Raw genomic sequence first — 55,396 nt, 5'->3', positions numbered from 1 at the left:
ACGCAGGCGCGAAGTGTCGAAGCGCTTGCGGCTGAGGACAGTAGTAATGGTGGGATCTGCCCACAGCAAGGCTCTGCGCAGGAGGACACAGGTCTTTCACCTGCGGACTGTCGAACCTCTTTCGAAGGACTGTCGAAGCGCTTTCGAATGGCCTCTGCGGCGGGAGGGAGCGGAGCAGGAAGTCGGCGGGGTCGACTTCCTGCTCCGGTGGCTTGGGGCTGTTAGGCGGGGTGGTCGAACTCGCCGCCCTTGATGCCCTGGAGGAGGGAGGAGAGGGCGTCGGGGGTGGTGCGGAGGATGGTGTCGCCCTCATCGGACTCACGGAGTTCGATCAGCCGGCCCACGGTACGGACTTCGACGCACTCATTGCCTGAGGCGCTGTAACTGGACTTCTGCCATGCCGAGTCGCGCATATGGTCCTCCTCCGATCGGCTGGCCCGCCGCGCGGTCGGCGCGCGGCGGGCTGGGAGATTAGGCGTGGTGGTCGAACTCGGTGGCCTTGATGCCCTGGAGGAGGGCGGCAAGGGCTGCGGGGGTGGTTCGGAGGACGAGGTGGCTCTCGTCAAATTCCCGGATTTCAATGGCGCTGCCAACCGTTCGGACCTCGACGCACGTGTCGTTAGCTCCGCAGTAGCTGGACTTCTGCCAGGCCGGGTCGTGCACGTGGTCCTCCTTGGCTCGGTCGGCCCGCCGCGCGGTGGGCGCGCGAAGGGCTGGGAGATTAGGCGTGGTGGTCGAACTCCCTGGCCTTGATGCCCTGGAGGAGCGCGGCGAGGGCGGCCGGTGTGGTGCGGAGGACGAGGCGGCCTTCGTCGGACTCGCGCAGTTCGACGGCCCCGCTGGCTATACGGACCTCCACGCACTCGTTCGAAGCCCCGCTGTAACTGGACTTCTGCCACATGGAGTCACGCATACTTGCCTCGCATCTCATACTCGATGGATCGAATGAACTCCCGCGACTCGGGCTCGGAGAGCGCAACGGAGTTTAGGCGTGCGAACACATCTCGATGGCGCGTCAGGCTCGGCTGGGCGTCGAAGTACATGCTGCCCATTGCAGTATCCATCTGGAGTGTGGCGAGTTCGGGCACGGGGCCCTCGATGAACATGATGTTCTCGCCGCCACCGGGAAAGGTGTCGAGGTCGAAGGGCACTACGCGGACGGAGATTCGACCAGCCAGCGAGTCATCGACGAGATGATTCAGCTGATCGGCGAGGACCCGGGGTCCTCCGAACTGCATTCGCAGCGCTGCTTCATGGATGAACGACGCGTACGGTGTTTTGCCATGTCGAACAGCCTCCTTCCGCTGCATACGGAAGGACGTCCGTGCGTCGAGGTCGTGACTGGGAGGCGAAGGAGTGAAGCGTGAGAACATCGCAGCCGCGTAGTCCTCGGTCTGCTGCAGGCCCGGGACGTAAGTCGTGGCCCAGGTCGAGATGCTGTGCGCGTTCGCCTCAAGCTCGGCGATCTCCAGAAAGTCCGTGGAAAGCGTCCCGCGATACTTCTCCCACCAGCCCTTCCCGCGCTCCGAGACCATGTCGGCCAAGGCATCGATCAGTGGCTGGTTGCCGCAGAGGCATGCCGCGGCTATGGTGCGCAGCCGCTCGACGCTGATGCCGCTCTTCCCGGTCTCCATCTGTGTGACCTGGGCGGCGTGGATGCCGAGTTCGCGTGCCAGCTGGTTGCCGCCGAGGCCGGCCTGCTCCCGCATCCTTCGCAGCTCAGTCCCCACTCGCCGTTGGCGCAGGGTCGGGTTCGGTCGAAGGGCCATGGCGTCCTCTCTGCGGGTACTGCGACCAGTCTGCCCCACGTTAGAGGGAAGTTTTGCGCGAAGGTCTTAAGCGAAAGACTGTGTGCGCTATCGTCGTTCTCACCTCGATCCGACGGATCGTCAGTAACGCTTGCCAGCAAGCGCCGCAGAGCAGCCATGCCCATCTGCCTGGCCTGGCTCACGGCGACGTGTGTCCGCCGGATTCCCCCTCTCAACCACGCCCGGGAGAATTCCCATGCGTCACCTCAACACGCCCTCGCTCGCCCTCGGCCGCCAGTCCCTCCAGGACGCCATGGTCCGCCTCGGCTGGCCCGCCACCACCATCTTCGAGGCCGAACTCTGCCTCTCCGAACTCCTCGTGAACGCCTGGCACCACGGCAACACCCCCGCCCCCGTCGTCCAGATCCTCGCTATGACCCGCAACACCCTCCGGGTCTCCGTCTCCGACGAGAGCCCGCTCTTCCCCGACCTCCACGCCCCCTCCGTCCTCGCCGAGTCCGGGCGCGGACTCCAGCTGGTCGAGGGCCTCACCACCCGCTGGGGCGTCGACCCCCGCGAGCACGGCAAGGTCGTTTGGTTCGAGCTGGACGGTGCCCAGTGAGCCGCGACCCGATGCAGCCGACCGATCCCCGGATCCGGGCCTTCACCGAGGACCACATCCTCAGCCTCCTCGCCGAACTCCACGAGCGCGGGCGCAAGTTCGGCCTGATCTTCCCCTCGGCCGCCACCGACCGGACCCTCGACGGCCGCGTCCTGGTCTGCTTCAACACGGCCCCGGCGTCGACGTTGTTGAACCTCCTCACGTTGCTCCTCGACGCCGACCGCGACCGAGACCACTCCCGCGACCGCGAGCGCCCGTGCGGTTCCTGATCGCCGCCGCCTTCGCGACGCTCCTCGCCCTCGCGATCGCCACGGTCGCCCTGGGGGTCGTCACCGCCCTCCGCGCGGCCCCGCCCGCGCCCGACGAGGACGCCTGAGCGCGCACAGCCGAAGAGGGCCGCCACCGCCCCCGGCGATCACGGCCCTCCGATCCTGCTGCTGCCCGCCCCGCTCAGCCCTCCTCGGGCCTTCTCAGTCCTTCCCAGTCCTCCTCAGGCCTTCTTCTCGAATCCCGCCAGCACCTCGCGCGGGTCGAAGGTGACCCGGATCCGCGCGATCTTCCCGTCCTCCACGTGCATCCAGTTCGCCGTCGGCGCCGGCGGCGCAATGCTGGTGTTCAGCTCGAACCAGGTGATGACCTCGTCGCCCTCCGCCACCCGCACCTTCACGTCGATCTTCTCCAGGACCTGACCGAGCCCCCGCAGCCCGCCCAGCGCCTGGTCGATCCCGGCCGCCTTGCCGAGCGGGCCCACGAAGTCGACGTCCTCGGCCAGCAGGCCCCGGAGGGTGTCGAAGTCGCCTGCCTCCCAGGCGGTGAAGTAGGTCTCGGCCAGCTCTCGCGCGTTCTTCGTCGTCGTCATGCCTCCATCCTTCCGCCGTCTCATTCATCCGTCCAACAGATAGATCCGATGCCAGCTATCATCATCAGTTATGGAGATGCACCAGCTGCGCTACTTCGCCGCCGTCGTCGACGAGGGTTCCTTCACGGCCGCCGCCGCCCGCCTGCACGTCAGCCAGTCCGGCGTGAGCACCCAAGTCGCCAAGCTGGAGAAGGAGTTGGGTCAGAATCTCCTCGACCGTACCGGCCGCCGGGTCCACCTCACCCCGGTCGGCGAGGCCATCCTGCCGCTCGCCAAGAACGCGCTGGCCACCCTGGACGCCATCCAGCACACCGCCGCCGAGTTCGCCGACGCCGTCCGCGGCCGGGTCCGGCTCGGCATGATCATGGGCTGCTCGATCCCGCCGTTCCTGGACACCGTGGCCGACCTCGGCCGCACCCACCCCGGCATCGAGCTGAGCCTCCACGAGGGGCACTCCGACCTGCTCCAGTCCCGGGTCCTGGCGGGCGCCCTCGACCTGGCCCTGATCGGCTACGCGGGCGAGGTGGCCCCCGGCCTGGAGGTCGGGGTGGTCGTCGACGACCCGATCGCCGCCGTCGTCCCTGTCGGCCACCCCCTCGACCGCCCCGGGCTGACCCTCGCCGACCTGTGCGGCGAGAAGATCCTCTGCCTCTCCCCGGGCACCGGGCTCCGTGCCGCCTACGACCGCTCCTGCGCCCAGCTCGGCCTCGACCCGCGCGTGGACATCGAGGCCAGCTCCCCGGCGGCGGTGCTCCGCCTGGCCGAGCGCGGCGCCGGGGTGGCCGTGCTCAGTGCCTCCGCCGTGGAGGGCGTCGGACTGCGGGCCGTCCCGCTGACCGACGCCGCCACGAACGCCCGCCTCGGCCTGGTCGCCCGCCGCGACCAGCACTCCCCGGCCGTGCGCCTCCTCCACGACAAGCTCACGGCGGCGATGCGGACCGACTGAAATGCCACTCCTGACAAGCGATGTGATGGAGTGAAACTCCGAGCCCGAGCCCGAGGAGGCCGCCGTGTCCCGCACGCCGCAGGAGATCTTCCAGAGCTACGTCTACGCCGGTGCGATGACCCGCAACGCCGACGCCCTCGCCGAGTGCTTCACCGAGGACGGCATCCTGGAGGCACCGCTGATGCCCGCCGGCGCCGCCTTCCCCCAGCGGCTGGTGGGGCGCGAGGAGATCCGCACCGCCATGGCGGCGTACTACGCACGGAGCGAGGCGAAGGCCGACCGCCCGCCGAACGTTGAGAAGTCCGCCTACGTGCTGCACACCACCGCCGACCCCGACGTGTTCATCGCCGAGATCGACACGGTCTTCGACGGGGACGAGGGCCAGGAGGACAGGGCGGTCTCCCTGGTGCAGATCGTCCGGGTCCGGGACGGCAGGATCGCCCGCCTGCGGGACTACTTCGCCCCCGACCTCATGAGCTGACCGGGCCGGTCAGCCCTTCCGCCTCGGGTCAGCCCTTCCACCGCGGGTCACGCCCCGAGGCAGCCAACGCGCGCTCCCACGCCGAGGCGTCCTCGGGCACCGCGACGGGCTCCGCGAACCCGCCGTACTGCCGGAACAGTTCGGCGTTCTCCGCGACGATCTCACCCACCAGCAGCGCCAGTTCCTCGTCCACCTCGATCGCCCCGCCGACGGCCCGCGCCACGTCCCAGCCGTGCAGCAGCAGCTCCAGGACCAGCATCCGGGCGATCCCCACCGCCGGGAACGGCGAGCCGCCGAGGTCGACGTCCCCCTCCCAGGCCGCCGGGTCGGCCCACGCCGCCACCGCCCGCTCCAACTGGGCCGCGTACCCTGCGCGCCAGTCCGGAGCCGCCGTGAAGTCCCGCTCGACCAGTGCCGCGGGCAGTTCGAGGCGCCGGGCCCGGTGCTCCAGGCCGTGCGAGGTGTACAGCACCCAGTGGTTGATCAGCGCCCGGGTGTCGAACTCCCCGCAGGGCGTCGGCGCGTCCATCGAGGCCCCGGCCGGGACGCCGGCGGCGACCTCTGAGGCGACGGCGGCGGCACGGGCCAGGAAGGGGTGCAGGGGGTGAGCGTTCATGCCCCGATCGTGCGCCGGGGGGTGCTGCCCGGTCTTGAAGAAACGCGACGACTAGCCTGGCCCCATGGTTGCCCCCGACCCTGCCGACCTCGGCCGCGGCGTGCTCCACCCGGCCCGGGCCGCCGAGCTGATCAGCGTCGAACGGCTCGCCCCCGCACCCGCCGTGGCGCGCTTCGTGGAGTTCTACTGGGTGGTCCAGTGGGACCTGGCCGGCCGGCCGCCGTACGAGCAGAAGGTGCTCGCCCACCCGAACGTCCACCTGGTCTTCGAGGCCCCGCGGGCCCGCGTCTACGGGGTGGACCGCTCGCTCTTCGTCCGCCGTCTCGAAGGCGCCGGGCACGTGCTGGGCGTGAAGTTCCGCCCCGGCGCCTTCCGGCCCTTCGCGGGGCACGCGGTGAGCGCACTGGCCGACCGGTCCGTCCCCGCCGCCGACTACTTCGGGCCGGGGACGGACGAGGCCAACGCCCTGGTCCTGGACGGGCCGAGCGCCGCGCGGGCCGACGCCTTCCTGCTGCCGCGCCTGCCCGCGCCCGACCCGGTCGCCGAGGAGGTCGCCGCGATGGTGGAGCGGATCACCGGCTCCCCGGACCTGCGCCGGGTGGACGACCTGGCCCGCGAGCTGGGCCTGACCGTCCGCCGTCTCCAGCGGCTGTTCGCCGAGTACGTCGGCGCCTCCCCGAAGTGGGTGCTGCGCCGTGCCCGGCTCCACGAGGCCGCCGAACGCGCGGCGACGGAAGGGGCGTTGGACCTGGCGGCGCTCGCCGTCGAACTCGGCTACGCCGACCAGGCCCACCTCACCCGGGACTTCACCGCGGCGGTCGGCATCTCCCCGGCCCGCTATGCGAGTTCGGACTGAACATCAGGCGGCTCAGGCGGCCGCCGTCGCAGCCGCGGCCGCCTCGGCGGCGGCCCGGCCACGGGCGCTGGCCCGCTTGGCGTAGGTGATGGTGAAGTAGATCAGCCCGCCGAGCACCGCGAACGGAAGGACGCTGTTGATGGTGACCACCGTGCCGTGCGAGAGCGTGTAGACGAACACGATCCGCAGCGCGGCCTCCAGGATGAACGCGGTGCCCCAGACGACGGTCAGGTTGCGCTGCACCAGCCGGAAACCCGGGTACTGCCACATCGAGTTCCACCAGGAGACCATCTCCGGGGTGCCGTCGGTGGCGAACTTGCGGCCGAAGTAGAACATGATCGGCTTGGGCGCGGCCAGCGAGGCGAGGTAGAGCACGCCGGGCAGGCCCGAGACGAAGGAGTCCTTGGCCAGCAGCATCTTCGGGTCGGTCGGGCCGACCAGCGAGACCACCAGTGTCAGGGCGACGAAGACCAGCGAGACGACGGCGAACTCGTCGATCCGGCGGTGCCAGGCGAGGTAGATCACCGTGTCGAGCACCGGGCCGAGGCCGGAGAGCAGGATGGCGGTGGACTCGTTGTAGCCGTGGTCGTGCAGCTGGTTGTAGATCATGATCGGCGCGACCACGTTGAAGGCGATGCTGATCAGCCAGCCGAGCGCGGCGGCCTTGCCCTTGCGGGCAGGAGCGGTCGGAGCTACCGCAGTTGACATGGTGGTGTCCCCCGGACGAAACGGTGTGAATGGGCGGCGCCATTGTGGCGGAAGCGACGGTCGGCTGCACAACCCGACGATGTCGACTAATCGTCAGTGGGCGGAGGAGGCCGCGCCCATGCCGTTCCCGACTCGGGCCCAGCCCCAGCCCCAGCCCCGATCAGGCCCCGAGGAAGCGCTGGAGCTCGTCCAGCACGAAGTTCGCCCCCGTGTACCCGATCCCCTGGAACCACAGCTGGTCGTCCACCGGGAACGCCCGGTGTGCCTTGACCGCCCCGAGGCCCTGCCACCCCGGGCTCGCCAGTGCCGCCTCCTCGCCCGCCTTCTCCGGGTCGCCGTAGGTCGCGTACAGCAGCAGGTCGCCGTCCGCCCTGCCGATCTGGTCGAGCGGGATCTCGAAGTCGGACTGGTCGACGTTCTGCGCGTCCGGCCGCCCCACCCCGGCGTCGGCCAGCACGCTGCCGGGGAAGCTCTGGCGCCCGAACAGCCGGATCCCGCCGCCCTCCGTGAACCGCACCAGGCTCACCTTGCGCCCGGACAGCTTCGCCGCCGCCAGCGCCCCCGCCACCTGCCCGGCGTGCTTCTGGTACGAGGCGACGAAGGCCGCCCCGGCCGCCACCCGGCTCAACGCCTGGGCGTGCAGCTGGAAGTTCGCCTTCCAGGGCGCCCCGGTGGTCTGGGTGAGCACGGTCGGGGCGATCGCCCGCAGCTGCTCGTACCGGTCGCCGTCGCGGGTCTGGTTGGAGAGGATCAGGTCCGGCCGCAGCGCTCGCAGGGCGGCGAGGTCGGGCGCGCCGGCCGGGCCGACCAGCCGGACGCCCGCCGTGCGGGAGGCAGGCCAGTAGGCGGGGAAGCCGGTGTCGGCGGCCGGGAGCGCGGCCCCGACCGGGGTGATGCCCAGGGTCAGCACGGAGTCGAGTACGTCGGTGTCCAGCACGACCACCCGCACCGGCTCGCCCGGCACCTGCACCGGCCCGGTCGCGGCGTTCACCGTCACCGGCGGCAGCGGGGTGGGGGAGGGCGTGCCGCTCGCCTCGAAGTCCGCGGCCGGCGGCTGCGAGCCCCCGGAGCCGCTGCACGCCGTCAGCGCGGCGGCCCCGCCGAGTCCGCCGAGCCCGGCGAGGAACGTACGGCGGGAGATCCGGGAGATCCGGGGCATCGGCGGGTCCTCGGGCGGTGAGGCTGCGGTGGGCCCGTCGATTATGTCCGAAATGGTGGCTAAAAGGTCGTTAAGCGTCCACGGTCTCCGCCGTTTCGGCCGCCGCCGTCCACGGCGCCCCCGGCACGACCAGCGGAGTGCCCGTCACCGGGTCCGGCACCACCACCGAGTCCAGCCCGAACACCTCGCGCACCAGCTCCGCCGTCACCACCTCGCCCGGGGGGCCCTCGGCGACCACCCGGCCGTCCCGCATCGCCACCAGGTGGTCCGCGTACCGGGCCGCCTGGTTGAGGTCGTGCAGCACGGCGACGACCGTCCGGCCGCGCTCGACGTTCAGCCGGCGCACCAGGTCCAGCACCTCCACCTGGTGCGCGATGTCCAGGTAGGTGGTCGGCTCGTCCAGCAGCAGGACGTCGGTGCCCTGGGCGAGCGCCATCGCGATCCAGGCCCGCTGGCGCTGCCCGCCCGACAGCTCGTCCATGCTGCGCTCGGCCAGCTCCGCCGTCGAGGTGCGCTCCAGCGCCTCGGCGACGGCCGCCTCGTCCTCCGCCGACCACTGCTGCCACCAGCTCTGGTGCGGCTGGCGGCCGCGCGAGACCAGGTCCGCCACCGAGATGCCCTCCGGCGCGGTCGGCGACTGCGGCAGCAGGCCGAGCCGCTGGGCGACCCGCTTGGTCGGCATCCGCGCCAGCTCCAGCCCGTCGAGCAGCACCGCGCCGCGCACCGGCTTCAACAACCGGCCCAGCGCCCGCAGCAGCGTCGACTTGCCGCAGGCGTTCGGGCCGACGATCACCGTCACCCGCCCGTCCGGGATGCCGACGTCCAGGCCCTCGACGACCGTGCGCGCCTCGTAGGCCAGGGTGAGGCCCCGGGCCTCCAAGCGGTGCGGGCCCGCCGTCGTACGGTGCGTGCTCGCGGTCATCGGGAACCTCCACGGCGGGATCGGATCAACAGCCACATCAGGTACGGCGCGCCGACCATGCCGGTCACCACGCCCACCGGCAGCTCGGTCGGGGCGAGCAGCCGCCGGGCGATCAGGTCCGCCAGGACCACCACCAGCGCCCCGGTCAGCGCCGAGCACAGCAGCGGCACCTGCACCGAACGGGCCAGCCGCAGCGCGATCTGCGGGGCCATCAGCGCCACGAAGTCCACCGGCCCGGCGGCGCCCGCCGCACAGGAGGCCAGCACGATGCCCAGCAGCGCCATGCCCAGCCGGATCCGGTCCAGCCGCAGCCCGAGGCCCACGGCCGTCGCGTCGTCGAAGGAGATCGACCGCTGCGCCCGCGCCGCCCACAACGCCACCGGCAGGGTCGCCAGCAGTACCCAGGCCAGCCACCCGGCCTGGTCGAAACCGGTGCCGTTCAGGCTGCCCGTCATCCACACCTTCGCGGCCTGCGCCTGGAAGCCGTCGCCCTTGGTCAGGAAGACGGAGGTCAGCGAGGACAGCGCCACGCTGATCCCGATCCCGATCAGCACGAAGCGCTGGGCGTGCAGCCCCCGCCGCCAGGCCAGCGCGTACACCAGCAGCCCGGCCGCCAGCCCGCCGCCGACCGCCGCGTACGGCGCCTGCCCGGTCGAGCCGACCACCCCGTACGCCATCAGCCCGACCACGGTGACGGTCGCGCCCCAGGTCACGCCCACCACGTCCGGGCTGGCCAGCGGATTGCGGGCGACGGTCTGCACCAGCGCCCCGGCCAGCCCGAGCGCCGCCCCGACCAGCAGCCCCACCACCACGCGCGGCAGCCGGAACTCCCCGACCACCAGCTCGTCCGGACTCGGCTGCCCCAGCACCACCTTGACCACCTCGCCCGGCGAGACGGTCGACTCGCCCAGGCACAGCGAGGCCACCACCGTCGCCGCCAGCACGACCAGCAGCCCGCCGGCGGCCAGCGCCGACCGCCGGTGCAGCAGGAACGAGGCCCGCCCGGCCCGCACCACCGAGTAGCCCCGGAGTGATACCGACGTCATGCGCCCACCTCGCTGCGCTCGGCAGGGGCATGCCCCAACGCGCACCTCTCAACGGTTCCCTCGCTGCGCTCGCTCACGCCGCCACCACCTTCCGCCGCCGCACCAGGGCCACCAGCACCGGCACCCCCACCAGCGCCGTCATCACGCCCGCCGGGACCTCCGAGGGCGGGAACAGCACCCGGCCGAGGGTGTCCGCGAGCAGCAGCAGGGCCGGGCCGAGGACGGCCGAGAAGGCGAGGATCCAGCGGTGGTCGGCACCGGCCACCGCCCGGGCGGCGTGCGGCACGGCGAGGCCGATGAAGGCGATCGGGCCGGCCGCCGCGACCGCCGAGCCGGTCAGCACGGTGGCGCCCAGCGCGCCGATCGCCCGGACCAGGCCGGTCTTCGCGCCCAGCCCCTTCGCGGTGTCCTCGCCGAGCGCCAGCGCGTCCAGCCCGCGCGCCACCGCCACCACCAGCACGGTGCCGACGGCCAGGAACGGCAGCAGCTGCCAGGCCACGTCCGCCGTCCGGCCGGAGAGCGAGCCGACGTGCCAGAACCGGAACTGGTCCATGGTGGCCGCGTCGGTGGTCAGCACCAGGGTGTTCAGCGAGGCGATGAACGCGGACATCGCCGAACCGGCCAGCGCCAGCTTGATCGGCGTCGCCCCGCCCCGGCCGCGCCCGGCCAGGCCGTAGACCAGCACGGTGGCGATCACGGCGCCCGCGAAGCCGAACCAGACGTACCCGGTGAGGGTGGAGACCCCGAAGCCCGAGATGGCGACCACCACGCCCGCCGCCGCGCCCTGCGAGACCCCGAGGATGCCGGGGTCGGCGATCGGATTGCGGGTCAGGCCCTGCATCACCGCGCCGGCCAGCCCGAGCGCGGCGCCCACGGCCAGCCCGACCACCGTCCGGGGCACCCGCAGCTCGCGGATCACCACGGCGTCGGCGGAGCCGCCGCCGTGCAGCAGCGCGTCGACGGTCGCCGACAGCGGCACCGTGCGGCTGCCGACCGCCAGGCTCAGCAGCACCGCGACGGCCAGCACGGCCAGTGCGGCGGCGAGCCACAGTATTCGGTGACGGGGTGTCCGCCGTCTGCCCGGCGGTGCGGTGGTGGTGCCGGTCGGTGCGGTGGTGTCGGTCATGAGCCCTCTCCGCGGAAAACTCAGGTAAACCTAAGTTCCGCCTCGGAGGCGGGGCAAATCGCCTCGTCCCGGCCCGGGCCCGTTGGGTAGCCTGGCGGCATGCCCGCGACCCCGCCCGCCCCGCTCACCGTCGGCTTCGACCTGGACATGACGCTGCTGGACACCCGTCCCGGCATCCACGCCACCTACCGGGCGCTGTCCGCCGAGACCGGCGTCCCCGTCGACGCCGACCTGGTGGTCACCCGGCTCGGCCCGCCGCTGCTGGACGAGATCCGCAACTGGTTCCCGGCCGAGGAGGCCGAGCGGGCCGTCGCCCGCTACCGCGAGCTGTACCGCGAGCACGCCTTCGCCCCGACCGTGCCGCTGCCCGGCGCCCACGCCGCCGTCGAGGCGGTCCGCGCCCACGGCGGCCGGATCGCCGTGATCACCGGCAAGTACGAGCCGAACGCCCGCCTCCACCTGGAGCACGCCGGACTGGACGCGGACGTCCTGGTCGGCGACCTCTGGGCGGAGACCAAGGGCGAGGCGCTGCGCGCGCACGGCGCGAGCATCTACGTCGGCGACCACCTCGGCGACATCGTCGGCGCCCGGCACGCGGATGCCGTCGCGGTCGCCGTGGCCACCGGCCCGTACGACGCCGACCAACTGCGCGAGGCCGGGGCGGACGTGGTGCTCGCCGACCTCACCGGCTTCCCGGAGTGGCTCGACCGGCACCTCGGCCCGAACCAGGACTCCCGGGGCCAGGACTCCAGGGGCCAGGACTCCAGGGGCCAGGACTCCCGGGGCTAGGACTCCTGGGGCGCGATCCGGGCGCGCTGGGCCCGGGCGTTCAGGAACAGCCCGGTCAGCGCGGACAGGAAACCGGCCGGCATCAGCATGCTCAGCCAGTACATGGCCGTCGGCAGCGGCGTCAGGTGCAGGAACAGCGGGACGAAGGTGACCAGGGTGGCGAGCGCGCCGACGCCGAAGACCACCGTCCCGGCCTTGACGTACACGTCGCCGGGTTCGGCGCTCTGGCTGCTCACGTCCGCTCACTCCTCCGAGCCGCGCCGGGCCGCCCGTCCGGGGCCCGGTCCGCGCCCCAGTCTGGCAGAACCGCCCCCGCGGCGGCCCACCGGAGCGGCTCGGTCACGTTGCGCAGTTTCCCGGCAGCGATGCGTTTTGATCCCTGCTGGGCGAGGGTATGCAGGGGGTGCCGAGGGGCGCTACAGGTGCGTCCCGTGTCCTCAGACCCGGGGGTGTGAGCCGATGGACTGCGCAGAACCGCGCCCCGGCCGTGCCAGTACCGGGTCGTCCGTGACCGCGAGATCCCCGCGCGCCCGTCGGCCCCTCCGGCCCTCGGAACGCGGAGCGATCGCGGACCGCTGACGAGGCAGTGACGGACCATTAGTCTGCTCCTGACAACGCGCCGGCCGTGAGCGCCCACGGGCTCCGAGTCGAGGTCGGCCGTCTTTCTCCCCACACCACCCAGTGATCCCCGGCCAGGGCCGGGATCCCTCACACCCATTCGAGGACTGTTCGAGATGCCCACCGGCCAGGTCAAGTGGTTCAACGAGACGAAGGGCTTCGGCTTCCTGTCGCGCGACGACGGTGACGACGTCTTCGTCCACACCAAGGCGCTGCCCGCCGGTGTCACCGTGCTGAAGCCGGGCCAGCGGGTCGAGTTCGGCGTGGTCGCCGGACACCGCGGGGACCAGGCGATGGCCGTGCAGCTGCTGGACGCGCTGCCGTCGGTGGCCGCCGCCCAGCGCCGCAGCGCCGACGACATGGCGCCGATCGTCCAGGACCTGATCACCACCCTGGACGCGGTGCTGCCCGGCCTCCAGCGCGGCCGCTACCCGGCCAAGCCGACCGGCCAGAAGCTGGCCGGCCTGCTGCGCGCGGTGGCCGACCAGTTCGACGTCTGAGGCCCCGAGGGGTCTAGAACGCGAGCGCACCCGGGTCGAGCGGGGGCACCAGCCCCTCCGCGGCGGCCCGGGTGAGCAGCGCGCGGACGGCCTGGTAGCCCTCCTCGCCGAGGTCGGCGGTGAACTCGTTGACGTACAGCCCGATGTGCTGGTCGGCCACGGCCGGGTCCATCTCCTGGGCGTGCGCCAGCACGTACTCCCGGCTGGCGGCCGGATCCGCCCAGGCCTGCCGGACGGACGCGCGGATCGTCGCGGCGAGCTCGCGCAGCCGCTCGGCGCCCAGCGAGCGCCGGGCCACGATCGCCCCCAGCGGGATCGGCAGGCCGGTCTCCGCCTCCCAGGCCTCGCCCATGTCGGCCAGGCTGTGCAGGCCGTACTGCCGGTACGTGAAGCGGGCCTCGTGGATCACCAGGCCGGCGTCCACCCGGCCGTCCCGGACGGCGGGCATGATCTCGTGGAACGGCAGGACGACGATCTCGCCGAAGCCGCCCGGCACCGCCTTCGCCGCCCAGAGCCGGAACAGCAGGTAGGCGGTGGAGCGCTCGGAGGGCACCGCGACGGTCCGCCCGGCCAGGTCCGCGGGCGAGGCCACGCCCGGCAGGGTGAGCACCAGCGGCCCGCAGCCGCGCCCCAGCGCGCCGCCGCAGGGCAGCAGGGCGTACTCCTCCAGGACCCACGGCAGCGCGCCGTAACTGATCTTCAACACGTCCAGCTCGCCGCGCTCGGCCAGGCCGTTGGTGATGTCGATGTCGGCGAAGGTCACCTCGGGGGCGTCCGCCCCGGGGACTTCGCCGTGCGCCCAGGCGTGGAACACGAAGGTGTCGTTCGGGCAGGGCGAGTACGCGATGCTCAGCCGTTCAGCCACGGTCGGCCTCCTCGATCAGTTCTCGGACGGGAAGCGCGGCGAAGGCCCGCTCCAGGGCGGCCAGCGCCTCGCCGATCCGCCAGGCGGCCCGGTCGCGCGGGCCCACCGGGTTGGACACGGTGCGCAGCTCGAAGGCCGGCACGCCGAACCGGGCGGCGGCCTCGGCCACGCCGAAGCCCTCCATCGCCTCGGCCGCGGCCCCCGGGTGACGGGCGGCCAGCGCGGCGGCCCGCCCGGTGCTGCCGGTCACCGTGGAGACGGTCAGCACCGGGCCGGTCACGGCCCGGACGTCGCGGTCCGCCAGGGCCCGTTCGGCCAGGGCGACGACCGCCGGGGGAGGGGTGTGCCGGGTGGTGCCGAAGCCCAGCTCGGTGACGTCGGCGAAGCCCTCGGGGGTCTCGGCGCCGAGGTCGGCGGCCACGAGCGCCGACGCCAGCACGGTCGCGCCGACCGGCGCGTGCGGGGCGAAGCCGCCGGCGATCCCGGCGGAGGCGACCAGGCCGTACGGGCCGGCCGCCAGCGCGGCGCAGGCGCCCGCCGCGGCGGCCGCCGGGCCGACGCCCGCGGCCAGCACGTCCACCGGTGCGCCCGCGCAGCGGTGCAGGGTGCCGCCGGGCAGCGGCAGGTCGGCGGCGCCGCCGGGCAGGCCGCGCAGCACCGCCTCGGCCTCGGCCGGCACCGCGACGACCACGAGCAGCCGGGCCCGTTCGGGGCCCGGCTGCCCGGGGTGCGCTTCGGAGACCTGCGCGGTCATCGCGGGGAGCGTCAGTCGTTCTTGGTGTTCAGCTGGAAGTACCAGACCGCGATCGGGCTCTCCGACTTCTTGTCGATCTCGACCACGGTGATCACGGTCTTGCCGCTGGAGTTCAGCACCTTGCCCGCGGTCTGGGAGCCGGAGAAGCTCGGGCCCTGGGCGTAGGAGAACAGGCTGGTCTGCCCGCCCTGGCTGCTGGCGCCACCGTTGCTGGAGGCCCACCAGCCGGTCTTGGCCACGTTCGGGCTGACGCCGACGCCGATCCGGTCGCTCGCCCGCACGTCGGACTGCGGGAGGTCGCCGCTGGCCAGGGCCTGCTTGGCCTTGGTCTGGCACTGGTCCTGCTGGTCGTCGCTCAGCGGGCTGCCGTCGTTCCAGCACAGCGGGTCCGCGACGGTCGACGTGGTGCCGACCTGGAGGGTGGCCCGGTGGGTGTTGTGCTCGGTCTGCCCGGCGGCGATCGCGACGGAGGTGCCCACCGTGGCGGCGCCGACCACGACGACGGCGCCGAGGGCGGCGATGACACGGGTATTGAGGCTCATGCGACAGAATCTACCGGGCCCGGGCGATCACGCGACGCGGGGGTCGGCCACCGCGTGTTGCCCGGTCGTGGAAACCGACCGGTTCAGGCCACTTCAGGCCACCCTGGGCGCGGCCGGGTGCCGCCGCAGGCCCAGCCGCAGCAGCGAGCGGGCCGTCCACAGCAGCACCAGGCCGACCACCGAGGCGGCGATCGACAGGCCCAGCACCCCGTTCAGCGGCAGCACGATGCCGACCCCGCCGCCGACCACCCAGGACATCTGCATCAGGGTCTCCGAACGGGCGAACGCCGAGGTCCGCACCGCCTCCGGGACATCCCGCTGGATCAGCGCGTCCAGCGCCAGCTTGCCGAACGAGGCCGCCATCCCGGACACCGCGGCGACCAGAACCACCGTCACCACGCCGTACCAGAGCGCGGCCGCCGCCGTCACGCAGGTCGCCAGCAGCAGCATCGCGGTGACCGTCGCCTCCGGGCCCCGGGTGCGCAGCCAGGAGCCCAGCACCGAGCCCAGCGCGTTGCCCGTCCCGGCGGCCAGCGCCACCAGGCCCAGCGCCAGGGTCGGCCGCAGGCCGCCGATCGGGTCGGTGCGCAGCAGGAAGGCCAGGAAGAACACCAGGAAGCCGACCAGCCAGCGCATCCCCGCCATCGCCCGCAGCGCCAGCACCACCGAGGGGCCGACGGTGCGCAGCGAGGCCTTGACCTTCGGGGGCTTGTGGTGGATCAGGTGCGAGCCGCCGCCCGGCCCTTCGGCGGACACCTCGGCGTGCAGCACGGCCCGCTGCTCGCCCTTCGCCGAGTCCACCGCGTGCGGCAGGTGGAAGGCCATCAGGGTGCCGATCACGAACACCAGGAAGGCGCCGCGCAGCGGCCAGCCCGGCCCGATCAGGTGCAGCAGCCCGCCCACCGCGGCCGCCACCCCGGTGGCCAGCAGCCCGGCCAGGGTGACCCGGGAGTTCGCCTTCACCAGGGACAGCCGGCTCGGCAGCAGCCGGGGCACCACCACGCTGCGCACCACCCCGTACGCCTTGGACGCCACCAGCACGCCCAGCGCCTCCGGGTAGAGCGCGATGCCGCCGCCGGAGATCACCCCGGCCATCGTCCAGGCCAGTACGGCCCGGGCCAGCATCGACATCGCCATGGCGGCCCGGCGGCCGTGCGGCAGCCGGTCCAGCAGCGGGCCGATCACCGGGGCGAGCAGGGCGAACGGGGCCATCGTGATCAGCAGGTAGAGCGCGACCCGGCCGCGGGCCTCGCCGGTGGGGACCGAGAAGAAGATGGTGGAGGCCAGCGCGATGGTGATCAGCATGTCGCCGAAGGAGTTCAGCGCGTGCAGCTCGATCAGCTTCGCCAGGCCGGACTCGCCCGCGCCCTCGGCCGAGGTGGCCCGGCGGATCCGGCGGCCGGTGCCGTGCACCAGCTTGCCGGTGCGCAGGCCGGCGGCGGAGGCGGTGCGGACCAGGAAGGGGCGGTGGGGCTCGGGGGCCTCCTCGTCGGCTTCCCCGTCCCCGGCGGTTTCCTCGTCGGCGCCGCCCGTGACGGCGTCCGTGACGGCGTCCGCGACGGCTCCTGTGACGGGGCGGTCGGGCTTCTCCAGGTCGACCCGGTCGGCTGCGGACGGCCCGCCGCCCGCCACCGGCTGCGGTTCGCCCGCATCGGGGAGGGGAGACTGTTGTCGCGGCGCGGCCTGCGTCTCGTCGGGGCTGCCGGCCTGCGAGGGGCGCAGTGCGTGCTGCGACGGGTTTTCGTCCGCCACAAGCCCATCCTGCCCCAGATTCGCCGGGGTGACGCGGGATTCGGCTCCGCTCGGCGCGGCCTCCGGAAGGCTCTGCTCCGCCCCGGACTGTGCCGGGGCGCCGACCGGCGGGTAGCCTGCCCCAAGGTCCGCCCGCGTGGGCGCCGGGGCGCCGGCAGGCCGGACGGGCGGCGCGGTCGGTACCCGTGGCGGCCCCAGGTCGCGCAGAATGGACGCGGGACTACCGAGCCGCGACGGAGAAGGCAACACGCCGTGGGCGACAGAAGAACTGGGAGAGAATCGACGCCGTGAGTGCTGCGATGCGAAGCCGTACCCCCGACCGGCTCTGTGCCGACGCCGTCGAACTCGCCCGCCAGGCTGCCGAGGAGGCCGTCGGGCCCGAGGCCGTCGGCCCGCACCTCGGTGCGCAGGCGGACGCCGACCGCGTCGTCACCCACAGCTTCGAGTGCCTGGACGCGGCCTACCGCGGCTGGCACTGGGCGGTCACCGTCGCCCGGGCCCCGCGCGCGAAGAACGTGACCGTGGACGAGGTCGTGCTGCTGCCCGGCCCCGACGCGGTGCTCGCGCCGGAGTGGGTGCCGTGGAGCGAGCGGCTGCGCCCGGGCGACATGGGCCCCGGCGACCTGCTGCCCACCGGCGCCGACGACGCCCGGCTGGAGCCGGGCTGGACCGGCGAGGACGAGCCCGCGCCGAACTCCGCCGTCGCCCTGGCCGCCGAGGAGGACGTGGTCCTCAGCGACCCGCACGTCCAGCCCGCGCCGGCCCGCGCCCGGATCAACGCCGTCGCCGAGGAGCTCGGCCTGGGCCGCAGCAGGGTCCTCTCCCGGCTCGGCCTGCACCTGGCCGCCGACCGCTGGGAGAAGGCCCACGGCTCGCAGACCCCGATGGCGCAGGCCGCCCCGGCGGCGTGCGGCAGCTGCGGCTTCCTGATCACGATCGGCGGCTCGCTCGGACAGGCCTTCGGCGTGTGCGGCAACGAGTTCGGCCCGGCCGACGGCCAGATCGTCTCCTTCGCGTACGGCTGCGGCGGGCACTCCGAGGCGGCCGTCATCCCGGCTCCGCCGGCGCCGTCCGAGCTGATCCTGGACGAGCTGGTGGTCGAGCCGCTGCAGCTCCACCCGGACCGGACCTCCGGCTCGGTCGAGCCGGACGCCCCGGCCGAGGAGCTCGGCCACTCCTGACGTTCCCCGTCCGCGGCCCGTCCCACTGAACCGGTGGGACGGGCCGCGACGTTGTTGCCGGTAGGGGCGCCCGCCGGTGGCGGGGCCCCGCACGCCTGCCGTCCGTGGGGACTCCCCCCAGCCCACGGGCGGCAGCAGGGCGGGCCGTCGGACCCGGCAGTGGGGTGCCGGCCCGGCGGTTCCGCCCCCTCCGACCCCCTCCGCCCCCTCCGGCCCCCTCGGCCTTCCTCCGCCTCCCTCGGCCCCTTCCGCCGGCCCGCTCCGCCCTCCGCCGGTTCGCGTGGTGCTCCTGGTCCCCCTGGGACGGGAGTGGCGGACCGTACGGCCGGGCGGTCCGCCGCCGACCGGCCCCCGCCTGCGGATTCCCGCGCCCGGCCGGGCCCCGCGCCGCCCCCGGACCGGGCAGTGGTCGGGAGCAGTCGGTGGGGCAGGGAAGAATGCCCTACGACGTACAGGGCGGCGGAAGGTGGCAGGTCCCGTGGAACCTCGGATCATCGGCAGCGGCACGGACGAGCACCTCGCGGACCCGTTCGGGAGCGCCGCGCTGCGCCGACGGGTGCTGGACGCCTGGGTCGCCTCCCCGGCCCGGTTCCGGGAGGACGCCAACGCCGAGGAGGAGCTGGCGCTCGGCGGCTACCGCGACCGCCTGGTCGTCGAGTTGGCGCAGAACGCGGCCGACGCCGCGGTCCGGGCCGGGCGCGGCCCCGGGCGGCTGCGGCTGACCCTGGCCGACGGCGTGCTCGCCGCCGCCAACACCGGCGCCCCGCTGGACGCGGCGGCCGTCGAGTCGCTGTCCACCCTGCGCGCCTCCTCCAAGCGCGGCGAGGAGCCCGCCGTCGGCCGGTTCGGGGTCGGCTTCGCCGCCGTCCTCGCCGTCACCGACGAGCCCGCCGTGCTCGGCGCCGCCGGCGGGGTGCGCTGGTCGCTGGGCGAGGCCCGCTCGCTCGCCGAGGCGCAGCCCGCGCTGGCCGACGAACTGCGCCGCCGGGACGGCCACGTGCCGCTGCTGCGGCTGCCCTTCGCCGCCGAGGGCCCGGCCCCGGACGGCTACGACACCGTGGTGGTGCTGCCGCTGCGCGACGCCGCCGCGGAGGACCTGACCCGCCGTCTGCTGACCGCCGTCGACGACGCCCTGCTGCTCACCCTGCCCGGCCTGTCCGAGGTCGTGGTGGAGACCCCGGAGGGCACCCGGACGCTCACCCGGAGCGCCGCCGAGCCCCGCCCGGACGGCGTCACCGAGGTGACCGTCACCGACGACGGGGGCGGCCGGCTGCGGCGCACCCTCTGGCAGACCGCCGGCGCCACCGGCCGGCTGGCCGCCGAACTGCTCACCGACCGGCCCACCGAGGAGCGCGCCCGCCCGTACTGGACGGTGACCTGGGCCGTCCCGGTCGAGGAGGACGGCACCCCGCAGCGGCCCGCCATCGCGCCGGTGCTGCACGCGCCCACCCCCAGCGACGAGCCGATCGGCCTGCCCGCGCTGCTGATCGCCTCCTACCCGCTGGACTCCACCCGCCGGCACATCGCCCCCGGCGCGCTCACCGACTTCCTCACCGAGCGCGCCGCCGACAGCTACACCGACCTGCTGCGCGCCCGCGGCGCCGACCTCGGCTCGCTCGGCCTCGTCCCCGGGCCGCTCGGGCAGGGCGCGCTGGACAACGCGCTGCGCGCGGCGGTGCTCTCCCGGCTGCCCGGCACGCCGTTCCTGCCGCACCCCGGCGGCGTCGAGGAGGGCACGCCCGCGCTGCGGCCGCGCGACGCCACGCTGCTGGAGGGCGCGGACGGCTCGGTGGTGGAGGCGCTCGCGCCGATCTTCCCCGGCCTGCTGCCGGCCGGACTGGAGCGCCGCACCGAGCTGCGGGTGCTGAACGTGCGCCGGGTGCCGCTGGCCGACGTGGTCGACCAGCTCGGCGGGCTGGACCGCGACCCGGCCTGGTGGCGCAACCTGTACGCGGCGCTCGGCGCGGCCGACCCGGAGGCGCTCGGCGCGCTGCCCGTACCGCTCGCCGACGGACGGACCGTCACCGGGCCCCGGCGGGTCCTGCTGCCCTCCGAGGACGCCGACTGGGCGGCCTTCCCCGGCTACCCCGAGTCGCTGGCCGGGGCACTCGCCGCGCTCGACCTGCGGCTGGCCCACCCCGAGGCCGCCCACCCGCTGCTGGCCAAGCTGGGCGCCGGCACCGCCACCCCGGCCGGGGTGCTGGACACCCCCGAGGTGCGGGCCGCCGTCGCCCGCTCCTACGAGCTGGCCGACGACGACCTGGACGCGGCGCTGGAGCTGGCCGACGCCGTCCTGGCCCTGGTGAAGGCCGCCGCCCCGGCCGTCGGCGACCACCCCTGGCTGGCCCGGCTGGCGCTGCTGGACGACGAGGGCGAGCCCGCCCGGGCGGGCGAACTGGTTCTGCCCGACAGCCCGTTCGCCGCGCTCGCCCGCGAGGAGGACGCCGGCTGGGTGGACGACGAGCTGCTGGAGCGCTGGGGCCCCGAGGTGCTGGCCGCCGTCGGCGTGCTGGCCGACTTCGTGCTGGTGCGCGCCGAGGACGTGGTGCTCGACCCGGACGACCTGGAGCGGCTCGACCCGACCGCGCCCGCCGACCGGGCGGCCGGCGGCCACCCCACCGGGCTGCTGGACGAGGCCCCCGACGGGCTCGCCGAGTGGGCCGAGGACGCCCTGGAGGCGCTGAACGCCGACGAGGTGCTCGGGGTCCCGCCGGTGGCCGCCGAACTGCTGGCCGTGCGCGACCTCGACCTGGTGGACGACGACGCCTGGCCCGAGGCGCTCGCCGCGCTCGCCCGCCCGCCGTACCGGGAGGCCGTGGTCAACCCGGTGCGCACCCTGCTGCCCGACGGCAGCTACGCCGACCTCCCGCCGTACACCGCGTGGTGGCTGCGCGACCACCCGGTGCTGGGCGGCCGCGAGCCCGCCGGGCTGCGCGCCGCCGGGGCCGACCCGCTGCTGCGCGGCCTGTACGACGAGGCCCGCACCACCCTGGACGACCAGTTCCTGCACGCGCTCGGGGTGCGCACCACGCTGGCCGCGCTGCTCGCCGAGCCGCACGGCCCGGACGAGGCGCTGGACCGGCTCACCGACCCGGCCGCCGAGGTCGGCCACCGCCAACTGCACGGCATCCACAGCGCGTTGGCCCGGGTCGACCGGGACCGGATCGAACCGCTCGACGTGGTACGGGCGTTGCCGCCGCTGGACCCGGCCACCGGCCGCCGCCCGGACCACACGGTGGTGGTGGACGCCACCGAGGCGGTCGTCGCGGACGCCCCCGACCTGGTCCAACTCCTGCACCCGTACCCGCTGCTGCCGGTCGCCCCGGCGCTCGCCGCGGACCTCGCCGAGCGGCTGCACGTGTCGCTGGCCAGCGAGGTGGCCGGCGGGCGGGTGCTCTCCGAGGGCGTGCTGCACCGGGTCCCCGCCGTGGTGCGGGAACTGCTGCCCGGCTGCCCGGTCGCCTACGAGGAGCACGAGGAGCTGCTGGTGGTCGGCCCGGACGGCGGCGAGGCCTCCGTCGACTGGCGCTGGGACCACGCGGCGGACGCCCCGGAGCCGCCGTACGACCCGGAGCTGGCCGAAGCCGGCGACGAGGACGACGAGTTCGAGGTCCCGCCGGTGCCCGGCCTGCTGCACGCCGCCACCCCGGAGGGCCTGGCGGCCGGGCTCGCCTGGTCGGTCGGCCAGTGGCACCGGCGCTTCGAGGTGCTGGCCGCGCTCAGCGAGCCGGACCGGGCGTACGAGCTGTCCGCGGCCCGGGACTTCGAGGGCTGAGCTCAGCGGTCGCGCGGCCTGAGCCGCAGGTAGACGGTGGTGGTGACGGTCAGCCAGACCGCGCCGAGCGTCACCACCGCCGCCGCCTTCACCGCGGGCGTCGGCCGGACCGTCAGGCCGACGCCCGCCATCGCCAGTGCCGCCAGCCCGGCCGCCAACAGCCCGCCCAGGAAGGCGATGAACGCCTCCAGATCCCCGCCCCTGCGTGCCATCGGGCACCCCCTCTCGGGGAAATGCTAAAGGTGCCGACGGGGGCGGGGCTGGTCGGTCACTCCATGCCGCGGCGCTTCATCCAGGCCCAGGCGCACTCCAGGACGATGCCGCAGACCACCGCGATGGCCACGCCCGTCCACGGGTCGCGCTGGCCGACCAGGGAGAGCTCGAAGAAGTTCGACAGGAACGGCACCAGCAGCACCAGCGCGAAGGCGAGGCCCATGGTGCCGATCAGCAGCAGGCGCCACCAGTTGTACGGGCGGGCGACGATGGCGAGCACCCAGATGGCGATCAGGAAGAGCGTCAGGGTGGCCACGCTGGTGTCGGCCCTGAGGTCGGTGGCGTGGTCGGAGCGGGCCAGCGCGTAGGCGACGAAGGTGCCGGTGCCGGCGATCGCGCCGCCCGGGATCGCCAGCCGCAGCACCCGCTTCACGAAGCCGGTGCGGGCCCGCTCGTTGTTGGGGGCGAGGGCGAGGAAGAAGGCCGGCACGCCGATGGTGAGGGTGGACAGCACGGTGGAGTGCCGGGGCAGGAACGGGTACGGCGAGTGGGTGAAGATCACCAGCAGCGCCAGCAGCACCGAGTAGACCGTCTTCACCAGGAACAGGCCCGCGACCCGCTCGATGTTGCCGATCACCCGGCGGCCCTCGGCGACCACCGAGGGCAGCGTCGCGAAGGAGTCGTTCAGCAGCACGATCTGGGCGACCGCCTTGGTGGCGTCCGAGCCGGTGCCCATCGCCACGCCGATGTCGGCGTCCTTGAGCGCCAGCACGTCGTTGACGCCGTCGCCGGTCATCGCCACGGTGTGGCCGCGGGACTGCAGCGCCCCGACCAGCTCGCGCTTCTGCTGCGGGGTGACCCGGCCGAAGACGCTGGTCCGGTCGGCGGTCTCGGCGAGCTGCTCCGGGTCCTTCGGCAGCGTGCGGGCGTCCACCGGGCGGTCCGCGCCGGGCAGCCCGAGGTGGCCGGCCACCGCGCCGACCGAGACCGCCGCGTCGCCGGAGATCACCTTGGCCCGGACGTTCTGGCCCTCGAAGTAGCGCAGGGTCTCGGCGGCGTCCGCGCGCAGCCGCTGCTGGAGCACCACCAGGGCCAGCGGGGTGAGCCCGGAGGCCGGGTCGGGGGAGTCCAGCGGGACGGGCGTGCGGCCCAGCAGCAGCACCCGCAGGCCCTTGGCGCCCAGCTCGTCCACCTCGGCGAGCGCCGGGTGCCCGGTGGGCAGCAGCACGTCCGGGGCGCCGAGCAGCCAGCTGGCCTCGCCGCCCTGGGGCTCCAGCAGCTGCACGCCGCTCCACTTGCGGGCCGAGGAGAAGGGCATCGCCTCGATCACCCGCCAGCCGTGGCCGCCCGGGCCGGCGCCGTCGCCGCGCCCGTACGCGTCGATCACGGCCTGCATGGACGGGTTGGGGCGGGCGTCGGCCCCGGCCATCACGGCGAGCGCGTGCTGGACGGTGTCCCGGTCGGGCGGGGCGGAGCCGCCGTCGGCGATCAGCCGCAGGTCGATGACGTCCATGCCGCCCTCGGTGAGGGTGCCGGTCTTGTCCAGGCAGACGGTGTCCACCCGAGCCAGGCCCTCGATCGCCGGGAGCTCCTGGACCAGGCACTGCTGGCGGCCCAGCCGGATCACGCCGATCGCGAAGGCCACCGAGGTCAGCAGCACCAGGCCCTCGGGGACCATCGGCACGATGCCCGCCACCATCCGGCGCACCGCCTCGCGCCAGTCGCGGCCCTCCACGGCCAGCTGGCTGATGATCAGACCGATCGCGGTGGGGATCAGCAGGTAGGTGATGAACCGCAGGATGCTGTTGATGCCGCTGCGCAGCTCCGACTTCACCAGGGTGAACTTGCTGGCCTCCTCGGCCAGCTGGGCCGCGTAGGCCTCCCGGCCGACCCTGGTGGCGGTGAACGCGCCCGCGCCGGCCACCACGAAGCTGCCGGACATCACCTGGTCGCCGGGCTGCTTGAGGACGGGGTCGGGCTCGCCGGTGAGCAGCGACTCGTCGATCTCCAGGCCGTCCGCCTCGGTGACCTCGCCGTCGACGATCACCTTGTCGCCGATGCCGAGCAGCACGGTGTCGTCGAGGACGATCCCGGAGACGGCGATCTGCTGGACGGCGCCGTCCCGGCGGACCTGCGGCCTGGCCTCGCCGATCAGGGCCAGGCTGTCCAGGGTCTTCTTGGCGCGCAGCTCCTGGAAGATGCCGATCGCCGTGTTGGCGACGATGACCAGGCCGAACAGGCCGTCCTGGATCGGTCCGACGACCAGGATGATTCCGAACATGATGCCGATGATGGCGTTGAAGCGGGTGAAGACGTTGGCCCGGACGATCTCCTCGGTCGACCGGCTGGACCGTACCGGGACGTCGTTGACCTGCCCGTTCGCCACCCGTTCGGCCACCTCGGCGGCCGTCAGGCCGCCGCGCCGACCGGGCAGCAGCCCGAGCGGGTGCGCTCCGTCGGGATGGTCTCCGCCGGTCGGCTGCTGCTCTTCCGCGGGCTGGGCAGGCTGCGTCATGGCACCGACTCTACGGGCGCCTTATGTCCGGTGCGTGCTACTAAAGGACTATTCAGTCCGACTGGGTGGCAGGGCCGGTGCCGCCCCCGGCGGCGCCGTCCGCCTGCGGTGCGGCGGCCTCGGCGGCGCGGCTGCGGGCGATCGCGTCCCGGCGGGCGCGGCAGTACCAGAGGCCGATCAGGCCGAGCAGGCCGCCGGAGAGGCAGATCCACGGCCAGCTGCCGTGGTCGTGGTCGGAGAGGGTGCCCTGGAAGGGGAGCAGGGCGACGAAGGCGACGAACCACAGCACCGTGCCCGCGCCGACGATGGCGACGTCATTGGCCTCCAGCGGAGGGGGCGAGGGGTGCAGCGGCGTCTTGGGCATGGGGCCTAGCGTACGGTGCGCGGGGGCTCCCGGGGCGGTGGGGGCTCCGAGGGGTGCGGCGGGGCGCCGGCTCGGCCAGGGGCGGGCTCTACGCGCGAAGATAGCGCGTGTGCGACCGGGAAACCATACTTGAGGGTCCACGCCCGGCCGCCGTCGCCACGGGCGTTCTCCCCCTCCTCAGCTCCCCCACAGAGGACGCACGCATGCCTGTGGTCCAGCCGACCACCGAGTCGCCCGAACCCGCGGAACCCACGCCCCCCACCGGCGCCCTGGACCGCTACTTCAAGATCAGCGAGCGCGGCTCCAGCCTGCCGCGCGAGATCCGCGGCGGTGTCGCCACCTTCTTCACCATGGCGTACATCCTGGTGCTGAACCCGATCATCCTGGCCAGCGCCACGGACATGACCGGGGCCCACCTGGACAGCGCCCAGCTGGTCACCGCCACCGCCCTCACCGCGGGTCTCACCACCCTGCTGATGGGCGTGATCGGCAACGTGCCGATCGGCCTGGCCGCCGGACTCGGCGTCAACACCATCGTGGCGCTCCAGCTCGCGCCCAGGATGACCTGGCCGGACGCCATGGGCATGGTGGTGCTGGCCGGCTTCGCGATCATGCTGCTGGTCGCCACCGGCCTGCGCGAGCGGGTCATGAACGCCGTGCCCCTCGGCCTGCGCAAGGCCATCGCGATCGGCATCGGCCTGTTCATCAGCCTGGTCGGCCTGGTCGACTCCGGCTTCGTCAGCCGCATCCCGGACGCCGCCCACACCACCGTCCCGCTGCAGCTCGGCGGCAACGGCCACCTGCTCGGCTTCCCGGTGCTGGTCTTCGTCTTCGGCCTGCTGCTGACCCTGGTCCTGGTCATCCGCAAGGTGCCCGGCGCCATCCTGATCAGCATCGCGGCCTCCACCGTGCTCGCCCTGGTGCTCGACAAGGTCGCCGACGTGCCGGCGCTCAAGTGGGGCCTCACCGTCCCCACCTGGCCCGGCAACCCGGTGGCCGCCCCCGACTTCGGGCTGGTCGGCAAGGTCAGCCTGTTCGGCGGGTTCGAGAAGGTCGGCGTGCTCACCGGCGTGCTGTTCGTCTTCACCGTGCTGATGTCCTGCTTCTTCGACGCGATGGGCACCATCCTCGGCGTCGCCGACGAGGCCCACCTGCTGGACGAGAAGGGCGACCTGCCGGGCATCAACAAGATCCTGATGGTCGACGGCATCGCCACCGCGGCCGGCGGCGCCACCTCCGCCTCCGCCAACACCTGCTTCGTCGAGTCCACCGCCGGCGTCGGCGAGGGCGCCCGCACCGGCTTCGCCTCGATCGTCACCGGCCTGCTCTTCGTGGTGGCGCTGTTCCTCACCCCGCTCGCCACCATGGTCCCCGCCCAGGCCGCCACCCCGGCCCTGGTCACGGTCGGCTTCCTGATCCTGGCCAACTCGATCAAGGAGATCGACTGGGCGGACTACACCATCGCGATCCCGGCCTTCCTGACCATCGTGATGATGCCGTTCACCTACTCCATCACCAACGGCATCGGCTTCGGCTTCATCGCCTTCTGCGTGCTGCGCCTGGCCGCCGGCCGCGGCCGCAGCGTCCCGGTGCCGCTCTACGCGGTGGCGGCGGTCTTCGCCTTCTACTACCTGATGCCGGCCTTCGGCCTGCTCTGACGGTCGTACGGCCCGTAGGGCCCTTCCCGCCACGTGCGGGGAGGGCCCTACGGCTTTCTCAGTGCACGCGGAACCGCCCAGAAGGCGGCCTGGCGGTGCGGGTCGGTGCAGTCGATGACGAGCTTCCAGTGCAGCGGCATGTAACCGGTCCTACCGGTTACGGGCGGGGGTGGCAATCACCGACGGTCGGAAGGTGTCAAAAAGGCGACCGTGTAGGGCAGTTGGCGGCGGGAATACTGGCTGGACGGAGACGGGGAGGGGACTCGACCGATGGTGCAACAGGATCCGCCCGGGGGCGTCGAGGCGCGACTGCTGCCGGAACTGTTCTGGCGGGCGGACAAGGCCTCGCTGGACGGACAGCGCGAGACGCTCCGCTGGCACCGTGGACTGATCGCCATGCTGGTGGTCGCCGCGCTGATCGGCTCGCTCCCGGGCCCGGACCACAAGGGGGACGGCGATATCAAGCCACTGTTCTCGGTGGCCGCCTTCCTGATCGCCGGCTACTTCTGGTCCCGGCTGCGCCGCGGCAACCCGCAGGGCCGGTGGTACGAGGCGCGGGCGGCGGCCGAGTCGGTCAAGACGCTCGCCTGGAAGTACAGCGTCCGGGCCCGGCCGTTCGGCGGCGAGGCCGACTCGCCGGACGCCGACCGCGGCTACCTGCTCCAGGTCGAGGACGTGCTGCGGGCCTTCGAGGACCCGGAGATCGTGCCGCCCGGCAGCGTCCCGGAGATCACCGAGGAGATGCGCCACTCCCGGGCCGGCAGCCTCACCGCCCGGCGCACCCTCTACCTGCGCACCCGGGTCGAGAGCCAGCGGACCTGGTACCGCTCCCGGGCCGAGTCCTGCGAGTCCCAGGCGGTCTCCTGGGGGCTCGGTATCGCGACGCTGATCATCATCGGCGCCGCCGCGGCGATCGCCCAGGCCACCGGCGCCCTGGAGGTGCACATCTTCGGGGCCAGCTCGGCCGCCGCCGCCGCGATCATCGCCTGGACCCAGCTCAAGCAGCTGCGCCCGCTGGCCGCCGCCTACCAACTGGCCGCGCGCGAGCTGGAGAACGTCGGCAACCAGCTCTCCGACCTCGACCTCAAGACGCCGGACGCCGAGGAGCGCTGGGCCCGGCTGGCCGCCGAGGCCGAGGACGCCGTCTCCCGCGAGCACACCACCTGGCGGGCCCGCCGGGCCTTCCCCCGGTAGCTCCGGCCGGGCGGCGCGCCAGTCCAACTCCGGGGAGGGGCTGGGGAGATCCGGCGAAGCGGGGCCACGCCGGGGGCACAGGTGTGCGGGGAGCGTGAGAGTGGGGCGCCGAGGCGCGGAACGTGACCATTACGTGTCCATGCCCTGGTTTCATCGCCTCCGCGCGACCCGCAGTCCCTGCCCGGAGGCCCCCTGTGCGCATTCTCCTGATCGCCACCGCGTTCAACAGCCTGACCCAGCGCGTCCACACCGAGCTGCGCGAGCGCGGCCACCAGGTCGCCGTCCAACTCGCGCTCGGCGACGAGCAGATGAGGGAGGCGGTGGCCCGGGTCGACCCGGAGCTGATCGTCTGCCCGATGCTCACCAGGGCCGTCCCGGCGGACATCTGGTCCACCCGGACGGTCCTGATCGTGCACCCGGGCCCGAAGGGCGACCGCGGCCCCTCCTCGCTCGACTGGGCGATCACCGAGTCCGCCCGGCACTGGGGCGTCACCGTGCTGCAGGCCGTCGAGGAGATGGACGCCGGCGACATCTGGGCCTGTGTCGAGTTCCCCGTCCCCGACCGCGGCAAGAGCGAGCTGTACCGGGGCGAGGTCGCGGACGCCGCCGTCGAGGCCGTCCTGCTGGCCGTCCAGCGGTACGAGGGCGGGCTGTTCACCCCCGAGCCACTCGACTACGCCCGCCCCGACGTACGCGGCGAACTGCGGCCCCTGCTGCGCCAGGAGACGCGCCGGATCGACTGGCAGCAGGACGACACCGCCACCGTGCTGCGCAAGCTGCGCGCCGCCGACTCCCAGCCCGGCGTGCTGGACGAGCTGTACGGGCGGGAGTTCTTCCTGCACGGCGGCCACCCCGAGGACGAACTGCGCGGCCCCGAGCCCGGCGCCGTGCTCGCCACCCGGGACGGCGCGATCTGCCGGGCCACCGTGGACGGCGCGGTCTGGATCCCCCAGCTGCGCCCGCGCCGCACCCCGGGCGGGCCGGTCACCTTCAAGCTGCCCGCCGCCACGGTGCTCGCCGACGAGCTGCACCGAGTCCGCGAGGTGCCGGTGACCCCGGAGCAGGCCGCCCGCCGGGACACCTGGTCGGAGCTGCGCTACCACGAGGACGGCGAGGTCGGCTTCCTCGAATTCGCCTACGCCGGCGGGGCGATGGGCACCGAGCAGTGCCGCCGGCTGCTGGCCGCCTACCGCGCGGCCGCCGACCGGCCCACCTCGGTGCTGGTGCTGGGCGCGCCCCGGGACTTCTACTCCAACGGGATCCACCTCAACGTCATCGAGGGCTCGGCCTTCCCGGCGCTGGAGTCCTGGGAGAACATCAACGCGATGGACGACCTGGTCGAGGCGATCCTGACCACCGACGACAAGCTGACCGTCGCCGCGCTGGCCGGGAACGCGGCGGCCGGCGGACTGATGCTGGCCCTGGCCGCCGACGAGGTGTGGTGCCGGGAGTCGGCGGTGCTCAACCCGCACTACCGGCTGATGGGCCTGTACGGCTCCGAGTACTGGACGTACACCCTGCCCGCCCGGGTCGGCGCCGAGCAGGCCGAGCGGCTCACCACCGAGGCACTGCCGGTCGGGGCCGCGCACGCGCGCCGGATCGGCCTGGTGGACCGCACGGCCGGCGGGGACGCGGCGGAGTTCCGCCGCTGGACGGCCCGGGAGGCCGCCCGGCTGGCCGGCTCGCCGGAGCTCACCGGGCGGCTGGTGGACAAGAAGCGCCGCCGCGCCGAGGACGAGGAGGCCGAGCCGCTGGCCGCGTACCGGGCGGAGGAACTGCGCCGGATGCACGGCAACTTCTACCGGGCGGGCGAGCCGTACCACGCGCTGCGGCGGGACTTCGTGCGCAAGGCCTGCCCGGCGGCCACGCCGGAGCACCTGACGGGGCTGCTCGGCCGGCCCTGAACTCCGGTGCGGCGGTGGGGTGGTGACGTCCGGCGTGGCGGTGAGGCGGTGACGTCCGGCCGGGGTGGGGGACCCGGCCGGACGTCCGTTCGTGGGGCCGCCCGGCTCAGCGCCGGGCAGCGGTGCGGCTCAGCGGCGGCCGCTGGCCGTCCGGCTCAGCGGCTGCCGCTGCGGCGGGACGCGGGGCGTCCGCGGGGGCAGCGGGGCGGCCGGGCCGACCAGCAGCGGCTGGGTGCTGGGCTTGCTCGGGGAGACGGCGAAGGCCAGCGAGCCGAAGAACACGTAGCAGCCGAGCCCGACCCCGAGCGGGAAGATGAACTGCAGCGCCATCACCCCGTCCTGGGTCGACTGCGAGGCGTCGAGGCGGACCGAGAGCGCCGCCATGCCGGTGTAGTGCATCGCGCAGACCGCCACGCCCATCACCGGCGCCGCCGCCAGCACCGCGAGGGTGCCGCGGATGTTCAGCGCGGCCCAGAGCGCGGCCGTGGCGGCGAACACCGCGATGCCGATCGAGAGCCCGACGGTGACGTGGTCGTAGCCGAGCCGGCCGGGCAGCACCATCGCGGCCATGCCCAGGTAGTGCATCGCGGCGACCCCGAGCCCGGTGGTCAGCCCGCCGACCAGCAGGGACAGCACGGGGTGGCCCCGCCAGTACCCGACGGTGAACAGCCCGATGCCGACCACCGCGACGGCGACCAGCAGGCTGAGCACGGTGAGCCCCGGCTGGTAGGTGATCTCGGCGCCGGTGACGGAGAAGCCGAGCATTGCGATGAAGTGCATGGACCAGATGCCGGCGCCGAGCGAGGTCGAGGCGAAGAGCAGCCAGACGACGCGGCTGCGGCCCGTCGAGACCAGTGCCCAGCGGGCGCTGCGCAGGGCGACGAAGGCCCCGAGGCAGGCGACGAAGTACGAGACCGCCGGTGTCACCCAGCCGTGGTCGGCATGATGGATCTCACCCAATTGAGCTCCCTGGACGAGGGGTTGAGGGCGCCAGGGTTCGGGCGGAGGTGGCCGGCGGGGGACCGGGAACGGGTGGGACGCGCGCGCAGACGGGCACGGAGGGGGCTCCGCCGAGGGGAGACCTGGCGTGGTGATGCCCCTGACAACCCGGGACAGTAACCACTGCCCGGTGGTCGCACAAGGTTCGCGCTTTTCGTGAAGTCCCAGGTCAGGAACGACCTTTACGCGGTCTGCAAGATCTCGGCACCAAGCCCTGACATCGCCTGCGCACGGCCTCCGGGCGGCTTGGTGCGTTACTCCAGCGGGGCCAGCCCGAACGGGTGCCCGGCCGGGTCGATCAGCACCTTGAGCGTGCGGCCGTGCTGGTAGCTCGGCTCGGTCGCGCCGAGCGCGAGGGCCTTCGCGGTGGACTCCTCCAGGTCGTCCACGTAGAAGTCCAGGTGGAAGTGCTTGCTGCCGTCCGGCTCGGTCCACGGCTCCGGGCGGTAGCCCGTCACCCGGCCGAAGCCCAGCGGGCTGCCGCCTTCCGGGTTGTCCAGGATCGCGAAGCGCTCGTCCACGTGACGGGTCTCCCAGCCCAGCAGCTCGCCGTAGAACGAGGCCAGCGCGACCGGGTCGGCGCAGTCGATGGTGACCATGGCGAGCCGGGCGAAGCCGGAGTCGTCCGGCGCGGACTGCTCGGACTGCGCCGATCGCTCGGACTGCGCCGGCCGCACGGACTGTGCGGATTGCGCGGGTTGCTCGGAGGCGAGGTCGGACATGTCTGGTCGGCCCTTCCGGGAGGCGGGAACGATCACCCCTCACCAATATGGCACCGGGCCGATCCTCCGGCGCGGTGGGAACCCGTTTTTCCTTAGCGAGAGTAATGACGTAAGCTAAAGAGATGCCCGAGATGTCCGAGCCGGACCTCGCAGCGATCTCACAGCTGCGGTCGTCCACGATGCGCCTCTCCCGACGACTCAAACACCAACGGGTGGAGGAGTCGCTGAGTCCCACCGAGATGGGAGTGCTGGGCACCCTCGCCCGGTGCGGGAAGGCGACGCCGGGTGAGCTCGCCCGGAAGGAGCACGTGCAGCCTCCTTCGATGACCAGGATCGTCGCGATGCTGGAGGAGAAGGGGCTGGTGCGGCGCGAGCCGCACCCCGAGGACCGCCGCCAGGTGGTCGTCAGCAGCACCGAGCAGGCCGAGACGATCCTCGCGGAGAGTCGTCGGCGCCGAAACGTCTGGCTCGCCGAGCTCGCCCAAGGGCTCGACGACGAGGAATGGGCCGTCCTCAGGGAGGCCGCGCCCGTGCTCTACAAGCTCGCCCACCTGTAACTCGTACAGATCGAGGCACACCGACCCCGGCCGGCCGCCGGGAGGAGAAGGAGCCCGCATCACCGCAGGACCGACCACCGTTACCAGGAGCGCGACGGCCCCCGCCAGGGCCGTCGCGCCGCGAGGGGAGACCACCGTGACACCGCCGGCCGCAGCCAGCGCCGCCGCCCGTACCGACGACCCGACCAACGACCCCGCCGCGGACCGCACCGCGGCCGCCGACGCCCAGGCCCCCGCCCCCAGCGGGCTGCCCGGCAGCGGCGACGACGACCCCGACGAACGCACCGCGGCGCACCCCGCCGCTCAGCGCCGGACCCACCCGGCCGCATCTCCCACAGGAGCCCGTTTCACCAGGCCCGGGGGGATGTTCTCCTCCCTGCGCGTTCGCAACTACCGCTACTACTTCGCCGGTCAGGTGGTGTCCAACACCGGCACCTGGATGCAGCGGATCGCCCAGGACTGGCTGGTCCTGAGCCTCACCGGCAGCCCGCTCGCGGTCGGCATCACCACCGCCATGCAGTTCCTGCCGATGCTGCTGCTCGGCCTGTTCGGCGGCGTGCTCGCCGACCGGATGCCCAAGCGCCGGCTGCTGATCTGCACCCAGGGCGCGATGGGCCTGCTCGCCGCCGGCCTGGCCGTGCTGACCGTCGGCGGCGTGGTGACGCCGTACTACGTGTACGCCTTCGCCCTGCTGCTCGGCCTGGTCACCGTGGTCGACAACCCGACCCGGCAGGCCTTCGTGTCCGAGATGGTCGGCCCCAAGGACCTGGCCAACGCCGTCAGCCTGAACGCCGCCAACTTCCAGACCGCCCGGCTGGTCGGCCCCGCCGTCGCGGGCCTGCTGATCGCCGCGGTCGGCAGCGGCTGGGCGTTCGCCGTCAACGCGCTGTCCTTCGCCGCCGTGATCGGCGGACTGCTCGCGATGCGCGAGTCCGAACTGCGCCCGACCGAGCCGATCGCCCGGGAGAAGGGCCAGCTGCGCGAGGGCCTGCGCTACGTGAAGGAGCGGCCCGAGCTGCTCTGGCCGATGGTGCTGGCCGGCTTCATCGGCACCTTCGGGTTCAACTTCCCGACGCTGCTCGCCGGATTCGCCCACGACACCTTCAAGGTCGGCGCCGGCCAGTACGGCCTGCTGAACACCATGATGGCCGTCGGCTCGCTGGCCGGCGCGCTGCTCGCCGCCCGCCGGGGCGCGCCCCGGCTACGTCGGCTGGTCGGCGCGGCCCTGGCCTTCGGCGTCCTGGAGGTGGTCGCGGCCCTCGCGCCCGACTACTGGACCTTCGCGCTGCTGCTGACGCTGATCGGGGTGTTCGGGCTGAGCTTCAACACCTCGGTCAACTCCATGCTGCAGCTGTCCACCGACCCCGAGATGCGCGGCCGGGTGATGGGCCTGCTGGTGCTGGTCTTCACCGGCGGCACGCCGATCGGCGCCCCGGTCGTCGGCTGGGTCACGGCCTCGTACGGTCCCCGGCTGGGCCTGCTGGCCTGCGGCGTGGTGTCCGCGCTGGCGGCCGGCGCGGTCGGTCTGGTGCTGGCCCGCAGCGCGGACCTGCGGGTGCGGTTCGACCTGCACCCCGGTCGTGGCGGGCGCGTGGTGGCCGTCGTGCCGCGGCACGTCCCGGCCCGCAAGTCGGAGCTGGCCGCAGCCTGCTGACGGCCCGTCAGGACGCCTCGGGGCTCGATCCCCGGGCGTCCTGACGTCGTGTCAGGTCGGATTCAGAGCCGGATCTCCAGTACCTGGCCGAGCCAGACGCCGGTCGGCTGCTCCACCTCGAAGCCCGCGGTCTCGGTGAAGCCGAGCGCCCGGTACTGGCCGACCAGCTTGCGGTCGTCGCCCGCGTAGCAGTCCACCCGCAGCAGGCCGAGGCCGCGCCGGCGGGTCTCCTCGACCGCGTCGGCGATCAGCGCCGCGCCGATGCCGGAACCCTTGAGGCTGCGGTCGGTGACCAGCAGGCGGACGAACAGCTCGGGCTCCTCCGAGACCGGGACGAACTTGCCCCGCTGTTCGGCCAGCACGCAGCAGCCGATCGTGCGGCCCTCGTCGTCCACCGCGATGCGGACCAGGAACGACTCCCCGGTGTACGAGGCGACCTGGTCGACCCGGGCCTGGTCGGTGCTGAACGGCCGGTCGCCCCACTGGCCGGTGCGTTCCCCGGCGGCCAGCCAGGAGACGGCGCCGTCGAGCAGGGACAGGATGTCGGGGACGTCCGCGGGCCCCCCGTTGCGGATCTTCATGGAAAACCGTTCTACACCGGACGGCCGGACGAGGGAAGCTTGGATCATGAGACTGTTCGTCGCGGTCCTGCCGCCCGTCGAGGCACTCCAGAGGCTCTCCGACGCGGTCGCGCCGCTGCACGGGCTGCCCGGGGCGGACCGGCTGCGCTGGACCGCCGTCGAGGGCCGGCACCTGACCCTGGCCTTCCTCGGCCAGGTGCCGGCCGAGCGGCTGCCGGAGCTGGAGACCGCCCTGGCGGCCGTCGCCGGGGTGCACCCGGCCCACCCGCTGCGGATCGCCGGCGCCGGCCGGTTCGGCGACCGGGTGCTCTGGGCCGGGGTCGAGGGGCGGACCCGGGCGCTGCGCGGGCTCGCGGAGGCCGTGGCCGGGGCCACCGCCGAGTTCACCGGGGAGGCCGACGCCTTCGCCTTCCACCCCCACCTCACCCTGGCCCGGGCCGGCTCCTCGCGCGGCCACCGGCGGGCCGTCCAGCGGGTCGCGGCGGCCGAGCTGGAGGGGCTGGCGGCGGCGCTGGCGGACTACCGGGGGCCGGAGTGGGAGGCCGCCGAGCTGCACCTGATGAGGAGCGACCTGGCCGGTGGGTTCGCCCACTACGAGTCGCTGCGCTCCTGGGCGCTGGCCGACCGGGGCTGAGGGGGCCGAGGGGGCCGAGGGGCGGGCTGAACAGGGCCTCGGATTCGCGAGGGTGCGAGCCGCAGGTACGCTCATTGACCGTGGATCCCAAGACTCGAATGCGCATCGTCTCCGGCACCCTGCTGCTGCTGCTGGCCGTCGTGCTGATCAGCTCGCTGTCCGGTAAGTAGCCCGGGCCCGAACGGCCCGAGCGGTCCGAGCGGTCCGAGCGGCCTGAACGGTCCGAGCGGTCCGAGCGGCCCCGGAAAGGCGAGAGGGCCACCGCCCGCAGGCGGTGGCCCTCAGCCGTGTCCTCGGGGCGGCTCAGCCGGCCAGCTGCTCGACCACGTGGTCGATGCAGTGGGTGAGCGCCTCGACGTCCGCCGGGTCGATCGCCGGGAACATCGCGACGCGCAGCTGGTTGCGGCCGAGCTTGCGGTACGGCTCGGTGTCCACGATGCCGTTGGCACGCAGTGCCTTCGCGACCGCGGCGGCGTCCACCGACTCGTCGAAGTCGATGGTGCCGACCACCTGGGAGCGCTCGGCCGGGTTCGCCACGAACGGGTTCGCGAAGGAGGACTTCTCGGCCCAGGCGTACAGCCTGGACGAGGAATCAGCCGTACGGGCGACGGCCCAGTCCAGCCCGCCGTTGCCGTTGATCCACTCCAGCTGGTCGGCCAGCAGGAACAGGGTGGCGAGCGACGGGGTGTTGTACGTCTGGTCCTTCGACGAGTTGTCGATGGCCGTCGGCAGCGAGAAGAACGGCGGGATGTAACGGCCGGAGCCGGCGATCTCGGCGGCGCGCTCCAGGGCGGCCGGGGAGAAGGTGGCCAGCCACAGGCCGCCCTCGGAGGCGAAGGACTTCTGCGGGGCGAAGTAGTAGACGTCGGTCTCGGTGATGTCCACCGGCAGGCCGCCGGCGCCCGAGGTGGCGTCCACCAGCACCAGCGAGCCCTCGTCCGCGCCCGCCGGACGCCGAATCGGCATCGCGACGCCGGTCGAGGTCTCGTTGTGGGTGAGGCCGTAGACGTCCACGCCGGCCTCGGCGACCGGCAGCGGGTGGGTGCCCGGGGCGGTCTTGATCACCGTCGGCTCGGCCAGCCACGGGGCGGCCTTGACCGAGGAGGCGAACTTCGAGGAGAACTCGCCGAAGTCCAGGTGCTGGGACTTCTCCCGCACCAGGCCGAAGGCGGCGATGTCCCAGAAGGCGGTGGAGCCGCCGTTGCCGAGGACGACTTCGTAGCCCTCCGGCAGCGAGAACAGGCTGCTCACGCCCTCGCGCACGCGCTTGACCAGGTTCTTCACCGGGGCCTGGCGGTGCGAGGTGCCGAGCAGGGAGGTCTGGGTGGCGGCGAGGGCACTCAGGGCCTCGGGGCGCACCTTGGACGGTCCGCAGCCGAAACGGCCGTCTGCGGGCTTGATGTCAGCGGGGATCTGGATCTGAGCCACGCGCGCAGCCTACCGGCGCGGGACTCGCCCGGGATACGGTCGTCCGCCCGCTGAGACTGTGATCTCCGTTGCTCGGGGGACGCCGACAGCGGGCCCGGACGGAGCCGGACCCGCTGGTCAGAGACGTTTGTTCGGGTGTGCGGGCGCGGGGTCAGTGCGCGATGGCGTCCCAGCCCTCGATCTCCTCGGGGCGGCGCGGGCCGGGGCCGATGTAGCGCGCGGAGGGGCGCACGAGGCGACCGGTGCGCTTCTGCTCCAGGATGTGCGCCGACCAGCCGGCGGTGCGCGCACAGGTGAACATCGAGGTGAACATGTGCGCGGGGACCTCGGCGAAGTCCAGCATGATCGCGGCCCAGAACTCGACGTTGGTGGCCAGCACGCGGTCGGGGCGGCGGTTGTGCAGCTCCTCCAGCGCGGCCTTCTCCAGCGCCTCGGCGACCTCGAAGCGCGGCGCGCCGAGCTCCTTGGCGGTGCGGCGCAGCACGCGGGCGCGCGGGTCCTCGGCGCGGTAGACGCGGTGGCCGAAGCCCATCAGGCGCTCGCCCTTGTCCAGCGCGTTCTTGACCCAGGTGGTCGCGTCACCGGTGCGCTCGATCTCCTCGATCATGCCGAGCACGCGGGACGGGGCGCCGCCGTGCAGCGGGCCGGACATCGCGCCGACCGCGCCGGAGAGCGCGGCCGCGACGTCGGCGCCGGTGGAGGCGATGACCCGGGCGGTGAAGGTGGAGGCGTTCATGCCGTGCTCGGCGGCCGAGGTCCAGTAGGCGTCGACGGCCTTGACGTGCTTCGGGTCCGGCTCGCCCCGCCAGCGGATCATGAAGCGCTCGACGACCGTCTCGGCCTTGTCGATCTCGCTCTGCGGGACCATCGGCAGGCCCTGGCCGCGGGCGGACTGGGCGACGTAGGACAGCGCCATCACGGCGGCCCGGGCGAGGTCGTCGCGGGCCCGCTCGGCGGAGATGTCGAGGAGCGGCTTGAGGCCCCAGACCGGGGCGAGCATGGCGAGCGCGGACTGGACGTCGACCCGGATGTCACCGGAGTGCACGGGGATCGGGAAGGGCTCGGCGGCCGGCAGGCCGGGGTTGAACTTGCCGTCCACCAGCAGGCCCCAGACGTGGCCGAAGGAGACGTGGCCGACCAGGTCGTCGATGTCGACACCGCGGTACCGCAGGGCGCCGCCCTCGCGGTCGGGTTCGGCGATCTCGCTCTCGAACGCGACGACTCCCTCAAGCCCGGGTACGAAATCGGACATGCGACGGCTCCTTCAGTTCTGCGATCGGTGCTCCGCCGTGGTGGGGCGGCGCTCCAGTGACCGAATCGTGGTTGGCACTCGGTGCCAGAGTGACAGGCACGGGGTGCATTGCGCCATACACCACCGCGGTGATGTTTCCCGTGGGACCACTTGACTTCCCCGTCGAGGGTCGGTCGTGCCCGGGGGACTCCCGGAACCAAACGTCAAGTTCCGGACAATTCCCCGTACGGCGGGCAGTCAAGCGGTGGCGAGTCACCATATCTCCGACCGGGGTTTGTCCGGAGGTAGCGGTGCCGGTTGCTTGTCGTACGGGATGATGTTGGCGTGCAGACCCCGGAACGCGCCCAGTCGACGCCCCTGAGCCCCGCCACCCGGACCCCGGCCGACGAGCCCCGCCCCGGTCCGGACCCCACCGTGATGCGCAAGCACTACGTCCACGAGGGCCTGGCCGAGGACCAGCTCGCGCCCGAGCCGGTCGGGCAGTTCGCCCGCTGGTTCCACGAGGCGGACGACGCCGGGGTGGCGGAACCCAACGCCATGGTGCTCTCCACCGCCGACGAGCGGGGCCGGCCCAGCTCGCGCACCGTCCTGCTCAAGGGCTTCGACGTCCGCGGCTTCGTGTTCTTCACCAACTACGGCTCCCGCAAGGGCTCCGAGCTCGCCGCCAACCCGTACGCCGCGCTGCTGTTCCCGTGGATCGTGCTGGGCCGCCAGGTGATCGTCCAGGGCCCGGTGGAGAAGGTCGGCCGGGACGAGACCGCCGCCTACTTCCGCACCCGCCCGCACGGCTCCCAACTCGGCGCCTGGGCCAGCGAACAGTCCAGCCCGGTCGAGAGCCGCGCCGTCCTCGAACAGCGCTACGCCGACCTGGAGCGCCGCTACCCCGAGGGCGAGGGCGTCCCCGTCCCGCCGTTCTGGGGCGGCTACCGGGTCGTCCCGGAGGCGGTCGAGTTCTGGCAGGGGCGAGAGAACCGGCTGCACGACCGCCTCCGCTACCTCGCCGACCCGACGGCCCCCGGCGGCTGGCGGGTGGAGCGCCTCTGCCCGTGACCGCCGCGGGCGGGGGCGGTCACGGGGGTGCCGTGCGTCCGGGTGGTGCGTCCGGGCGCGGCGGGCGACCGGATCTGATGAACCGTCACCGTTTTGTGTAGAATGTGCGCGTCACGGACCGGGGTCGAGGATTTTTCGGCCGCCGGCCCGCTGCGCCTGCGTGATCGGGTCGTGCCTGCGTGCATCGTAGTGAGGACTAAGGGACTGATGGGCGTCACCGGTGCGGAAACCGTCGCTGGCCTCGACTCCGACCTGGTCGACGTCGCCGCCCTGCCGCTCGACGAACTCGACGCCCTGCCCGACACCGTCCTCGGCGACCTGCTGCGCAGGGTCGTGGCGGACGCCCTGACCCCCGGGGCCGAGCCGCTCGCCGCGTTCCAGTCGGCACTCGAGCTCCGCTGACCCCGCCGCTGACCGCCGGTTAAACCCCCGTTGGCGAATGAATTCGCCAACTCTTGCACCAGTGGGTGCGGTTGGCGACATGCTGGGTAAAGAACCAGCGCCGTCACGGCACCGTCAGGGTCGGGGGGAACAGGTGAGTGAACGGGAACAGCAGCAGCGCCCGTACTTCTTCTTCAGCTACGCGCGTCGGGACTTCGAGGCGGGGGACGCCTTCGTCGACCAGTTCTTCAACGACCTGAGGGACGAACTCGGGCGCATCCTCGGGCCCGCCGTGCAGGCCGACGAACTCGCCTTCCGGGACACCGAACGGCTCCGGCTGGGCGACGAATGGGCCGAGAAGCTCGCGCTGATGCTCGGCCGCAGCCGGACCATGGTCGCGCTCTACTCCCCGGCCTACTTCGCCAGCCTCTACTGCGGCAAGGAGTGGACGGCCTTCCGCGGCAGGGTCCGGCGCCACCACGAGGAGACCGCGGAACTGGTCTCGGCGCTGATCCCGGTGCTCTGGGAGCCGGTCGCGCCCGGGGACCTCGTCACCGAGGTCACCAGGATCCAGTGGGCCCAGCCGGACATGGGCGAGGCCTACGCCCGGCACGGCCTGCGCGCCCTGCTGCGCACCGCCCAGCAGGACGCCTACCGGCAGGTCGTCCGGGTCGTCGCCGGACGGGTCCGGGACGCCGCCGTCCGGCGGCTCGCCGAACTCCCCGAGTTCGACCTGGAGGCCGTCCGCGGCTACTTCCCCGGGCCGGCCGCGCCGGCGCCCGCCGCCGAACCCGGCATGGTCCGGCTGTTCATCGCGGCCGGCCGGGCCTCGGAGGCCGCCGCCGAGGGCGGCTCCCGCTCGGGCGGCTGGTACGGGGCCAGGCCGTGGAACTGGACGCCGTTCTACCCGCCCGCCCAGCCCTCGCTGGCCTCGCGCGCCCAGCAGGTGATCACCAACGCCGGGCACATCACCACGCTGGAGGAGATAGGCGCCGGACTCGGCGAGAAGCTCGACCAGGCCCGGGAGGACAGCCAGGTCAGCGTCCTGCTGGTGGACCCGTGGGCGGCCGAGGCCGAGCGCTACCGCTCCGCCCTGCGCGAGTACGACGACCAGAACCACCCGGTCACCGGCGTGGTCGTGCCGATCGGCGGCAGCGACCCGGACGGGGAGCGCGAACCGCCGTGGACCGGCGTGCGCGCCGTCTTCCGACGCAACTGGTTGCGCCGGCGCGACCCGGAGCACTTGTTCCGGGTCAAAGTGAGCCAGGAGAGCTTCGACAGCGACCTCGCCATCATGGTGACGGTTGCTCAGAACAAGCTCATGGACGACAACTTGGATTGGGGGGACGATGGCGGCGACGCCTTCGGCTTCGGCCCGGGCGGCGGCCCGGACATGCCGGGCCTCGCCATTCCGGCCGGTCCGCCCGGCCCCTCCGGTCCGCCGCGGAGCCCGTCCGCGCGCCGGGAACCCGAACCGCCACCGAAGGACCTGCCCGGCCAGCGCCCGGGCAGCCACGACGGCTCAGTCCCGCTGAGGGGAGACGGACGATGAGCATCGAGCCCGGCACGGAGCCCGGACGCGGCGGACCGGGATCCGTCGTCACGTTCTACTCCTTCAAGGGCGGCACCGGCCGGACCATGGCGCTCGCCAACGTCGGCTGGATCCTCGCCAGCCGGGGCCTGCGCGTCCTGGTGGTCGACTGGGACCTGGAGGCGCCCGGCCTCCACCGCTACTACCACCCGCTGCTGGTCGACCCCGAACTCCACTCCACCGACGGCCTGATCGACCTCCTGCGCGGATACGTCAAGCAGGCGCTGCCCTCCGCCGCCGGCCCCACCGGCCGGTCCCCGGCCGCCTGGCTGGACGAACCCGGGCGGCTGGACGGCTACATCTGCGGCCTCGCCCTCGACCTGCCGGCCGGCGGGCGGCTCGACTTCCTCCCGGCGGGCCGGCAGAACGCCGCCTACGCGGCCGCCGTCACCAGCTTCAACTGGCGCAGCTTCTACCACGGCCGGGACATCCGCGGCGGCGAGTTCCTGCGCGAACTGCGCGAACGCTGGGCCCGGAACTACGACTACGTGCTCATCGACAGCCGCACCGGGGTCAGCGACACCTCCGGCATCTGCACCGTCCTGATGCCCGACACCGTGGTCGACTGCTTCACGTTCAGCGCCCAGAACATCCGCGGCGGCGTCGACGCCGCCAAGGCCATCGCCGAGGCCGAGGAACGGGCCATCCGGGTCCTGCCGGTGCCGATGCGGGTCGAGGACGCCGAACAGGAACGCCTCGAAGCCGGCCGGGACTTCGCCCGCGAGGCCTTCGCCCCCTACCTCGGCCGCTGGCTGCCCGGCGACCGCCGGGCCGCCTACTGGGCCGACGTCGAAGTGCCGTACAAGCCGTTCTACGCCTACGAGGAGGTGCCCGCCACCGTCGCCGACCGGCCGCAGGAGGCGCGCAGCCTGCTCAACGCCTTCGAGCGGCTGGCCGAATGGATCACCGACGGCCGGGTCCGCTCGCTGCGCCCGCTCGGCTCCGAGGCCCGCCGCCGGCTGTACGGCGCCTACCTGCGCTCCGCCCGGGCGGTGCCCCGCCAGGTCTACGTCAGCTACGCGCCCGAGGACCGGATGTGGGCCGAATGGGCGGCCGGCACCCTCACCCGCTTCGGCTACCAGACCTCCCTGCACAACGCCGCCGAACCGTACACCGGCCAGCGGCCGCCGGAGGTCACCGGACCGCTCGACGGCCAGGGCCGGCTGCTCGCGCTGCTCTCGCCCGAGTACACCGCGCTGCCCCGGGCCGGTGAGGTCTGGCAGCTCCTCCAGGGGCGCGAACTCCCCTCCGGCACCTCGGCGTTGGTCGCCCTGCGGCTGCAGGACTCGGACGAGCCGGTGCCCCGGCCGTTCATCGGCCAGGCGGTGCCCGACCTGGTCCGTTCCTCGGCGACCGGCGCCGAGGCCCAGCTGTACGGCGAACTCGGCCCGCCGCCCGGCAGCAACCGCCAGTTCGACACCGACAGCGGCGAGTTCATCGCCCCCGCCCGCTTCCCCGGCACCGCCCCGCAGGTCCAGGACGCGCCCTCGCGCAACGCCGCCTTCATCGGCCGCGGCAAACTGCTCGAACTGCTCCGCAACCGCTTCACCGGCGGCCCCGCCGCCGTCCTCAGCCAGGTGCTCTACGGCTTCGGCGGTGCGGGCAAGTCCCAGATCGCGGCCGAGTACGCGCACCGCTTCAAGTCCGCCTACGACGTCATCTGGTGGGTGCCCGCCGAGGAGCCCGCCAACATCCCGCAGAAGCTCGCCGAACTCGCCCCCCGGCTCGGCGTGCCCACCAGCGACGACGTCGCCCACACCGCCGCCGCCGTCCTGGACGCGCTGCGCCGCGGCCACCCGTACCGCCGCTGGCTGCTGGTCTTCGACAACGCCGGCACCCCCGAGGAACTCGCCCCCTGGCAGCCCGGCGGCTCCTCCGGCGGGCACGTGCTGATCACCTCGCGCAACCAGGGCTGGGCCCGGCACGCCGGCCTGGTCGAGGTCGACGTCTTCCTGCGCGAGGAGAGCATCCGACTGCTGCGCCGCTTCAACGGCGGCCTCTCCCCGGAGGACGCCGACCAGGTCGCGCACCGCCTCGGGGACCTCCCGCTCGCCGTCGGCCAGGCCGCCGTCTGGCTCCAGGAGACGTCGATGCCGATCGCCACCTACCTCGAACTGCTCGACGACGAGCTCACCGAGATGCTCGAACGCACCCGGCTGCGCCCCGCCGAGTACCCCCACTCCGCCGCCGCGACCTGGCGCATCTCGGTCGAGGAACTGCGCCGGATGAACGCCCCGGCCGCCCAGATACTGGAACTCTGCGCCTTCTTCGGCCCCGACGCCATCCCGATGCGGCTGCTCTACAGCCGGGCCGTCACCCGCGCCCTGCGGCTGTCCCCGCGCGCCCCGCGCGACAAGCTCGCGATCGGCGAGTTCCTGCGCGCCATCAACCGGTTCGGGCTGGCCCGCACCGACCAGGGCAGCGAGACGATCACCGTCCACCGGCTGGTCCAGGCCGTGCTCCGGGACCAGGTCGAGGAGGAGCGGCAGGCCGCACTGCGCGGCGTCGTGCACGCGGCCCTGGCCACCGCCAACCCCGGCGACCCGGACATCCCCGCCAACTGGGCCGAGTACGCCGAGCTCCTGCCCCACCTCTGGCCGTCCGGCGCCGTCGACAGCGGCGACGAGGACGTCCGGCAGTGGATCATCGACTCGGTCCGCTACCAGTGGAAGCGCAGCCTGCACGAGTCCGGCCGGGAACTCGCCGAACGGGCCCTGGAGCACTGGCGCGCGGACGCCTACGGCGGTGCCGACTTCGACGTCGACAACGACGCCCAGACGCTCATGCTGCGCACCCAGCTGAGCAACATCCGCCGCTCCCAGGGGGCCCTCCAGGAGGCCTACGAGATGGACCGGGACATCCTGGAGAGGTTCACCGCGACCCTGGGCCCGGAGCACTCCCACACCCTCGCCGTCGCCAACAGCCTCGGCGCCGACCTGCGCTTCCTCGGCCGCTACGACGAGGCCAGGGCGCTCGACCGCAGGACCCTGGACGCGGCCCGGCGCACCCTCGGGCCCGACCACCCGCGCACCCTGATGATCACCAACAACCTGGCCGTCTCCGACTACCTGGCCGGGGACCGCTACGCCGCCCTGGAGCGGCACCGCAGCAACTACCTCCAGCAGCGCGACGCCCTCGGCGCGCACAGCCTCTACGCCCTCTCCTCCGCCTCCAACTACGCCCGCGACCTGCGCGAGACCGGGCGGCTGCGGGAGGCGCTGGACCTGCTGGAGGAGACCGTGCGGATCTACCAGCAGACCATCGGCGACAGCCACACCGACACCCTGCGGGCCCGCAAGAACCTCGCCGTCGCGCTGCGCCGGGCCGGGCGCTACCACGAGGCCCTGGAGATCGACGAGGACATCTACCAGCGCTACCTGGACATCAACGGCGCCGAACACCCAGACACCCTGGCGGCCGCCACCAACCTGGCCAGCGACCTCAACGCGCTCGGCGACACCGAACGGGCGATCCCGCTGGCCGAACGGGCCCTCGCCCGGTACCGCGACTACCTGGGCGAGAACCACCCGGTCACGCTGGCCGGCGCCAACAACCTCTCGGTCTACCTGCGGCTGGCCGGCCGGATCGCGGAAGCCCGGGAACTGTCCGGGCGCACGCTGGCGCAGTTCCGGACCGTCCTCGGCCCGGACCACCTGTACATCCCGATCGCGATGATGAACCACGCGAACGACCTGGCACTGGGCGGCGAGATCCGGGCCGCGCTCGCCCTGGAGCAGGAGGCCGAGCCGCTGATGACCAGGGCGCTCGGCCCGGACCACTACGACTCGATCGGCATCAACTCCAACCTCGCGCTGTCCCTGGCGGCGGTCGGGGAGACCGAGCGGGCCGCCGAACTGCGGGCCGACTGCATCCGGCGGGCCCGGATCACGCTGGGGGAGGAGCACCCGACCACCGTCGCCGTGAAGGCCGGCACCAGGCTCGACTCGGACGTGGAACCCCCGCACGTGTGACGGACGATCAGGAGATGCCACCGGGCGGTGCTAGGTTCACGCGCATGGTGCCGTTCCGGCAGTTCCTGCTGAAGATCCACAGCCGTTGCAACCTCGCCTGCGACTACTGCTACGTGTACGAGGGCGCCGACCAGAGCTGGCGCGACCGGCCGCGGCGGATGGAGCTCGCCACCGTCCGCCGCACCGCCCGCAGGATCGCCGAGCACGCGGCCGGACAGGGGCTCGACGAGGTCTCCGTGGTGCTGCACGGCGGCGAGCCGCTGCTCGTCGGCGCGGCCCACCTGGACGCCCTGCTCGCCGAGTTGGCGCAGATCACCGAGACCGGGCCGCGCGTGCGGTTCAGCCTGCAGACCAACGGGCTGCGGCTGCTGGACGAGCCCGCGCTGCTCGACGTGCTGCACCGCCACCGGGTCGGCGTGGCCGTCTCGCTGGACGGCACCCGGGCCGACCACGACCGGCACCGCCGGCTTCCCTCCGGCGCCGGCAGCTGGGAACGCACCGCGGCCGCGGTCCGGCTGCTCGGCTCCGAGCCGCACCGGGAGCTGTTCGCCGGCCTGCTGTGCGTCGTCGACCTGGCCGCCGACCCGGTCGCCACCTACGAGGCGCTGCTGGAGTTCGCCCCGCCCAGGCTCGACCTGCTGCTGCCGCACGCCACCTGGCGGAGCGGACCGCCCGGCGTCCACCGCGGCCTCCCGACCGGCCCGCCCGGCCCCACCGACCCGGCGCCGTACGGGGAATGGCTGATCGCCGCCTTCGACCGCTGGTACGACGCGCCGTACCGGGAGACCGGGGTGCGGCTGTTCGAGGAGCTGTCCGTCCTGCTGCTCGGCGGGCGGGCCGCCAGCGAGGCGGTCGGGCTGGCACCGGTCGACCTGGTGGTGGTCGAGGCGGACGGCACCGTCGAGCAGGCCGACAGCCTCAAGGCGGCCTACGACGGCGCCGCCGGGACGGGCCTGGACGTGTGGCGGCACGGTTTCGCCCAGGCGGCCGCCCACCCGGCCTTCCGGGCCCGCCAGCGGGGCCTGGCCGGGCTCGGGCCGGAGTGCGCGGCCTGCCCGCTGGTGCGGGTCTGCGGCGGCGGGCTCTACGCCCACCGCTACGCCGGGGACGGCTTCGCGCACCCCTCGGTGTACTGCGCCGACCTGGACCGGCTGATCCGGCACATCGCGGGGCGGCTGCGGGCCGGGGTGGCGGAGCTGGCCGGGGCCGGGCGGCGGCGGTAGCGGGGGTGTCGGCGATGGGCGTGCTCACCCGTCCGGGTCATGCACGGGCCGGGACCGGCTGAGTCGGCGTTGCGCGGGGAGACTGCGGGCGGACCGGGCGGGGCGCCCGGCGATCCAGGGGACCTCACGAGAGGACGGACCGGTGACGGGTACGGGCGAGGCGGTGGCGACCGGGGTGCCGGGCGCGCGCGGGAAGCAGGGGAGCGGCGCGGCCGGAAGCGGTGCGGCCGGGTTGCCGCGGCACGGCCTGGACCGGGCGACCTTCCGGGCGGTCGCGGCCGCCCGGGGCGGCCCCGAGGCCGTCCGGCTGCTGCGGGCCGGCCAGTTGAGCAAGCGGGCGCTGTTGCTGCTGGCACTGCGTCGCACGGCGCCGCAGGACGAGGGCTACCGGGAGGCCTACCGCGCGGTCCGCGAACTCCAGCGGGCCGACCGGGCGCGCTGGGAAGAGGTGCTGCTGCGACCGGAGTTGGACGCCTGGGCGGCGGACTGCCTGCGGGCCCTCGCGCTGGACCGGGCGGCGCCACTGGACGGTCTGGGCGAGTTCCTGCGGGCCGGGGCCGGGCCGGCGCTCGTCCTGGAGTGCGAGGGGCTGCGCTGGACGCCGGTGATCGACCACCTCGGACCGCGCCGGGTGGACTACGGACGGCCTCCGGACGGTCCGCTGTCCGCTGCCGAACTGGGCCGGTGGGAGGACCAGTTGGCGAGGGCCTGGGAGGTCCTGGTGCACCGTCACCGGCGACACGCGGAAGCCGTGGCGGCCTGCGTCGCCGTGGTGGTGCCGCTGCGGCCCGCTCCCGGCGGGGAGGCGGTCAGCGCCGCCGCCCGACGGGCGTACGGGGCGGTGGCGGCCTCGCTGCCGGCCGAGCCGGTCCTGCTCGCGCTGGCCCTGGTGCACGAGTTCCTGCACGTCCAACTCGGCGCCCTGCTGGACCTCGTACCGCTCCACCGGCCGAACGGCCCGGCGGTCTACCACGCCCCCTGGCGGCCCGACCGGCGCCCGGCCGGCGCGCTGCTCCAGGGGACGTACGCGCACCTGGGGGTGGCCTCGTTCTGGGCGGCCGAGGTCGCCGCCGGGGTGAGTGAACCGGCCCGCGCGGAACGGGAGTTCGCCTGCTGGCGGGCGCACACCCTGGCGGCGGCCCGGACACTGCTGGAGTGCGGCGAACTCACCGCCAGCGGACGGGAGTTCACCGAGGAGCTGGCGCGTTCCGTCCGGGAGCTGGGGGTCTGAGGCGCGCTGCTCCGGACGGATGCGGCCGGTCGGGCGACGGTGCGACGGTGCCGGGAGCACCCGCGCGGGGCGCCGCCCGTACCCCCGGCGTGCATCCGTGCGGAGATCGGCCGGGCGGCTCGAACGCCTGCTCCGGTCAACGCGCTTCGGCGCGCGCGATGGCGAAGCGCGCGACCGCTGAACGGGTGAATTCTCGGGCTTTCGCGCGCCGTGGTACGGCGTCGGCCAGCTGGGCAGACCAACTTGGGGAGGCAAGGTGCCGCGCGGAGACCTCGCGGGCACTACATTGGTCGCAACCGGGTGACCTACCCGGACTCGGCAGGTCCTAACCGCGCCTAAGGAAACGAATATGACTCCGGTAACCAGCACCAGGCCGGCCCGTAACCTCACTGACACTCAGGAGACGCCGGATCGCCCGTCCCTCGCCGAGCTCGCCGCCCTGGGTGCGGAGGAACTCGCCGCCCGGCTGCAGCGCGCCCTCCCCGGCGCGGAATCCGGCCTCGTGCCGGTCGCGGCCTTCAACTCCTCGATCTGACCCGCTCCGGAACCCCGAAACGGACCCCAGGCCGAGCTGAACCCGCCACACCCATGATGACGCGAATTCCGGTGCCACTGACGCAATTCGTGGTCAAGATGCACAGCCGGTGCGATCTCGCCTGCGACCACTGCTACGTCTACGAGCATGCGGACAGCAGCTGGCGCTCCCGCCCCAAGGTGATCGGGGAGGGGATCCTGGCCAAGGCCGCCGAGCGGATCGGTGAGCATGCGGTCGCCCACCGGTTGTCCGCCGTCCGGGTCGTCCTGCACGGGGGAGAACCCCTGCTCGCCGGCCCGGACCGGTTGCGCCGCGCGGCCGAAGCGCTGCGGGCGGCGCTCCCGCCCGGCTGTGCCCTCGACCTGCGCATCCACACCAACGGCGTGCTGCTCAGCCGTGCGTTCTGCGAGCTGTTCGCGGAGCTGGACCTCAGGGTCGGCATCTCGCTGGACGGGGACCGGGCCGCCAACGACCGGCACCGGCGCTTCGCCGACGGGCGGAGCAGTCATCCACAGGTGCTGCGGGCGGTCGGGCTGCTGAACGAGCCCGAGTTCCGGCACCTGTTCGCCGGGCTGCTGTGCACCATCGACATCGAGAACGACCCGGTGGCCGTGTACCGGGCGCTGGTCGAACTGCGGCCCCCCGCCGTCGACTTCCTGCTTCCGCACGCGACCTGGGAGGACCCGCCGAAGCGGCTCGCGGGCGGCCCGGAGGACCCGTACGCGGACTGGCTGCTGGTTGTCCACAGGCTGTGGGAAACGGACGCGCGGCCGTTCGCCGTGCGCACCTTCGAATCCGTGCACCGGACGGTGCGCGGACTGTCCAGCCTCACCGAGTCGCTCGGGCTGGAGCCCTCGGACCTCGCCGTGCTGGAGACGGACGGGACCTTCGAGCAGGCGGACAGCCTCAAGACCGCGTACGACGGGGCGCCCGTCACCGGCATGAACGTTTTCGCGCACAGCCTCGACGACCTCGCCCGCCACCCCGGCATCGCCGCCCGCCAGTCCGGCCTCGCCGGACTGAGCGCGACCTGCCGGGCCTGCCCGGTGGTCCGCGCCTGCGGCGGCGGACTGTACGCCCACCGCTACCGGGCGGACAATGGCTTCGACAACCCCTCCGTCTACTGCGGTGACCTCATGACGCTCATCAACGGCATTGCGGGCAACGGAGGTTCGGCCTCCGCGCCGGCACCCGTGCCCGCCCAGGGCGGCCGTCCGCTGCTGCCGGCTGCACTCACCCCGGCCCAACTCGACGAGCTGGCACGGGGATACGGCGGTGCCGACACCATCGCCGCCCTCGGCGCCGCCCAACTCTCCCTCACCCGGGCGATGCTGGCCGCCGCCTGGGACGCCTCCGGGCAGGGCCGGGCGGCCGCCTGGGAGCTGCTGTCGGAGCTCGACGGGGCGGCGGCCGGGGCCGTGGACACGGTGCTGGCCCACCCGTACGCCCGGGCCTGGGCCGCGCGGCGGCTCGCCGGGGACCTCACGGTCGGCCTCGGACCGATGGCGGCCCTGGCCGCCGCGGCCGCGGTGCGGGCCGGGCGCGGGGACGCCGTCACGGTGCCCGCCCGGGGCGGCCGGCTGCACCTGCCGACGCTGGGGCGGATCGCGGTGCCGGACGGCGAGGCGGTGGTCACCGGGCACGCCGACGGCTTCGAGGTGCGGGCCGCCGACGGGACGGTGTTCACGGAGTTGGACGACCCGCTGCGACGGATCCGGCTGGCCGGCGGCTGGACGGTCGCGCTGGAGGACCTCGACCCGCTGCGCGACAGCCACGACCACCCGGTGGCCGACCGGCTGCCCGAAGCCGAACTGCTCGGCTGGACGGGCGCGTTGCGCGAAGCCTGGGAGCTGCTCGGGCGCGACCTGCCCGACTACGCGGAGGGCATCCGGGCCGGGCTGACGACGATCACCCCGCTGCGGCCCGGCCCCGCCGGACGCGACGTCAGCTCGGCGGCGCGGCAGGCGTACGGCGCGGTCGGCATCGCCCGGCCCGCCACCGCGCCCACGCTGGCGCTGTTGCTCGCCCACGAGTTCCAGCACGTGAAGCTCGGCGCGGTGCTGGACCTGTACGACCTGTACGACCGGTCCGACGACCGGCTGTACTTCGCCCCCTGGCGGCCCGACCCGCGCCCGCTGGAGGGACTGCTCCAGGGCACGTACGCCCACCTGGCGGTCACCGAGTACTGGGGCACCCGCACCGCCGCGTACGACGGCCTGGCGGGGGAGGCCGCCGACCGGGCGCGGGCGCAGTTCGCGCTCTGGCGGCAGTACACCGCCGAGGCCGTCGAGCGGCTGACCGGATCCGGGGCGCTGACCGGGCTGGGGGCCCGGTTCGCCGCAGGGATGGGGGAGAGCGTCGCGCCGTGGCTCGCCGTACCGCTGCCGGCGGCGGCGGAACGGGTCGCGGAGAAGGCGCGGGAGGAGCGGAGTCGGCTCCGGTACGTCGAGGCCTGAACGAAGCGGTGTTGAACGAAGGGGTGTCGGATGATCTCCACTGCTGAACTGGCCGACGGCTTCGCCCGGTTGGGCGTGCGGCCGGGCACGGTGCTGCACGTCCAGGCGTCGCTGCGGACGCTCGGGCCGGTCGAGGGCGGTGCGGCCGGGGTGGTCGACGCCCTGCTCGAAGTCCTGGGGGAGGAGGGGACGTTGGTGGCGTTCACCAGCACCCCCGAGAACTCCTCGACCTCGCGGGTCCACCAGGCCGCGATCGCCGGGCTGACCCCGGCCGAGATCGCGGAGCACCGGGCGCGGATGCCGCGCTTCGACCCGGCCACCACCCCGGCCTCCCCGACCCTGGGCGCGCTCTCCGAAGTCGTCCGCACCCGGCCCGGCGCCCTGCGCAGCAGCCACCCGCAGACCTCCTGGGCGGCCCTGGGCCCCCGGGCGGAGGAGATCACCTCCCGGCACCCGCTCACCTCCCACCTCGGCCCCGACTCCCCGCTCGGGCGGCTGTACGAGCTGGACGCCCGGGTGCTGATGCTCGGCGTCGACATGGCCCGCTTCACCGCCTTCCACCTCGCCGACCTGCGCCAGGCCGACGTACGGCACCGCGAGTACGGCTGCGTCACGACGGACGGCTGGACGTCCTTCCGGGCGCCCGACCTGGACGACCTGCACTTCGCCGAGCTCGGCGCGGAGGTGCTCGCCGCGGCCGAGGGCGTCACCACCGGGCGGATCGGCGACGCGGACTGCCGGCTCGTCCCCGTCCGGGAGGCGGTCGACCTCGCCGACGGGCTGCTCCGGGCGCGGGCCCGGGCCCGGGCTTCGGGCTGAGGCCGCTGGGCCCTGGGCTGAGGCTGCCGGGCCCTGGGCCGAGGCCGTCGGGTCGGGCTCCTGGATCGCCGGTTCGGGCGGTCCGGGGTTCCTCCCGGGGTGTCGGGGCCGGCACCGCGCTCCCGGTCGGGCGACCATCGCGCCGAGAGCGGCGCCGAGCGGGCGTCCGGACGGGAGAGGTGCGGAATGGGTGGACTGAGGCGCGGTCAGGCTGTTGCGGCGGCGGTCGTGGTGGCGGCAGGGGCGGTGCTGGCGCTGCCCGGCGGCGCGTCGGCCGTTGAGTCGGTGGCCCCGAGGGCCGGGGTGTTCGCCCCGAAGACCGACTACCCGGTGGGGCACAACCCGCGCGCGGTGGCCACCGGGGACTTCACCGGCAGCGGCCGGGCCGACCTGGCGGTGGCGAACGCCGCCGACGGGACGGTGTCGATCCTGCTGAACGACGGCCACGGCCGGTTCGGCCCGCAGCGGATCTTCCCGGCGGGCCCCGGACCGACCTCCGTCGCGGTCGGCGACCTCCGGGGCATCGGCGTCCAGGACCTGGTGGTCGCCGACCAGGACGACAGCGGCGTCTCGGTGCTGCTCGGCAACGGGGACGGCACCTTCCAGGCACCCACCCGCTTCGCCACCGGCTCGCACCCGGACGCCGTCGCGATCGGCGACTTCCGGGGCACCGGCACGCTCGACCTGGCCGTCGCCAACCTGGGCGACTTCGGCGACGGCAGCGTCTCGCTGCTGCTCGGCAACGGCGACGGCACCTTCCAGACGCCGCGCACGTACTCCACCGGCACCGACTCCAACCCGGCCTCGATCGCGCTCGCCGACCTCGGCGGCAGCGGGCACCTGGACCTGGCGGTCGCCCTGGACGGCGTCAGCGAGGTGGCCGTCTTCCCCGGCAACGGGGACGGCACGCTCGGCGTCCCGACGGACTACCGGGTCGGGGGCGTCCCGTACTCGCTGGCCGCCGGAGACCTGCGCGGTAACGGCCGGTTCGACCTGGTGGTCGCGGACGGGGAGCACTCCGCCGTGGTCCTGCTCGGCAACGGGGACGGCACGTTCCAGCCGGCGCGGGCGTATCCGGCGGGCGGCGGGCCGGTCTCGGTCGTGGTGGGCGACTTCACCGGCCACGGCACCCCCGACCTGGCGCTGGCGACCGACGACAGCTCGGTGGCCCTGCTGCGCGGAAACGGCGACGGGACCTTCCGGGCGCCGGAGTTCTACCCGACCGGGTCCGGCGACGGCTCCATCCCGGACACCCTGGTGGCCGGTCGGTTCCGGCACCACGGGCGGCTCGACCTGGCGGTCACCAACGCCCAGGACAACAGCGTCTCGGTGCTGCTGAACTCCCACGGTCACCGCACGACGCGGGCGGCGGCTCCGTCCGGTGCGGACCGGCTCCGGTAGCGCCCGCTGCCCGCTGCAACGCCTGTGCATAGCGTTCACCCCCAGTCCATTGCAATGAATGGGCTGGGGGTCGTTGCATTCCCGGCAGAGTTGTTGCAATGATTTATGGGCGTTCACCTGCGACTATTGGTTAGCTGCGCGGGATGGCGATTGCCTGAACTGCGAACGCAACGTAGCGTTTCCCTTGTCAGAAAGCGGCGGGCCGCCGGGCCCGCGCCGCAGGAACGAAGGAGAGCACGATGCAGAAGTTCGCCACCCCCGCCCCGGTCTCGGCCGTCCTGGACATCCCCGCCGGCCGCATCCGGCTCATCGCCGCCGACCGGGCCGACACCGTGGTCGAGGTCCGGCCCGCCGACGCCGGGAAGAGTCGCGACGTGAAGGCCGCCGAGCGGGTCGAGGTCGCCTACGTCGACGGAGTGCTGCGGGTCGAGGCCCCGGAGGCCGGGAACCGCCTCCTCGGGAACTCCGGCTCCGTCGAGGTCACCGTCCAACTGCCCACCGGCTCCCGGGTCGACGCGACGGCCGCGCTGGCCGAGTTCCGGGGCGTCGGCCGCCTCGGCGACGTCACCATCGAGGCCGCGCAGGGCACCGTCAAGCTCGACGAGACCGCCGGTGCCCGCCTCGACCTCCAGGCCGGCGACATCGCCGTCGGCCGACTCGGCGGCCCCGCCGAGATCCGCACCCAGAAGGGCGACCTGCGGATCACCGAGGCCGTCCAGGGCGCCGTCACCCTGCGCACCGAGTACGGGCAGATCGAGGTCGGCGCCGCCCGCGGCGTCTCCGCCGCCCTCGACGCCGGAACGGCGCACGGCCGGATCCACAACGCGCTGCGGAACGCCGACGGCACCCCCGGCCTGACCATCCACGCCACCACCGCCTACGGCGACATCACCGCCCGCAGCCTCTGATCCGCCCACGGCTTCTGAACCGCCCGCAGTCTCTGAACCGCACTCCACGATCCGCGAGAGAAGGAACGACGATGAACGCCACCACCACCACCACCACCCAGGACCGTCCCGAACTCCACAAGGCCGCCCAGGACTTCGTCGACGCCGGCTTCGCGGGCGTCCAGCTGCGGGTCCACGACGAGAAGGGCGCGTGGACCGGCAGCGCCGGGGTGCACGAGCTCGGCGGGAGCGCGAAGCCCGCCACCGACGGGCAGTTCTGGATCGGTAGCACCACCAAGACCTTCGTCGCCGCCCTGGTGCTGCACCTGGTTGCCGACGGCCTGATCGACCTGGACGCCCCCGTCGCCGAACACCTGCCCCGGTTCGGCGGCCTGGACGGGCGGATCACCGTACGGATGCTGCTCCAGCACACCAGCGGCGTCCACAACTGCACCGGCGAGCTCGACGAGAAGGGCGAGTTCGTGCCCGGGCTGCCCTCGATCGGCAAGGCGTGGGTGGACAACCGCCTCCACGACTACCGGCCCGACGAGCTGGTCGAGTTCGCGCTGACGAAGCCGGCCCGGTTCGAACCGGGCTCGGAGCAGAGCTACTCCAACACCAACTACACGCTGGCCGTACTGCTGGTCGAGGCGCTCACCGGGCACACCTACGCCGAGGAGATGCAGCGACGGATCCTGCGGCCGCTCGGCCTGCACGACACCCTGGTGCCGGGCAGCCTCTCGGAGATACCCGGCCCGCACGCCCACGGCTACTACCGCTACCAGGACGGCGAGGAGTGGAAGGTCGTCGACGTCTCCCGGCAGAACCTCTCGCTGCTGTGCGGCTCCGGGGACATGATCTCCACCACCCGTGACCTCCAGGTGTTCTTCGCCGCCCTGCTCGGCGGCCGGTTGCTGCCCGGCGAGCTGCTGGACCAGATGCGGACCCCGCACGGGATGCTCGGCTACGGACTCGGCCTGTTCGTGCAGGAGTTGGGCCCGGACAGCGGCGACGTCACCATCGTCCACCACAACGGCGGCGCCCCCGGCGGCTACGGCGCCCTGATGATCGCCACCCCGGACGGCGCCAGGGTCCTCACCGCGGGCCTCACCACCGGCGACTCCGACCAGGACCCGGCCCAGACCTTCCCGCCCGCCCTGGAGCGACTGATCAAGGCGGTCTTCTGCTGATCCGGCCACGCCGGAGCAGCGCAGGACAGGCGCGCGCACGCAATGTATAAGTGACGGTACTCTGCGTGTTCATCGCGTGTTCTTGGAGGCCGAGGAACCATGAAGCGGTACTTCGCGGCGATCGGGGTGCTGGCGGCCGCCGGCCTGGGGGCGGGAGCCGCGCCGGCGACACCGCAGGGGGATGCGCCGCAGCGGATCGGCTACTTCGCGGAAGCACCCCTGCCCGATGGCGGGATCCCCGTCACGCAGCTCCCACCGGCAGCGCGGCAGCAGCTGAGCCCCCAGCCGTCGAAGGTCCGGACGGACACGCCGCGCGGCTAGAAGCTCAGGCAGGGAGCGCCCACGACGAACTACATCTACAAGTCGGCGGATGTCTGGGCCATCGAGGCGAATTGCGGGGGTTCCGACTGTCATGCGATCCAGCAGGTCAAGCTCGGGTTCAAGGAGTACATCTACAGCGGGGAGTCGCGCCGGTGGCGTCTGGAGCTGAACTCGTCGCCGTGGTCGGGGCCGAGCGGCTTCTCCGTCTCGTACTTCTACGAGTGTGGGGTCAACATTCCGAACGATGTCGACGAGACGTGTTCGACCTGGAGGTCGGATGGCGCCGATGGGCCGAGCTCGGGGGAGGCCCCGAACGGCACGGAGATCAACCGGTCCTTCGGCAGTACGGTCAAGACCACCAAGTTCCCCATGGCGAACCTCAAAGTTCGTTTCTCGGACGGCTCGACCGCCATCGGTGACGACGGCCAGGAGGGCGAGAAGTTCCGCGGGTGGGACGTGTGTGTGACTGCCGCGGACAGCACGCTGTGTCCGACCACCGGCCGCGGCGACTGAGCAGGGCGAGCGGAGGAGGCGGCGATGGCGAGTGAGCCGGCGGCGGCCGTACGGGTTCTCACCGGGCGGTACCGGGCGGTGCGGCCGCGAGTGGGCAACGGGCCTGGGCATCCTCCGGCGGAAGACGTCGAGACGGTCATGGGGTTCGCCTTCCGGGCGCCGTCGCTGTGGCGGCACGAGTACGGTGGCCGCGTCGCCGTGTCCGAGACCAATTTCCCCCCGTGGGTGGAGCCGGGCCTCTCCTTCCCCGGCGACGGCTGGCCGTGGAGGTTCGGCCCGGACCCTGC

General features: G+C 73.6%; 54 protein-coding genes (1 of these 54 cut by a window edge). 30 read left to right on the top strand and 24 right to left on the bottom strand.

The window, feature by feature from the left end; genetic code table 11:
- Positions 1 to 221: 221 nt before the first annotated feature.
- Genes ACFV8H_RS13510 through ACFV8H_RS13495 form a run of 4 tightly spaced genes read right to left on the bottom strand, consistent with a single transcriptional unit; the run spans position 222 to position 1,769 of the window.
- Positions 222 to 413 (bottom strand): DUF397 domain-containing protein, encoded by a 192-nt coding sequence (locus tag ACFV8H_RS13510; RefSeq protein WP_380399266.1) that lies wholly within the window; start codon positions 411 to 413, stop codon positions 222 to 224.
- 58 nt (positions 414 to 471) lie between these two features.
- Entirely contained in the window at positions 472 to 663 is a 192-nt protein-coding gene (locus tag ACFV8H_RS13505; protein WP_380399264.1) for a DUF397 domain-containing protein, read from the bottom strand.
- A 58-nt stretch (positions 664 to 721) separates the two neighbouring features.
- A complete protein-coding gene (locus ACFV8H_RS13500) occupies positions 722 to 901 on the bottom strand; it encodes a DUF397 domain-containing protein (RefSeq protein WP_380399310.1) in 180 nt (59 codons plus the stop codon).
- Positions 902 to 905: 4 nt separating this feature from the next.
- Entirely contained in the window at positions 906 to 1,769 is an 864-nt protein-coding gene (locus ACFV8H_RS13495; protein WP_380399262.1) for a helix-turn-helix domain-containing protein, read from the bottom strand.
- Positions 1,770 to 2,004: 235 nt separating this feature from the next.
- Between ACFV8H_RS13495 and ACFV8H_RS13490 the strand changes: the two genes are divergently transcribed.
- Both ACFV8H_RS13490 and ACFV8H_RS13485 read left to right on the top strand, forming a co-directional pair.
- Positions 2,005 to 2,370 carry an ATP-binding protein gene (locus ACFV8H_RS13490; RefSeq protein WP_380399260.1) on the top strand — a complete coding sequence of 122 codons (366 nt, stop codon included), beginning with the start codon at positions 2,005 to 2,007 and terminating at the stop codon, positions 2,368 to 2,370.
- Positions 2,371 to 2,381: 11 nt separating this feature from the next.
- On the top strand, positions 2,382 to 2,639 hold the full coding sequence (locus tag ACFV8H_RS13485; protein WP_380399258.1) for a hypothetical protein: 258 nt from the start codon (positions 2,382 to 2,384) through the stop codon (positions 2,637 to 2,639).
- Positions 2,640 to 2,860: 221 nt separating this feature from the next.
- On the opposite strand, the gene ACFV8H_RS13480 is transcribed toward ACFV8H_RS13485, so the two are convergent.
- The gene (locus tag ACFV8H_RS13480; protein ID WP_380399256.1) at positions 2,861 to 3,229 is read right to left on the bottom strand and encodes a nuclear transport factor 2 family protein; all 369 of its coding nucleotides are present in this window, start codon (positions 3,227 to 3,229) and stop codon (positions 2,861 to 2,863) included.
- A 70-nt stretch (positions 3,230 to 3,299) separates the two neighbouring features.
- On the opposite strand from ACFV8H_RS13480, the gene ACFV8H_RS13475 reads away from it, so the two are divergent.
- Together ACFV8H_RS13475 and ACFV8H_RS13470 are read left to right on the top strand one after the other, a co-directional pair.
- Positions 3,300 to 4,175 (top strand): LysR family transcriptional regulator, encoded by an 876-nt coding sequence (locus tag ACFV8H_RS13475; protein ID WP_380399254.1) that lies wholly within the window; start codon positions 3,300 to 3,302, stop codon positions 4,173 to 4,175.
- A gap of 64 nt (positions 4,176 to 4,239) precedes the next feature.
- On the top strand, positions 4,240 to 4,656 hold the full coding sequence (locus tag ACFV8H_RS13470) for a nuclear transport factor 2 family protein (RefSeq protein WP_380399252.1): 417 nt from the start codon (positions 4,240 to 4,242) through the stop codon (positions 4,654 to 4,656).
- A gap of 28 nt (positions 4,657 to 4,684) precedes the next feature.
- Here ACFV8H_RS13470 and ACFV8H_RS13465 read toward each other — a convergent pair whose 3' ends face one another.
- A complete protein-coding gene (locus tag ACFV8H_RS13465) occupies positions 4,685 to 5,272 on the bottom strand; it encodes a TIGR03086 family metal-binding protein (RefSeq protein WP_380399250.1) in 588 nt (195 codons plus the stop codon).
- Positions 5,273 to 5,336: 64 nt separating this feature from the next.
- Between ACFV8H_RS13465 and ACFV8H_RS13460 the strand changes: the two genes are divergently transcribed.
- On the top strand, positions 5,337 to 6,128 hold the full coding sequence (locus ACFV8H_RS13460) for a DUF6597 domain-containing transcriptional factor (protein ID WP_380399248.1): 792 nt from the start codon (positions 5,337 to 5,339) through the stop codon (positions 6,126 to 6,128).
- Positions 6,129 to 6,140: 12 nt separating this feature from the next.
- Here the strand turns inward: ACFV8H_RS13460 and ACFV8H_RS13455 are convergent, their stop codons facing one another.
- The 5 genes from ACFV8H_RS13455 to ACFV8H_RS13435 all read right to left on the bottom strand — a co-directional run bounded on the left by ACFV8H_RS13455 (position 6,141) and on the right by ACFV8H_RS13435 (position 11,089).
- On the bottom strand, positions 6,141 to 6,836 hold the full coding sequence (locus tag ACFV8H_RS13455; RefSeq protein WP_380399246.1) for a VC0807 family protein: 696 nt from the start codon (positions 6,834 to 6,836) through the stop codon (positions 6,141 to 6,143).
- A 160-nt stretch (positions 6,837 to 6,996) separates the two neighbouring features.
- Positions 6,997 to 7,995, bottom strand: coding sequence for an ABC transporter substrate-binding protein (locus ACFV8H_RS13450; protein ID WP_380399244.1), 999 nt, complete (start codon positions 7,993 to 7,995; stop codon positions 6,997 to 6,999).
- A 70-nt stretch (positions 7,996 to 8,065) separates the two neighbouring features.
- Positions 8,066 to 8,917 (bottom strand): ABC transporter ATP-binding protein, encoded by an 852-nt coding sequence (locus tag ACFV8H_RS13445; protein ID WP_380399242.1) that lies wholly within the window; start codon positions 8,915 to 8,917, stop codon positions 8,066 to 8,068.
- Complete coding sequence (locus ACFV8H_RS13440; protein WP_380399240.1) at positions 8,914 to 9,963, bottom strand: FecCD family ABC transporter permease; 1,050 nt, start codon at positions 9,961 to 9,963, stop codon at positions 8,914 to 8,916. The genes ACFV8H_RS13445 and ACFV8H_RS13440 overlap by 4 nt, the downstream gene beginning before the upstream one ends.
- 73 nt (positions 9,964 to 10,036) lie before the next feature.
- On the bottom strand, positions 10,037 to 11,089 hold the full coding sequence (locus ACFV8H_RS13435; protein WP_380399238.1) for a FecCD family ABC transporter permease: 1,053 nt from the start codon (positions 11,087 to 11,089) through the stop codon (positions 10,037 to 10,039).
- 99 nt (positions 11,090 to 11,188) lie between these two features.
- On the opposite strand from ACFV8H_RS13435, the gene ACFV8H_RS13430 reads away from it, so the two are divergent.
- Complete coding sequence (locus ACFV8H_RS13430) at positions 11,189 to 11,878, top strand: HAD family hydrolase (RefSeq protein ID WP_380399237.1); 690 nt, start codon at positions 11,189 to 11,191, stop codon at positions 11,876 to 11,878.
- Here the strand turns inward: ACFV8H_RS13430 and ACFV8H_RS13425 are convergent.
- Positions 11,875 to 12,114: a hypothetical protein gene (locus ACFV8H_RS13425; protein WP_380399235.1), complete on the bottom strand. Its 240-nt coding sequence runs from the start codon at positions 12,112 to 12,114 to the stop codon at positions 11,875 to 11,877. The two genes, ACFV8H_RS13430 and ACFV8H_RS13425, sit on opposite strands and share 4 nt — an antisense overlap.
- A gap of 498 nt (positions 12,115 to 12,612) precedes the next feature.
- Here ACFV8H_RS13425 and ACFV8H_RS13420 point away from each other — a divergent pair, with 498 nt between their 5' ends.
- Entirely contained in the window at positions 12,613 to 12,996 is a 384-nt protein-coding gene (locus ACFV8H_RS13420; RefSeq protein WP_350504961.1) for a cold-shock protein, read from the top strand.
- Positions 12,997 to 13,009: 13 nt separating this feature from the next.
- On the opposite strand, the gene ACFV8H_RS13415 is transcribed toward ACFV8H_RS13420, so the two are convergent.
- The 4 genes from ACFV8H_RS13415 to ACFV8H_RS13400 form a co-directional block, all read right to left on the bottom strand.
- Positions 13,010 to 13,861 (bottom strand): menaquinone biosynthesis family protein, encoded by an 852-nt coding sequence (locus ACFV8H_RS13415; protein ID WP_380399233.1) that lies wholly within the window; start codon positions 13,859 to 13,861, stop codon positions 13,010 to 13,012.
- On the bottom strand, positions 13,854 to 14,615 hold the full coding sequence (locus tag ACFV8H_RS13410) for a futalosine hydrolase (RefSeq protein WP_380399231.1): 762 nt from the start codon (positions 14,613 to 14,615) through the stop codon (positions 13,854 to 13,856). Before ACFV8H_RS13410 ends, ACFV8H_RS13415 begins: the two co-directional genes overlap by 8 nt.
- An 11-nt stretch (positions 14,616 to 14,626) precedes the next feature.
- Positions 14,627 to 15,157, bottom strand: a complete 531-nt coding sequence (locus ACFV8H_RS13405; protein WP_380399229.1) for a hypothetical protein — start codon at positions 15,155 to 15,157, stop codon at positions 14,627 to 14,629.
- Positions 15,158 to 15,250: 93 nt separating this feature from the next.
- Positions 15,251 to 16,615, bottom strand: a complete 1,365-nt coding sequence (locus tag ACFV8H_RS13400) for an MFS transporter (RefSeq protein ID WP_380399308.1) — start codon at positions 16,613 to 16,615, stop codon at positions 15,251 to 15,253.
- A gap of 593 nt (positions 16,616 to 17,208) precedes the next feature.
- On the opposite strand from ACFV8H_RS13400, the gene ACFV8H_RS13395 reads away from it, so the two are divergent.
- A complete protein-coding gene (locus tag ACFV8H_RS13395) occupies positions 17,209 to 18,090 on the top strand; it encodes a DUF3027 domain-containing protein (RefSeq protein ID WP_375888854.1) in 882 nt (293 codons plus the stop codon).
- Positions 18,091 to 18,568: 478 nt separating this feature from the next.
- The gene (locus tag ACFV8H_RS13390) at positions 18,569 to 21,865 is read left to right on the top strand and encodes a sacsin N-terminal ATP-binding-like domain-containing protein (protein WP_380399227.1); all 3,297 of its coding nucleotides are present in this window, start codon (positions 18,569 to 18,571) and stop codon (positions 21,863 to 21,865) included.
- 2 nt (positions 21,866 to 21,867) lie between these two features.
- On the opposite strand, the gene ACFV8H_RS13385 is transcribed toward ACFV8H_RS13390, so the two are convergent.
- The 3 genes from ACFV8H_RS13385 to ACFV8H_RS13375 are packed head-to-tail and all read right to left on the bottom strand — an operon-like array spanning position 21,868 to position 24,957.
- On the bottom strand, positions 21,868 to 22,077 hold the full coding sequence (locus ACFV8H_RS13385) for a hypothetical protein (protein WP_380399225.1): 210 nt from the start codon (positions 22,075 to 22,077) through the stop codon (positions 21,868 to 21,870).
- Positions 22,078 to 22,133: 56 nt separating this feature from the next.
- Positions 22,134 to 24,593 (bottom strand): HAD-IC family P-type ATPase, encoded by a 2,460-nt coding sequence (locus tag ACFV8H_RS13380; RefSeq protein ID WP_380399223.1) that lies wholly within the window; start codon positions 24,591 to 24,593, stop codon positions 22,134 to 22,136.
- A 52-nt stretch (positions 24,594 to 24,645) separates the two neighbouring features.
- The gene (locus ACFV8H_RS13375) at positions 24,646 to 24,957 is read right to left on the bottom strand and encodes a DUF2530 domain-containing protein (RefSeq protein ID WP_380399221.1); all 312 of its coding nucleotides are present in this window, start codon (positions 24,955 to 24,957) and stop codon (positions 24,646 to 24,648) included.
- Between the two features lie 203 nt (positions 24,958 to 25,160).
- Here ACFV8H_RS13375 and ACFV8H_RS13370 point away from each other — a divergent pair, with 203 nt between their 5' ends.
- From ACFV8H_RS13370 to ACFV8H_RS13360, 3 genes are all read left to right on the top strand, one after another.
- Positions 25,161 to 26,615: an NCS2 family permease gene (locus tag ACFV8H_RS13370; RefSeq protein ID WP_380399219.1), complete on the top strand. Its 1,455-nt coding sequence runs from the start codon at positions 25,161 to 25,163 to the stop codon at positions 26,613 to 26,615.
- A gap of 270 nt (positions 26,616 to 26,885) precedes the next feature.
- The gene (locus ACFV8H_RS13365; RefSeq protein ID WP_380399217.1) at positions 26,886 to 27,809 is read left to right on the top strand and encodes a DUF4231 domain-containing protein; all 924 of its coding nucleotides are present in this window, start codon (positions 26,886 to 26,888) and stop codon (positions 27,807 to 27,809) included.
- A 194-nt stretch (positions 27,810 to 28,003) separates the two neighbouring features.
- A complete protein-coding gene (locus ACFV8H_RS13360; RefSeq protein ID WP_380399215.1) occupies positions 28,004 to 29,713 on the top strand; it encodes a hydrogenase maturation protein in 1,710 nt (569 codons plus the stop codon).
- 129 nt (positions 29,714 to 29,842) lie between these two features.
- Here ACFV8H_RS13360 and ACFV8H_RS13355 read toward each other — a convergent pair whose 3' ends face one another.
- Positions 29,843 to 30,673 (bottom strand): MHYT domain-containing protein, encoded by an 831-nt coding sequence (locus tag ACFV8H_RS13355; protein ID WP_380399213.1) that lies wholly within the window; start codon positions 30,671 to 30,673, stop codon positions 29,843 to 29,845.
- Positions 30,674 to 30,966: 293 nt separating this feature from the next.
- Positions 30,967 to 31,434, bottom strand: a complete 468-nt coding sequence (locus tag ACFV8H_RS13350) for a VOC family protein (RefSeq protein ID WP_380399211.1) — start codon at positions 31,432 to 31,434, stop codon at positions 30,967 to 30,969.
- Between the two features lie 122 nt (positions 31,435 to 31,556).
- Between ACFV8H_RS13350 and ACFV8H_RS13345 the strand changes: the two genes are divergently transcribed.
- The gene (locus ACFV8H_RS13345; RefSeq protein WP_375888556.1) at positions 31,557 to 31,991 is read left to right on the top strand and encodes a MarR family winged helix-turn-helix transcriptional regulator; all 435 of its coding nucleotides are present in this window, start codon (positions 31,557 to 31,559) and stop codon (positions 31,989 to 31,991) included.
- A gap of 136 nt (positions 31,992 to 32,127) precedes the next feature.
- Positions 32,128 to 33,645: an MFS transporter gene (locus ACFV8H_RS13340; protein ID WP_380399209.1), complete on the top strand. Its 1,518-nt coding sequence runs from the start codon at positions 32,128 to 32,130 to the stop codon at positions 33,643 to 33,645.
- A 62-nt stretch (positions 33,646 to 33,707) separates the two neighbouring features.
- Here ACFV8H_RS13340 and ACFV8H_RS13335 read toward each other — a convergent pair whose 3' ends face one another.
- Positions 33,708 to 34,226, bottom strand: a complete 519-nt coding sequence (locus ACFV8H_RS13335; RefSeq protein ID WP_380399207.1) for a GNAT family N-acetyltransferase — start codon at positions 34,224 to 34,226, stop codon at positions 33,708 to 33,710.
- A gap of 46 nt (positions 34,227 to 34,272) precedes the next feature.
- Here ACFV8H_RS13335 and thpR point away from each other — a divergent pair, with 46 nt between their 5' ends.
- Positions 34,273 to 34,860 (top strand): RNA 2',3'-cyclic phosphodiesterase, encoded by a 588-nt coding sequence (gene thpR / locus ACFV8H_RS13330; RefSeq protein ID WP_380399205.1) that lies wholly within the window; start codon positions 34,273 to 34,275, stop codon positions 34,858 to 34,860.
- A 303-nt stretch (positions 34,861 to 35,163) separates the two neighbouring features.
- Here thpR and serC read toward each other — a convergent pair whose 3' ends face one another.
- Both serC and ACFV8H_RS13320 read right to left on the bottom strand, forming a co-directional pair.
- Entirely contained in the window at positions 35,164 to 36,288 is a 1,125-nt protein-coding gene (gene serC / locus ACFV8H_RS13325; protein WP_380399203.1) for a phosphoserine transaminase, read from the bottom strand.
- Positions 36,289 to 36,439: 151 nt separating this feature from the next.
- Positions 36,440 to 37,540, bottom strand: coding sequence for a citrate synthase 2 (locus ACFV8H_RS13320; RefSeq protein WP_380399201.1), 1,101 nt, complete (start codon positions 37,538 to 37,540; stop codon positions 36,440 to 36,442).
- Positions 37,541 to 37,957: 417 nt separating this feature from the next.
- Here ACFV8H_RS13320 and pdxH point away from each other — a divergent pair, with 417 nt between their 5' ends.
- The 15 genes from pdxH to ACFV8H_RS13245 form a co-directional block, all read left to right on the top strand.
- A complete protein-coding gene (gene pdxH / locus ACFV8H_RS13315; protein ID WP_375888851.1) occupies positions 37,958 to 38,590 on the top strand; it encodes a pyridoxamine 5'-phosphate oxidase in 633 nt (210 codons plus the stop codon).
- A gap of 207 nt (positions 38,591 to 38,797) precedes the next feature.
- Positions 38,798 to 38,992 carry an FxSxx-COOH cyclophane-containing RiPP peptide gene (gene fxsA, locus ACFV8H_RS13310; protein WP_350504982.1) on the top strand — a complete coding sequence of 65 codons (195 nt, stop codon included), beginning with the start codon at positions 38,798 to 38,800 and terminating at the stop codon, positions 38,990 to 38,992.
- Between the two features lie 133 nt (positions 38,993 to 39,125).
- Positions 39,126 to 40,523: a TIR-like protein FxsC gene (locus ACFV8H_RS13305; RefSeq protein WP_380399199.1), complete on the top strand. Its 1,398-nt coding sequence runs from the start codon at positions 39,126 to 39,128 to the stop codon at positions 40,521 to 40,523.
- Positions 40,520 to 44,533, top strand: a complete 4,014-nt coding sequence (fxsT, locus tag ACFV8H_RS13300; RefSeq protein WP_380399197.1) for an FxSxx-COOH system tetratricopeptide repeat protein — start codon at positions 40,520 to 40,522, stop codon at positions 44,531 to 44,533. Before ACFV8H_RS13305 ends, fxsT begins: the two co-directional genes overlap by 4 nt.
- A 44-nt stretch (positions 44,534 to 44,577) precedes the next feature.
- On the top strand, positions 44,578 to 45,756 hold the full coding sequence (locus ACFV8H_RS13295) for an FxsB family cyclophane-forming radical SAM/SPASM peptide maturase (protein ID WP_380399195.1): 1,179 nt from the start codon (positions 44,578 to 44,580) through the stop codon (positions 45,754 to 45,756).
- 142 nt (positions 45,757 to 45,898) lie between these two features.
- Positions 45,899 to 46,987, top strand: coding sequence for an aKG-HExxH-type peptide beta-hydroxylase (locus ACFV8H_RS13290; RefSeq protein WP_380399193.1), 1,089 nt, complete (start codon positions 45,899 to 45,901; stop codon positions 46,985 to 46,987).
- A 349-nt stretch (positions 46,988 to 47,336) separates the two neighbouring features.
- Complete coding sequence (locus ACFV8H_RS13285; RefSeq protein WP_380399192.1) at positions 47,337 to 47,522, top strand: hypothetical protein; 186 nt, start codon at positions 47,337 to 47,339, stop codon at positions 47,520 to 47,522.
- Positions 47,523 to 47,578: 56 nt separating this feature from the next.
- The gene (locus ACFV8H_RS13280) at positions 47,579 to 49,978 is read left to right on the top strand and encodes an FxsB family cyclophane-forming radical SAM/SPASM peptide maturase (protein WP_380399190.1); all 2,400 of its coding nucleotides are present in this window, start codon (positions 47,579 to 47,581) and stop codon (positions 49,976 to 49,978) included.
- 30 nt (positions 49,979 to 50,008) lie between these two features.
- Entirely contained in the window at positions 50,009 to 50,797 is a 789-nt protein-coding gene (locus ACFV8H_RS13275) for an aminoglycoside N(3)-acetyltransferase (RefSeq protein WP_380399188.1), read from the top strand.
- Positions 50,798 to 50,983: 186 nt separating this feature from the next.
- Positions 50,984 to 52,198 carry an FG-GAP repeat domain-containing protein gene (locus ACFV8H_RS13270; protein WP_380399186.1) on the top strand — a complete coding sequence of 405 codons (1,215 nt, stop codon included), beginning with the start codon at positions 50,984 to 50,986 and terminating at the stop codon, positions 52,196 to 52,198.
- A 239-nt stretch (positions 52,199 to 52,437) separates the two neighbouring features.
- Positions 52,438 to 53,106 (top strand): DUF4097 family beta strand repeat-containing protein, encoded by a 669-nt coding sequence (locus ACFV8H_RS13265; RefSeq protein ID WP_380399184.1) that lies wholly within the window; start codon positions 52,438 to 52,440, stop codon positions 53,104 to 53,106.
- Positions 53,107 to 53,177: 71 nt separating this feature from the next.
- Positions 53,178 to 54,275 (top strand): serine hydrolase domain-containing protein, encoded by a 1,098-nt coding sequence (locus ACFV8H_RS13260; RefSeq protein WP_380399182.1) that lies wholly within the window; start codon positions 53,178 to 53,180, stop codon positions 54,273 to 54,275.
- A gap of 99 nt (positions 54,276 to 54,374) precedes the next feature.
- Positions 54,375 to 54,596 (top strand): hypothetical protein, encoded by a 222-nt coding sequence (locus tag ACFV8H_RS13255; protein WP_380399180.1) that lies wholly within the window; start codon positions 54,375 to 54,377, stop codon positions 54,594 to 54,596.
- Between the two features lie 369 nt (positions 54,597 to 54,965).
- Entirely contained in the window at positions 54,966 to 55,109 is a 144-nt protein-coding gene (locus ACFV8H_RS13250; RefSeq protein WP_380399178.1) for a hypothetical protein, read from the top strand.
- Positions 55,110 to 55,307: 198 nt separating this feature from the next.
- Positions 55,308 to 55,396 carry the 5' end (the start) of a hypothetical protein gene (locus tag ACFV8H_RS13245; RefSeq protein WP_380399176.1) on the top strand. 616 nt of this gene lie beyond the right edge of the window, so only the first 89 of its 705 coding nucleotides appear in the window; its start codon is at positions 55,308 to 55,310; its stop codon lies beyond the right edge, outside the window.

The sequence above is a fragment of the Kitasatospora sp. NPDC059827 genome (genome assembly GCF_042731675.1).
Lineage (GTDB): Bacteria > Actinomycetota > Actinomycetes > Streptomycetales > Streptomycetaceae > Kitasatospora.
Note: the sequence above shows the minus strand (reverse complement) of the source record. Positions and strands in the feature narration are given on the sequence as shown.

Coding starts and splice junctions, on each gene's coding strand:
- ACFV8H_RS13440 (WP_380399240.1), bottom strand. CDS start 9,963: ATGACGTCGGTATCACTCCGGGGCTACTCGGTGGTGCGGGCCGGGCGG.
- ACFV8H_RS13375 (WP_380399221.1), bottom strand. CDS start 24,957: ATGCCCAAGACGCCGCTGCACCCCTCGCCCCCTCCGCTGGAGGCCAAT.
- ACFV8H_RS13500 (WP_380399310.1), bottom strand. CDS start 901: ATGTGGCAGAAGTCCAGTTACAGCGGGGCTTCGAACGAGTGCGTGGAG.
- ACFV8H_RS13430 (WP_380399237.1), top strand. CDS start 11,189: ATGCCCGCGACCCCGCCCGCCCCGCTCACCGTCGGCTTCGACCTGGAC.
- pdxH (WP_375888851.1), top strand. CDS start 37,958: ATGCGCAAGCACTACGTCCACGAGGGCCTGGCCGAGGACCAGCTCGCG.
- ACFV8H_RS13320 (WP_380399201.1), bottom strand. CDS start 37,540: ATGTCCGATTTCGTACCCGGGCTTGAGGGAGTCGTCGCGTTCGAGAGC.
- ACFV8H_RS13410 (WP_380399231.1), bottom strand. CDS start 14,615: ATGACCGCGCAGGTCTCCGAAGCGCACCCCGGGCAGCCGGGCCCCGAA.
- ACFV8H_RS13385 (WP_380399225.1), bottom strand. CDS start 22,077: ATGGCACGCAGGGGCGGGGATCTGGAGGCGTTCATCGCCTTCCTGGGC.
- ACFV8H_RS13380 (WP_380399223.1), bottom strand. CDS start 24,593: ATGACGCAGCCTGCCCAGCCCGCGGAAGAGCAGCAGCCGACCGGCGGA.
- ACFV8H_RS13350 (WP_380399211.1), bottom strand. CDS start 31,434: ATGTCCGACCTCGCCTCCGAGCAACCCGCGCAATCCGCACAGTCCGTG.
- ACFV8H_RS13275 (WP_380399188.1), top strand. CDS start 50,009: ATGATCTCCACTGCTGAACTGGCCGACGGCTTCGCCCGGTTGGGCGTG.
- ACFV8H_RS13445 (WP_380399242.1), bottom strand. CDS start 8,917: ATGACCGCGAGCACGCACCGTACGACGGCGGGCCCGCACCGCTTGGAG.
- ACFV8H_RS13270 (WP_380399186.1), top strand. CDS start 50,984: ATGGGTGGACTGAGGCGCGGTCAGGCTGTTGCGGCGGCGGTCGTGGTG.
- ACFV8H_RS13335 (WP_380399207.1), bottom strand. CDS start 34,226: ATGAAGATCCGCAACGGGGGGCCCGCGGACGTCCCCGACATCCTGTCC.
- ACFV8H_RS13365 (WP_380399217.1), top strand. CDS start 26,886: ATGGTGCAACAGGATCCGCCCGGGGGCGTCGAGGCGCGACTGCTGCCG.
- ACFV8H_RS13395 (WP_375888854.1), top strand. CDS start 17,209: ATGCGAAGCCGTACCCCCGACCGGCTCTGTGCCGACGCCGTCGAACTC.
- ACFV8H_RS13345 (WP_375888556.1), top strand. CDS start 31,557: ATGCCCGAGATGTCCGAGCCGGACCTCGCAGCGATCTCACAGCTGCGG.
- ACFV8H_RS13265 (WP_380399184.1), top strand. CDS start 52,438: ATGCAGAAGTTCGCCACCCCCGCCCCGGTCTCGGCCGTCCTGGACATC.
- ACFV8H_RS13435 (WP_380399238.1), bottom strand. CDS start 11,089: ATGACCGACACCACCGCACCGACCGGCACCACCACCGCACCGCCGGGC.
- ACFV8H_RS13280 (WP_380399190.1), top strand. CDS start 47,579: ATGACGCGAATTCCGGTGCCACTGACGCAATTCGTGGTCAAGATGCAC.
- ACFV8H_RS13465 (WP_380399250.1), bottom strand. CDS start 5,272: ATGAACGCTCACCCCCTGCACCCCTTCCTGGCCCGTGCCGCCGCCGTC.
- ACFV8H_RS13480 (WP_380399256.1), bottom strand. CDS start 3,229: ATGACGACGACGAAGAACGCGCGAGAGCTGGCCGAGACCTACTTCACC.
- ACFV8H_RS13495 (WP_380399262.1), bottom strand. CDS start 1,769: ATGGCCCTTCGACCGAACCCGACCCTGCGCCAACGGCGAGTGGGGACT.
- ACFV8H_RS13510 (WP_380399266.1), bottom strand. CDS start 413: ATGCGCGACTCGGCATGGCAGAAGTCCAGTTACAGCGCCTCAGGCAAT.
- ACFV8H_RS13485 (WP_380399258.1), top strand. CDS start 2,382: ATGCAGCCGACCGATCCCCGGATCCGGGCCTTCACCGAGGACCACATC.
- ACFV8H_RS13260 (WP_380399182.1), top strand. CDS start 53,178: ATGAACGCCACCACCACCACCACCACCCAGGACCGTCCCGAACTCCAC.
- ACFV8H_RS13490 (WP_380399260.1), top strand. CDS start 2,005: ATGCGTCACCTCAACACGCCCTCGCTCGCCCTCGGCCGCCAGTCCCTC.
- ACFV8H_RS13450 (WP_380399244.1), bottom strand. CDS start 7,995: ATGCCCCGGATCTCCCGGATCTCCCGCCGTACGTTCCTCGCCGGGCTC.
- ACFV8H_RS13405 (WP_380399229.1), bottom strand. CDS start 15,157: ATGAGCCTCAATACCCGTGTCATCGCCGCCCTCGGCGCCGTCGTCGTG.
- ACFV8H_RS13295 (WP_380399195.1), top strand. CDS start 44,578: ATGGTGCCGTTCCGGCAGTTCCTGCTGAAGATCCACAGCCGTTGCAAC.
- ACFV8H_RS13285 (WP_380399192.1), top strand. CDS start 47,337: ATGACTCCGGTAACCAGCACCAGGCCGGCCCGTAACCTCACTGACACT.
- thpR (WP_380399205.1), top strand. CDS start 34,273: ATGAGACTGTTCGTCGCGGTCCTGCCGCCCGTCGAGGCACTCCAGAGG.
- ACFV8H_RS13420 (WP_350504961.1), top strand. CDS start 12,613: ATGCCCACCGGCCAGGTCAAGTGGTTCAACGAGACGAAGGGCTTCGGC.
- ACFV8H_RS13455 (WP_380399246.1), bottom strand. CDS start 6,836: ATGTCAACTGCGGTAGCTCCGACCGCTCCTGCCCGCAAGGGCAAGGCC.
- ACFV8H_RS13250 (WP_380399178.1), top strand. CDS start 54,966: ATGGCGAACCTCAAAGTTCGTTTCTCGGACGGCTCGACCGCCATCGGT.
- fxsA (WP_350504982.1), top strand. CDS start 38,798: ATGGGCGTCACCGGTGCGGAAACCGTCGCTGGCCTCGACTCCGACCTG.
- ACFV8H_RS13255 (WP_380399180.1), top strand. CDS start 54,375: ATGAAGCGGTACTTCGCGGCGATCGGGGTGCTGGCGGCCGCCGGCCTG.
- ACFV8H_RS13460 (WP_380399248.1), top strand. CDS start 5,337: ATGGTTGCCCCCGACCCTGCCGACCTCGGCCGCGGCGTGCTCCACCCG.
- ACFV8H_RS13475 (WP_380399254.1), top strand. CDS start 3,300: ATGGAGATGCACCAGCTGCGCTACTTCGCCGCCGTCGTCGACGAGGGT.
- ACFV8H_RS13370 (WP_380399219.1), top strand. CDS start 25,161: ATGCCTGTGGTCCAGCCGACCACCGAGTCGCCCGAACCCGCGGAACCC.
- fxsT (WP_380399197.1), top strand. CDS start 40,520: ATGAGCATCGAGCCCGGCACGGAGCCCGGACGCGGCGGACCGGGATCC.